At 74.1% G+C, this 56,165-nt stretch carries 49 protein-coding genes (2 of these 49 only partly in view); 15 read left to right on the forward strand and 34 right to left on the reverse strand.

What is annotated here, in order from left to right; translation table 11 throughout:
• Together fdh and GA0070609_RS12035 are read right to left on the reverse strand one after the other, a co-directional pair.
• Nucleotides 1–1,029, reverse strand: the start of a protein-coding gene (fdh, locus tag GA0070609_RS12025) for a formate dehydrogenase (protein ID WP_197700345.1). 2,280 nt of this gene lie to the left of the window's left edge; 1,029 of the gene's 3,309 nt are visible here — the first part of the coding sequence; its start codon is at nucleotides 1,027–1,029; the stop codon falls past the left edge of the window.
• A 960-nt stretch (nucleotides 1,030–1,989) separates the two neighbouring features.
• The gene (locus GA0070609_RS12035; RefSeq protein ID WP_088993890.1) at nucleotides 1,990–2,583 is read right to left on the reverse strand and encodes a hypothetical protein; all 594 of its coding nucleotides are present in this window, start codon (nucleotides 2,581–2,583) and stop codon (nucleotides 1,990–1,992) included.
• Between the two features lie 1,530 nt (nucleotides 2,584–4,113).
• Here GA0070609_RS12035 and GA0070609_RS12040 point away from each other — a divergent pair.
• From GA0070609_RS12040 to GA0070609_RS12055, 4 genes are all read left to right on the forward strand, one after another.
• On the forward strand, nucleotides 4,114–4,455 hold the full coding sequence (locus tag GA0070609_RS12040; RefSeq protein WP_088993891.1) for a YciI family protein: 342 nt from the start codon (nucleotides 4,114–4,116) through the stop codon (nucleotides 4,453–4,455).
• A 47-nt stretch (nucleotides 4,456–4,502) separates the two neighbouring features.
• Nucleotides 4,503–5,732: an RNA polymerase sigma factor gene (locus GA0070609_RS12045; RefSeq protein ID WP_088997681.1), complete on the forward strand. Its 1,230-nt coding sequence runs from the start codon at nucleotides 4,503–4,505 to the stop codon at nucleotides 5,730–5,732.
• Nucleotides 5,733–5,883: 151 nt separating this feature from the next.
• Nucleotides 5,884–6,225, forward strand: a complete 342-nt coding sequence (locus GA0070609_RS12050; protein WP_088993892.1) for a hypothetical protein — start codon at nucleotides 5,884–5,886, stop codon at nucleotides 6,223–6,225.
• Nucleotides 6,222–6,881: a nucleotidyl transferase AbiEii/AbiGii toxin family protein gene (locus GA0070609_RS12055; RefSeq protein WP_231928636.1), complete on the forward strand. Its 660-nt coding sequence runs from the start codon at nucleotides 6,222–6,224 to the stop codon at nucleotides 6,879–6,881. Before GA0070609_RS12050 ends, GA0070609_RS12055 begins: the two co-directional genes overlap by 4 nt.
• A 72-nt stretch (nucleotides 6,882–6,953) precedes the next feature.
• Here the strand turns inward: GA0070609_RS12055 and GA0070609_RS12060 are convergent, their stop codons facing one another.
• Complete coding sequence (locus GA0070609_RS12060; RefSeq protein WP_088997683.1) at nucleotides 6,954–7,850, reverse strand: SDR family oxidoreductase; 897 nt, start codon at nucleotides 7,848–7,850, stop codon at nucleotides 6,954–6,956.
• A gap of 188 nt (nucleotides 7,851–8,038) precedes the next feature.
• Here GA0070609_RS12060 and GA0070609_RS12065 point away from each other — a divergent pair, with 188 nt between their 5' ends.
• Nucleotides 8,039–9,829, forward strand: coding sequence for a bifunctional metallophosphatase/5'-nucleotidase (locus GA0070609_RS12065; RefSeq protein WP_088993893.1), 1,791 nt, complete (start codon nucleotides 8,039–8,041; stop codon nucleotides 9,827–9,829).
• A 54-nt stretch (nucleotides 9,830–9,883) separates the two neighbouring features.
• On the opposite strand, the gene GA0070609_RS12070 is transcribed toward GA0070609_RS12065, so the two are convergent.
• Both GA0070609_RS12070 and GA0070609_RS12075 read right to left on the reverse strand, forming a co-directional pair.
• Nucleotides 9,884–10,072 (reverse strand): hypothetical protein, encoded by a 189-nt coding sequence (locus GA0070609_RS12070; RefSeq protein ID WP_088993894.1) that lies wholly within the window; start codon nucleotides 10,070–10,072, stop codon nucleotides 9,884–9,886.
• Nucleotides 10,073–10,242: 170 nt separating this feature from the next.
• Nucleotides 10,243–11,397, reverse strand: coding sequence for a geranylgeranyl reductase family protein (locus tag GA0070609_RS12075; RefSeq protein WP_088993895.1), 1,155 nt, complete (start codon nucleotides 11,395–11,397; stop codon nucleotides 10,243–10,245).
• A 194-nt stretch (nucleotides 11,398–11,591) separates the two neighbouring features.
• Here GA0070609_RS12075 and GA0070609_RS12080 point away from each other — a divergent pair, with 194 nt between their 5' ends.
• Nucleotides 11,592–11,828: a hypothetical protein gene (locus tag GA0070609_RS12080; RefSeq protein ID WP_088993896.1), complete on the forward strand. Its 237-nt coding sequence runs from the start codon at nucleotides 11,592–11,594 to the stop codon at nucleotides 11,826–11,828.
• Nucleotides 11,804–13,243: an MFS transporter gene (locus tag GA0070609_RS12085; protein WP_408630663.1), complete on the forward strand. Its 1,440-nt coding sequence runs from the start codon at nucleotides 11,804–11,806 to the stop codon at nucleotides 13,241–13,243. The genes GA0070609_RS12080 and GA0070609_RS12085 overlap by 25 nt, the downstream gene beginning before the upstream one ends.
• A 370-nt stretch (nucleotides 13,244–13,613) precedes the next feature.
• Here the strand turns inward: GA0070609_RS12085 and GA0070609_RS12090 are convergent, their stop codons facing one another.
• The 3 genes from GA0070609_RS12090 to GA0070609_RS12100 form a co-directional block, all read right to left on the reverse strand.
• Nucleotides 13,614–14,249, reverse strand: coding sequence for a hypothetical protein (locus GA0070609_RS12090; RefSeq protein WP_088993897.1), 636 nt, complete (start codon nucleotides 14,247–14,249; stop codon nucleotides 13,614–13,616).
• A 12-nt stretch (nucleotides 14,250–14,261) separates the two neighbouring features.
• Nucleotides 14,262–16,046, reverse strand: coding sequence for a DUF4012 domain-containing protein (locus GA0070609_RS12095; RefSeq protein ID WP_231928638.1), 1,785 nt, complete (start codon nucleotides 16,044–16,046; stop codon nucleotides 14,262–14,264).
• Nucleotides 16,047–16,165: 119 nt separating this feature from the next.
• Nucleotides 16,166–17,389, reverse strand: coding sequence for a glycosyltransferase family 4 protein (locus GA0070609_RS12100; protein ID WP_088993899.1), 1,224 nt, complete (start codon nucleotides 17,387–17,389; stop codon nucleotides 16,166–16,168).
• Nucleotides 17,390–17,548: 159 nt separating this feature from the next.
• On the opposite strand from GA0070609_RS12100, the gene GA0070609_RS12105 reads away from it, so the two are divergent.
• The gene (locus tag GA0070609_RS12105; protein WP_088993900.1) at nucleotides 17,549–18,103 is read left to right on the forward strand and encodes an arsenate reductase/protein-tyrosine-phosphatase family protein; all 555 of its coding nucleotides are present in this window, start codon (nucleotides 17,549–17,551) and stop codon (nucleotides 18,101–18,103) included.
• Here the strand turns inward: GA0070609_RS12105 and GA0070609_RS12110 are convergent.
• From GA0070609_RS12110 to GA0070609_RS12150, 9 genes are all read right to left on the reverse strand, one after another.
• A complete protein-coding gene (locus GA0070609_RS12110; protein WP_088993901.1) occupies nucleotides 18,084–19,544 on the reverse strand; it encodes a polysaccharide biosynthesis tyrosine autokinase in 1,461 nt (486 codons plus the stop codon). The two genes, GA0070609_RS12105 and GA0070609_RS12110, sit on opposite strands and share 20 nt — an antisense overlap.
• Nucleotides 19,545–20,068: 524 nt before the next feature.
• Nucleotides 20,069–20,266, reverse strand: coding sequence for a hypothetical protein (locus GA0070609_RS12115; RefSeq protein WP_088993902.1), 198 nt, complete (start codon nucleotides 20,264–20,266; stop codon nucleotides 20,069–20,071).
• 112 nt (nucleotides 20,267–20,378) lie between these two features.
• Nucleotides 20,379–20,966 (reverse strand): TMEM165/GDT1 family protein, encoded by a 588-nt coding sequence (locus GA0070609_RS12120; protein WP_088993903.1) that lies wholly within the window; start codon nucleotides 20,964–20,966, stop codon nucleotides 20,379–20,381.
• A 223-nt stretch (nucleotides 20,967–21,189) separates the two neighbouring features.
• Nucleotides 21,190–22,155, reverse strand: coding sequence for an L-histidine N(alpha)-methyltransferase (gene egtD / locus GA0070609_RS12125; RefSeq protein WP_088993904.1), 966 nt, complete (start codon nucleotides 22,153–22,155; stop codon nucleotides 21,190–21,192).
• A gap of 51 nt (nucleotides 22,156–22,206) precedes the next feature.
• Nucleotides 22,207–22,953 (reverse strand): ergothioneine biosynthesis protein EgtC, encoded by a 747-nt coding sequence (gene egtC / locus GA0070609_RS12130; protein WP_088993905.1) that lies wholly within the window; start codon nucleotides 22,951–22,953, stop codon nucleotides 22,207–22,209.
• Nucleotides 22,954–23,023: 70 nt separating this feature from the next.
• Complete coding sequence (egtB, locus tag GA0070609_RS12135; RefSeq protein ID WP_088993906.1) at nucleotides 23,024–24,349, reverse strand: ergothioneine biosynthesis protein EgtB; 1,326 nt, start codon at nucleotides 24,347–24,349, stop codon at nucleotides 23,024–23,026.
• An 8-nt stretch (nucleotides 24,350–24,357) separates the two neighbouring features.
• Nucleotides 24,358–25,593, reverse strand: coding sequence for an ergothioneine biosynthesis glutamate--cysteine ligase EgtA (gene egtA, locus GA0070609_RS12140; RefSeq protein WP_088993907.1), 1,236 nt, complete (start codon nucleotides 25,591–25,593; stop codon nucleotides 24,358–24,360).
• A gap of 190 nt (nucleotides 25,594–25,783) precedes the next feature.
• On the reverse strand, nucleotides 25,784–26,650 hold the full coding sequence (locus tag GA0070609_RS12145; RefSeq protein ID WP_088993908.1) for a hypothetical protein: 867 nt from the start codon (nucleotides 26,648–26,650) through the stop codon (nucleotides 25,784–25,786).
• A gap of 16 nt (nucleotides 26,651–26,666) precedes the next feature.
• Nucleotides 26,667–27,296, reverse strand: coding sequence for an RNA polymerase sigma factor (locus GA0070609_RS12150; RefSeq protein ID WP_088993909.1), 630 nt, complete (start codon nucleotides 27,294–27,296; stop codon nucleotides 26,667–26,669).
• 549 nt (nucleotides 27,297–27,845) lie between these two features.
• Between GA0070609_RS12150 and GA0070609_RS12155 the strand changes: the two genes are divergently transcribed.
• Complete coding sequence (locus GA0070609_RS12155; protein WP_088993910.1) at nucleotides 27,846–29,198, forward strand: serine/threonine-protein kinase; 1,353 nt, start codon at nucleotides 27,846–27,848, stop codon at nucleotides 29,196–29,198.
• A 231-nt stretch (nucleotides 29,199–29,429) separates the two neighbouring features.
• Here the strand turns inward: GA0070609_RS12155 and GA0070609_RS12160 are convergent, their stop codons facing one another.
• The 5 genes from GA0070609_RS12160 to GA0070609_RS12180 form a co-directional block, all read right to left on the reverse strand.
• On the reverse strand, nucleotides 29,430–31,910 hold the full coding sequence (locus tag GA0070609_RS12160; RefSeq protein ID WP_088993911.1) for an ABC transporter permease: 2,481 nt from the start codon (nucleotides 31,908–31,910) through the stop codon (nucleotides 29,430–29,432).
• On the reverse strand, nucleotides 31,907–32,683 hold the full coding sequence (locus GA0070609_RS12165; RefSeq protein ID WP_088993912.1) for an ABC transporter ATP-binding protein: 777 nt from the start codon (nucleotides 32,681–32,683) through the stop codon (nucleotides 31,907–31,909). The genes GA0070609_RS12160 and GA0070609_RS12165 overlap by 4 nt, the downstream gene beginning before the upstream one ends.
• Nucleotides 32,684–32,830: 147 nt before the next feature.
• Nucleotides 32,831–33,496, reverse strand: a complete 666-nt coding sequence (locus tag GA0070609_RS12170; RefSeq protein WP_088993913.1) for a response regulator — start codon at nucleotides 33,494–33,496, stop codon at nucleotides 32,831–32,833.
• Nucleotides 33,493–34,746, reverse strand: a complete 1,254-nt coding sequence (locus tag GA0070609_RS12175; protein ID WP_088993914.1) for a sensor histidine kinase — start codon at nucleotides 34,744–34,746, stop codon at nucleotides 33,493–33,495. The genes GA0070609_RS12170 and GA0070609_RS12175 overlap by 4 nt, the downstream gene beginning before the upstream one ends.
• 64 nt (nucleotides 34,747–34,810) lie before the next feature.
• A complete protein-coding gene (locus GA0070609_RS12180) occupies nucleotides 34,811–35,491 on the reverse strand; it encodes a DUF305 domain-containing protein (protein WP_088993915.1) in 681 nt (226 codons plus the stop codon).
• A 138-nt stretch (nucleotides 35,492–35,629) separates the two neighbouring features.
• Here GA0070609_RS12180 and GA0070609_RS12185 point away from each other — a divergent pair, with 138 nt between their 5' ends.
• On the forward strand, nucleotides 35,630–37,084 hold the full coding sequence (locus GA0070609_RS12185; protein WP_088993916.1) for an LVIVD repeat-containing protein: 1,455 nt from the start codon (nucleotides 35,630–35,632) through the stop codon (nucleotides 37,082–37,084).
• A gap of 75 nt (nucleotides 37,085–37,159) precedes the next feature.
• Here GA0070609_RS12185 and GA0070609_RS12190 read toward each other — a convergent pair whose 3' ends face one another.
• Nucleotides 37,160–37,381 carry a DUF2188 domain-containing protein gene (locus GA0070609_RS12190; RefSeq protein WP_157748121.1) on the reverse strand — a complete coding sequence of 74 codons (222 nt, stop codon included), beginning with the start codon at nucleotides 37,379–37,381 and terminating at the stop codon, nucleotides 37,160–37,162.
• Nucleotides 37,382–37,483: 102 nt separating this feature from the next.
• On the opposite strand from GA0070609_RS12190, the gene GA0070609_RS12195 reads away from it, so the two are divergent.
• Complete coding sequence (locus GA0070609_RS12195; protein WP_088993918.1) at nucleotides 37,484–38,491, forward strand: linear amide C-N hydrolase; 1,008 nt, start codon at nucleotides 37,484–37,486, stop codon at nucleotides 38,489–38,491.
• A 136-nt stretch (nucleotides 38,492–38,627) separates the two neighbouring features.
• Here GA0070609_RS12195 and GA0070609_RS12200 read toward each other — a convergent pair whose 3' ends face one another.
• Complete coding sequence (locus GA0070609_RS12200) at nucleotides 38,628–39,560, reverse strand: PfkB family carbohydrate kinase (RefSeq protein WP_088993919.1); 933 nt, start codon at nucleotides 39,558–39,560, stop codon at nucleotides 38,628–38,630.
• A gap of 275 nt (nucleotides 39,561–39,835) precedes the next feature.
• On the opposite strand from GA0070609_RS12200, the gene GA0070609_RS12205 reads away from it, so the two are divergent.
• Both GA0070609_RS12205 and GA0070609_RS12210 read left to right on the forward strand, forming a co-directional pair.
• Complete coding sequence (locus GA0070609_RS12205; protein WP_088993920.1) at nucleotides 39,836–40,573, forward strand: hypothetical protein; 738 nt, start codon at nucleotides 39,836–39,838, stop codon at nucleotides 40,571–40,573.
• On the forward strand, nucleotides 40,570–40,914 hold the full coding sequence (locus tag GA0070609_RS12210) for a winged helix-turn-helix domain-containing protein (RefSeq protein WP_088993921.1): 345 nt from the start codon (nucleotides 40,570–40,572) through the stop codon (nucleotides 40,912–40,914). The genes GA0070609_RS12205 and GA0070609_RS12210 overlap by 4 nt, the downstream gene beginning before the upstream one ends.
• Nucleotides 40,915–40,967: 53 nt before the next feature.
• Here the strand turns inward: GA0070609_RS12210 and GA0070609_RS12215 are convergent, their stop codons facing one another.
• The 6 genes from GA0070609_RS12215 to GA0070609_RS12240 form a co-directional block, all read right to left on the reverse strand.
• Complete coding sequence (locus tag GA0070609_RS12215) at nucleotides 40,968–41,798, reverse strand: MerR family transcriptional regulator (RefSeq protein ID WP_088993922.1); 831 nt, start codon at nucleotides 41,796–41,798, stop codon at nucleotides 40,968–40,970.
• A 57-nt stretch (nucleotides 41,799–41,855) separates the two neighbouring features.
• Nucleotides 41,856–43,469, reverse strand: a complete 1,614-nt coding sequence (locus GA0070609_RS12220; protein ID WP_088993923.1) for an asparagine synthetase B family protein — start codon at nucleotides 43,467–43,469, stop codon at nucleotides 41,856–41,858.
• A 3-nt stretch (nucleotides 43,470–43,472) separates the two neighbouring features.
• Nucleotides 43,473–44,441: a DUF5715 family protein gene (locus GA0070609_RS12225; protein WP_088993924.1), complete on the reverse strand. Its 969-nt coding sequence runs from the start codon at nucleotides 44,439–44,441 to the stop codon at nucleotides 43,473–43,475.
• A gap of 157 nt (nucleotides 44,442–44,598) precedes the next feature.
• On the reverse strand, nucleotides 44,599–45,381 hold the full coding sequence (locus tag GA0070609_RS12230) for an isocitrate lyase/PEP mutase family protein (protein WP_088993925.1): 783 nt from the start codon (nucleotides 45,379–45,381) through the stop codon (nucleotides 44,599–44,601).
• On the reverse strand, nucleotides 45,378–46,391 hold the full coding sequence (locus GA0070609_RS12235; protein ID WP_231928639.1) for a cytochrome P450: 1,014 nt from the start codon (nucleotides 46,389–46,391) through the stop codon (nucleotides 45,378–45,380). The genes GA0070609_RS12230 and GA0070609_RS12235 overlap by 4 nt, the downstream gene beginning before the upstream one ends.
• 172 nt (nucleotides 46,392–46,563) lie before the next feature.
• On the reverse strand, nucleotides 46,564–47,304 hold the full coding sequence (locus GA0070609_RS12240; RefSeq protein ID WP_088993926.1) for an ArsR/SmtB family transcription factor: 741 nt from the start codon (nucleotides 47,302–47,304) through the stop codon (nucleotides 46,564–46,566).
• A gap of 130 nt (nucleotides 47,305–47,434) precedes the next feature.
• Here GA0070609_RS12240 and GA0070609_RS12245 point away from each other — a divergent pair, with 130 nt between their 5' ends.
• The gene (locus GA0070609_RS12245; protein ID WP_088993927.1) at nucleotides 47,435–49,651 is read left to right on the forward strand and encodes a family 43 glycosylhydrolase; all 2,217 of its coding nucleotides are present in this window, start codon (nucleotides 47,435–47,437) and stop codon (nucleotides 49,649–49,651) included.
• A gap of 46 nt (nucleotides 49,652–49,697) precedes the next feature.
• On the opposite strand, the gene GA0070609_RS12250 is transcribed toward GA0070609_RS12245, so the two are convergent.
• The gene (locus GA0070609_RS12250; protein WP_088993928.1) at nucleotides 49,698–50,996 is read right to left on the reverse strand and encodes an ABC transporter substrate-binding protein; all 1,299 of its coding nucleotides are present in this window, start codon (nucleotides 50,994–50,996) and stop codon (nucleotides 49,698–49,700) included.
• 16 nt (nucleotides 50,997–51,012) lie between these two features.
• Nucleotides 51,013–52,113 carry a branched-chain amino acid ABC transporter permease gene (locus GA0070609_RS12255; RefSeq protein WP_088993929.1) on the reverse strand — a complete coding sequence of 367 codons (1,101 nt, stop codon included), beginning with the start codon at nucleotides 52,111–52,113 and terminating at the stop codon, nucleotides 51,013–51,015.
• Between the two features lie 419 nt (nucleotides 52,114–52,532).
• Here GA0070609_RS12255 and GA0070609_RS12260 point away from each other — a divergent pair, with 419 nt between their 5' ends.
• Nucleotides 52,533–53,675 (forward strand): RNA-guided endonuclease InsQ/TnpB family protein, encoded by a 1,143-nt coding sequence (locus GA0070609_RS12260; protein ID WP_197700259.1) that lies wholly within the window; start codon nucleotides 52,533–52,535, stop codon nucleotides 53,673–53,675.
• 33 nt (nucleotides 53,676–53,708) lie between these two features.
• On the opposite strand, the gene GA0070609_RS12265 is transcribed toward GA0070609_RS12260, so the two are convergent.
• Nucleotides 53,709–54,593: a branched-chain amino acid ABC transporter permease gene (locus GA0070609_RS12265; RefSeq protein ID WP_088993931.1), complete on the reverse strand. Its 885-nt coding sequence runs from the start codon at nucleotides 54,591–54,593 to the stop codon at nucleotides 53,709–53,711.
• On the reverse strand, nucleotides 54,590–56,165 hold the 3' portion of the coding sequence (locus GA0070609_RS12270) for an AMP-dependent synthetase/ligase (protein WP_088993932.1). The gene runs 329 nt beyond the window's last position; the window shows 1,576 of its 1,905 coding nt (coding positions 330–1,905); its start codon lies beyond the right edge, outside the window — the gene reads right to left on this strand; its stop codon occupies nucleotides 54,590–54,592. Before GA0070609_RS12270 ends, GA0070609_RS12265 begins: the two co-directional genes overlap by 4 nt.

Here is a 56,165-nt window from a genome sequence, read left to right on the forward strand (position 1 = left end):
GGCCCGGGTCTCCTGGCCCGCGTACTGCCAGCTGGTCCGCTGGTACGTGCCGGTGTCCGGGTCGTAGCCGGAGAAGAACCCGTCCCCGTCCTCGGCGTCGACGAAGTCCTCGCTGACGATCGTCGCGGCGTTGGTGTACGCCAGTACGTACTCCCGGAAGTCCAGCTCGTTGCTCAGGATGTAGTTCACCACCCCGCCGAGCAGGGCGATGTCCGAGCCGGCCCGGATCGGCAGGTACGTGTCGGCGAGCGCGCTGGTCCGGGTGAACCGCGGATCGACGTGGAAGACCTTGGCGCCGCGCCGCTTGGCCTCCATCACCCACTGGAAGCCCACCGGGTGGGCCTCGGCCATGTTCGAGCCCTGGATGACGATGACGTCAGCGTTCGCCACGTCCTGCTGGAAGTCCGTCGCGCCGCCGCGACCGAAGCTGGTCCCCAGACCGGGGACGGTGGCGGAGTGTCAAATCCGGGCCTGGTTCTCGATCTGGAGCGCCCCCATCGCGGTGAACAGCTTCTTGATGAGGTAGTTCTCCTCGTTGTCCAGCGTCGCCCCGCCCAGGCTGGAGATGCCCAGGGTGCGGTTCAGCGGCCGGCCCTCGCTGTCCACGTCCTCCCAGGTCTGCTCACGCGCGGCGAGCACCCGGTCGGCGATCATGTCGAGCGCGACGTCGAGGTCCAGGTCCTCCCACTCCGTGGCGTACGGCCGGCGGTAGCGGACCTTCGTCTGCCGCAGCGGGCTGGTCACCAGGCTCTTGCTGGCCGCACCCTTCGGGCAGAGCCGGCCACGGGAGATGGGGCTGTCCGGGTCGCCCTCGATCTGGCTGACCCGGTTGTCCTTGACGTACACCCGCTGCCCGCAGCCCACCGCACAGTAGGGGCAGACCGAGCGGGCCACGCTGTCGGCGGTCTCGGTACGCGCGGTCAACTCCGCCGAACGCGTCGACTGCGCCGCGGCGCCCCGGCCCAGCGGGTCGGTGCCGGTGAGCTGCCGGTAGACCGGCCAACCCTGGATGAAGGTACGGATGCCCACCACGCCACCCCCCTTCGCCCCCGACGCCGACCCCTCGAACATAGGCCAGCCGACGCCCGTTCGCGACCGCTCTGACCGATCTTCACGTCCCGGAGACAGCGCCGCCCCCGCGGCCTTGTGGGCTGCGGGGGCGGCGCTGGGGTGTCGGTGTGCAGGTCGCCTCTCGGCGAGTGGCGCGACGCGGCTCCAGCCGGACGGTATTCCGCGAAGGCTATAGAGGTGAGGCCCGGGGACACTGAGTCACACCGACACTGGTCTCAACCGGGTAGTGGGTCGGGTTGTTCCCGCTTGCTGGACTGGTTTCGTGCCGGGTGGCGGTCGGCCGCCCGCGCCCCTTGGCTGCACGGCATCGTCCGTCGGCCGGGCCTTCGGGCGCCGATGTTGCGGTGGTCGGGGCTGTGGCCTGGTGCGTCGGGGGCGCGGTTGGGGGTGTGGCCTGGTGCGTTGGGGACAAGGTTGGGGGTGTGGCCCGCCGTGCCCGGCTCCGGGCGGTCAGGCTTGATCCCTGCGCCGGGCACAGCGGGCCACACCCCTGTCCCGGTCGAGCCTTGACCGCCGGTCACGGTCGTGGGTCGCGCCTCGAGCTGTCCGCGTGGGTGCGGGGCTGCTGGCAGAGATCTTGGGCAGTTCCGGTTCGCGGCTGACGGTAACTGTCCAAGATCTCTGCCAGGCCGCCGGTGTCAGCGCGCGCCGCTGCCGCCGCCGTTCCGGGGTCGGCGGGGATCGGTTCGGTTCCGCGGAGTGCCGGCACCCGGTGGCAGGTGCCGGTCGGCCTGCTGCGAAGACGCCGCTGGCCAGCGCCCGCGATCGGGGGCCGGCCCGAGTCCGGGTATGCCGCAGGGCCGGCACCCGTGGTGGGTGCTGGCCCTGCGGTCGGTGGATGTGCTGCTGGCCGACACCCAATGGGTGTCGGCCAGCAGTCCCCCTATGCGGAAAGTCAGTCCTGCGTGTGTTGGGTTGTCAGTTGTTCCAGTGCTCGGCGACGAGGTCGGCGGCCTGCTGCTCCCACTGGGCGTAGTGGAACGGGTAAGCCGACACCTGCACCGTCTGGGCGGCCTTGGTCAGCGGCATGTCCTGCCAACCGTCGACCTGCTTGAGGCCCTTCAGGAACGCCTTGGTCGAGTACTCGGGGTCGGTGATCTGCTCGACCGTGCCCCAACCGCTGGACGGGCGCTGCTGGAACAGGCCCTGCGAGTCATGGTCGTTGCGCTCACCCAGGTGACCCAGGTTCTCCAGCTTCGACTCCTGCAGCGCGGTCGCGATCGCCACCACCGCCGCGCGCTCGTCCATGTCGGACTTCTTCGTCGCCGCGATGATCGCCTTCACGTTCTCCACCTGCTCACCGTCGAGCTCGATGCGCGACTGCTCACCCTGCACACCATGCGGGATCAGCTTCGCCTTGTCGACACCCGGCTTGTCAGCCTGCACCACGGCAACCGGCTTCACGGCCTCGACCGACGCGGCCTCGGCGTTCGTGGCGGGGCCGGCGAAGATGCCACCGGCGAAAGCCAGACCAGCAATACCCAGAACGCTCTTACGCATGATCGTGTTCATCACAAAGCTCCTTCGGGGATGACGCCACCAGCCCAAGGGGGACGGGCACAGCAGCGCAAGCACCATCAGGCGCTCAAAAGACTCGGGGCACATTCACGGGGCGGGGGATGCCCTGGTGCCAGATGCCCGGCCGAACCTGCGGGGCGGGGGTGCCCTGCGCGGTGCCGGACTGTGTGTAACGACCGCCAGCCCACCATCATTCCGGGGACCCGGACCCACACTGGCTCGGCCGGTGGGGACCGGTACTGCGATCGCCGGGGGATGCAACGACCGCCAGCACCCCATCATTCCGGGGCCACGACCCTCATCCGGCGGATGCCGGCGGGACCGTTGCTGCGATCGCCGGGAGATGTAACGACCGGCCGCCCGCCACCATTCCGCCAGGCCCACGGGCCGGCCGGGCCGGCGGCGTGCCCTTGCTCGATCGTCCGCATGATGTAACGCCCCCGACCCGGCCCCGATTCCGCCACCCGGATGCCGCCGGTCACACCCACAAACCGACAAACACCCCACCCAACGGGTCGAACCACCAGCCCGGCCGACGGGCCGGACGGGGTGATCGACTCCGTGTCGCTGATATGGGGCCATCCCGGACGGGTCGATACCGCCACATCGGCGAAACGACGACAGGGCCCACACGCCCACGAAGCCTGACGCGCGGAATGTCCGGATCGTCCGCTGAAGTTCCATCCCAACCGGTCGGGATCCCATCGGGCGCCCTCGTGCCGGTGGGTTCACGGAGGAACGAGCGTGATACCTCAGCGGCATATTGATGACTCAGAGGTATCAACCTCTCGGACAACGTAGCCCCCGCCGACACGCCCGAACCGACCAGCCAGCCGCCGAACCACGCCGGACGGGACGAGCGAACCGGCCCCGGCACCGGCGGCACGAACGGACCCGGACCACGAAAGAGCGCACTGAGCGGACCTGCCCCCGACGAGGGTTCGCCCGCCGCGACCAGCCGGGCGGACTGAACCACGACAAGGCCCGCCGCGACCAGCCGAGCGGACCCGGACCACGACGACGATGGGCCGCCCACCGTGACCGCACGCGCGGAGCTGGACCACGACAACGTCGGCCCACCGGACCGCACCGCCGGCCCGGACGCGCATCCGGTCGCTGTCAGCGGCGGACGGAGCTGGACCACGGCGAGGGTGTGGCCCGCCGTGACCGGCGCAGGGATCAAGCCTGACCGCCCGGAGCCGGTCAGGGCGGGCCACACCCCAACCGCAACCACCCACCCACCAGCAACCGGCCGGACGAACCGCAACCCACCTACCACCGGGCCCACCACGCGCCGACAAACCACACGACGCAGCCACCTGAGGCGACCGGCCCAGGGAAACCGCCGGCATCGACCGCGACAGACGCCCCGCACCCCGGCAACGGCCGCGACCGGCCCAGCCGAACACCCCGCCCAGGAAGATCGGAGAAAAACTTGTCCGGACCCGGTCGATTTCCCGGGGACCCGATCGTCGTCATCCTGTACGGCACGGGGCCGCACGACGAGACACCGAGGAGTCGGACATGAAGTACATGCTGCTTATCCAGGCCGGAGCCACCGACGGCGCCGACCAGTGCACGTTCGAGGACTGGGTGATGTACGACAAGACGATCCAGGAGGCGGGCGTCGTCGTCTCCGGGCACTCGCTGAAGGACCTGACCACCGCCACCACCGTGCGGGTCGGCCCGAACGGCGAACGGACCGTCACCGACGGGCCGTACGCGGAGACCCGCGAGGTGCTCGGCGGCTACTACGTGATCGACGTGCCGAACCTCGACGTCGCCCTGGATTGGGCCGCACGCTGCCCCGGGGCGCGTGGCGGCGGGTCGGTCGTGGTGCGGCCGGTCGCCGAGTTCGACCTGTGACCGCGGCGGACGAGCGGAACGTCGGCGTCGGGGCGTCCGTCGAGTTGATGTTCCGCGAGGAACGCGGCCGCCTGCTCGCCTCCCTCGTCCGCCGGTTCGGCGACCTCGACCTGGCCGAGGAGGTCACCTCCGAGGCCATCGAGGCGGCTCTGGTGCACTGGCCGGTCGACGGCGTACCGGCCAGGCCCGGGGCCTGGTTGCTGACCACCGCCCGCCGCCGGGCGGTGGACCGGCTGCGCCGCGATCGGGCGTACGCGGCGCGGCTGGCGATCCTGCAGGTGGAGGCGGAACGGGCCGACCCGGCCCCGCCGGCGGACGCGGACGCGGACCTGCCCGACGAGCGGCTGCAACTCTTCTTCACCTGCGCCCACCCGGCGCTGCCCGCCGAGGACCGCACCGCGCTGACCCTGCGGTGCCTCGCCGGCCTGACCACGCCCGAGGTCGCGCGGGCCTTCCTGGTGCCGCCGGCGACGATGGCGCAGCGGATCGTCCGGGCGAAACGGAAGATCCGGGAGGCCCGGATCCCGTTCCGGGTGCCCGGCCCGGACGAGCTGCCCGACCGGTTGCCCGGCGTGCTCCAGGTGATCTACTCGATCTTCACCGAGGGCTACGCGGCCAGCTCGGGGACTCGGTTGCAGCGGCTCGACCTCGCCGAGGAGGCGATCCGGCTGGCCCGGATCCTGCGCCGGCTGCTGCCCGCCGAGCGGGAGGTGGCCGGGCTGCTCGCGTTGATGCTGCTCGTGCACGCCCGGCGCGACGCCCGCACCGGCCCGGACGGCGAGCTGGTCCTCCTCGCCGACCAGGACCGCGGCCGGTGGGACCAGGAGATGATCGACGAGGGGCAGGCCCTGGTGCCGGTGGCGCTGACCGGAGGCCCGCCCGGCCCGTACGGGGTGCAGGCCGCGATCGCCGCGCTGCACGACGAGGCCGCCGACGTGGCGAGCACCGACTGGCCGCAGATCGTGGCGCTCTACGACGTGCTGCTCGCCGTCGCGCCGTCCCCGGTCGTCGCGCTGAACCGGGCGGTGGCGGTGGCCATGCGGGACGGGCCGGCGACCGGCCTGGCGCTGCTCGACGGGCTGGCCGACGAGCCGCGGCTGCGCGGGTACCACCCCTACCCGGCCGCCCGCGGCGACCTGCTGCGCCAGCTCGGCCGGTACGCCGAGGCGGCGGCGGCCTACCGGGCGGCGCTCGACCTGGCCGGCACCGAGCCGGAGCGGGCGCACCTCCGGCGTAACCTGCGCGCGGCGGAGGGCCACGACCCGGACCGAGCATGACCGGCCCGCACGACCAGGCACGGTCCCGCCGATCGGGCAGGAGGGTCACCACCGGACCATCCGGACCAACGGTGAGGGCCTGCACGACGCGATTGCGCAGGGGGCGCACGCGTACGCGCGTCCCGGCGGCCGGGGGCGTTACCCTGACAGCATGCCGGCCACTGCCACCACCACCTCCCGCGCGGTCCACCTGGCCCGCCCGGGGCGTCCCGCGGTGGTGGCGCGCACCCTGGCCGAGCTCACCGGCCCCACCCGGGGCGTGGTGGAGCTGCCGGTGCGGCTGATGTGGTGCCCGGACCGGCGGTTCGACCTCGGCGACCCCGACCAGCTGCTCTGGATGTACGAGAACGTGCTGCGCGAGACCACCCGCACGGAGGATCTCCGCCGGCTGATCAACGGCCGGACGCTGCGCCGGGTGTGGCGGCTGCTCAACCTGCCGCGCGGCGTCCGCGCCGCCTGGGAGGACCGGCACCGGGGCCTGCGGGCGGCGTGAGCGGCGCCCACCCCCACGAGTTCTACCGCGAGGTGGCCCGGGTGGCCCTGTCGGCCGCCGGGCGGTACCGGTTCGTGCTCGGCGGCGGGGTGGCCTGGGCCGCGCACGGGCTGGTCACCCGCCCCACCGAGGACGTCGACCTCTTCGCCGACGTGGAGGGCGCGGCCGCGGCCGCCGCGGCCGCGGTGCGCGACGCGCTGCGCCAGGCCGGTTTCCAGGTCGACGACGCCGACCCGGACAGCGACCTGGCCGAGCTGTTCGACGGCTTCGACCGGGACCTGCGGGACTTCGTGGTGAGCCGGGGCGACCGGCAGCTCCGGCTCAGCCTGGCCCGGCTCGACCGGCACCGCAGCCCGGTGGTGATGGACCTGGGCCCGGTGATGGACCTGCGCGACCTGGTGGCCAGCAAGACCGCGGCCCTGGTCAACCGCCGGGAGGTACGCGACTACATCGACGTCGCCGCGGCCCGGGCGCACTACCCGGTGACCGAGCTGCTGGCCCTGGCCCACCAGTTCGACCCGGCGCTGGACCCAGAGGACGTCCGCGCGGCCGGCCGGTACCTCGACCGGCTGCCGGACCGCAGGTTCGCCCGCTACGGCCTCGACCCGGCCGAGGTGGCCCGGGTCCGTGACCGACTCGCCGACTGGCCGCGCTGACCGCCCGCCGCGGGACGCCCGCCGCGGGACGCCCGCCGCGGGACGCTTGCGCGCCGCACGGCGGGCGGCGCGTCACTTCGTCGGCCGGCCGCCGGTCACGCCGAGCACCTCGCCGGTGACGTAGCTGGATTCCTGGCTGGCGAAGAAGACGTACGCCGGCGCCAGCTCGGCCGGCTGACCCGGACGCCCCTCGGGGGTGTCCTGGCCGAACTGCTCGACCTTCTGCTCCGGCATGGTGGCCGGGATGAGCGGGGTCCAGATCGGACCGGGAGCCACCGCGTTGGCCCGGACCCCCCGCTCGGCCAACTCCTGGGCGAGCGCCTTGGTGAAGTTCACGATGCCGGCCTTGGTGGTGGCGTAGTCCAGCAGTTGCGGCGACGGGTCGAACGCCTGGATCGACGACGTGTTGATGATCGCCGACCCCTCGGAGAGGTGCGGCAGCGCCGCCTTGCAGAGCCAGAACATCGCGTACAGGTTGGTCTTGAGCACCCGGTCGAACTGCTCGCTGCTGATCCCGGCGATCCCCTTCTCCTGGGCCATCTGGTAGGCCGCGTTGTTCACCAGGATGTCCAGGCCACCCAGGTCGCGTACTGCCCGGTCGACGAGTTCCTGGCAGTGCCGCTCGTCAGTGATGTCGCCGCGCACCGCGACGCCCGTGCGGCCGGCCTCCTCCACCCACCGGATGGTCTCCCGGGCGTCGGCGTCCTCGGACAGGTAGGAGATGAGCACGTCGGCGCCCTCCCGGGCGAACGCGATCGCCACCGCCCGGCCGATCCCGGAGTCACCGCCGGTGATCAGTGCCCGCTTGCCGGCGAGCTTGCCGGTGCCCCGGTACGACTCCTCGCCGTGGTCCGGCTCCGGCGTCATCCGTGCCGTCGAGCCCGGTGGCGCCTGCTGCTGCCCCGGCTGGCCGGACTGCTGGCCGTACTGGGTGGTCGGGTCCTGCTGGGTGTACTGGTCCTCACTCACCGACGTCTCCTCGCGCACCTGTCGATCGGTCCCCGACAGCCCTACCCCGGCGCGGCGGGCGGAAACGGCGGCCGCGGCCGCGGTGGTGACGGTGGGGCGGCGCGGGGTGCTGTGGCAGGTGGGGCAGCCGGCCGTTATGGTGCGCTCGGCGCCCACGAGGCGACTCCATCCCCATGGAAGGGCATCGCATGACCTCTCCCTCCGGCCCGTCACGCCGCACGGTGCTCGCCGCCGCGGCCGCGGCGGCCTCCGCCCCGCTGATCGCCGCCGGCCCCGCCCAGGCGGCCGGAGCGGCCCGGCCGCGGAGCTGGGACCTCACCCTGCTCGGCACGTCGGACACCCACGGGAACGTCTACAACTGGGACTACTACTCCGACGCGGAGTACGACGACAGCCGGCACAACGACATCGGCGTCGCGAAGCTGGCGACCCTGATCAACCAGATCCGGGCCGAGCGGCGCGGCAAGGCCACGCTCGTGCTGGACGCCGGCGACACCATCCAGGGCACTCCCCTGGCCACCTTCTACGCCAAGCAGGAGCCGATCACCAGCACCGGTGAGAAGCACCCGATGGCGCGGGCGATGAACATCATCGACTACGACGCCGTCACGCTCGGCAACCACGAGTTCAACTACGGCCTGCCGCTGCTCGACCTGTGGATCCGCCAGCTCGGCTTCCCGGCGCTGGCCGCCAACGCCATCAACGTCGCCACCGGCAAGCCGGCCTTCCTGCCGTACGTCATCAAGAAGGTCTCCCTCGGCTTCGCCGCACCGACCCTGCGGGTCGGCATCCTCGGCCTGACCAACCCCGGCGTGGCCATCTGGGACAAGGGCAACGTCGAGGGGCGGCTGCGCTTCGACGACATGATCGCCACCGCCGCGAAGTGGGTGCCGGTCATGCGGGCCCACGGCGCCGACATCGTCCTGATCTCCGCGCACGGCGGCGACAGCGGCACCTCCAGCTACGGTCCGGAGCTGCCGATCGAGAACCCGACCGCGCTGATCGCCGAGCAGGTGCCCGGCATCGACGCGATCCTCTTCGGCCACGCCCACGCCGAGGTCGCCGAGCGGTTCGTGACCAACGCGCAGACCGGCGAGCAGGTGCTGCTCTCCGAGCCGTCGAAGTGGGGCCAGCGGCTCACCCGGATGGACTTCGAGCTGACCCGCGAGCGCGGCCGGTGGAAGATCACCAAGAAGGCCGCGGCGCTGCTCAACACCAACACCGTGGTCGAGGACCCGAAGGTCCTCGCCGCCGTGCGGGCCCAGCACCAGAAGACCGTGGCGTACGTCAACCAGGTGGTGGCCCGCTCCACCGTGGAGCTGTCGGCCGCGGAGTCCCGGTACAGGGACACCCCGATCCTGGACTTCATCAACCACACGCAGACCGAGGTGGTCACCGCGGCCCTGGCCGGCACCTCGTACGCGAGCCTGCCGGTGCTGTCGATCGCGGCGCCGTTCAGCCGCACCGCGGTCTTCCCGGCCGGGGACGTCAAGATCCGCGACGTCGCCGGGCTCTACGTCTACGACAACACCCTCGAGGCGGTGGTGCTCAGCGGCGCCGAGGTGCGGGCCTACCTGGAGTACTCGGCGAAGTACTTCCGCACGCTCGCCCCGGGTGCGCCGGTGGGCCCGGAGACGATCAGCGACCCGGCGGTGCCGGACTACAACTACGACGTCATCTCCGGCCTGGACTACGACATCGACATCCCCCGGCCGGTCGGTCAGCGGATCACCCGGCTGGTGCTGCCCGGCACCGACACGCCGGTGGCCGACAACGCGCAGTTCGTGGTGGCGGTGAACAACTACCGGCGCAGCGGTGGCGGCAACTTCCCCGGCATCGTCAAGACCCAGGTCTACAACGCGCAGCAGGAGATCCGCCAGCTGCTCATCGACTGGGCGCAGGCCCGGGGCACGATCGACCCGGCGGACTTCTTCCAGCCGAACTGGCGGCTGGTCCGCGAGGGCGTCCCGGTCTTCTGACCCGTACCACCCGACGGGCCGTGGGCGGCGACGCCCGCGGCCCGTCGGCGCGTCTCAGCCGTGCCGCAGGTCCCAGCGCTCCGGGTCGTCGTGCGGCTCCGGGCGGTCCCGGCGGGGCTCGGTCTCGGTCAGCTCGACCCGCTCCTCGGGGCGCGCCGCGCGGGGCAGCTCGCCGAACCGGACGTGCCGCAGGAACGCGTACTCCTCGTCGGTGAACGACGGATCGGTGCGGTCGTCGGTCATGCGCCCTCCCCCTTTTCGCCGCCATTCTCCGCCGGTGGCGTCTCCCCTGGCCAGCCTCCGGTGCTGCGGTCCGTCGTGCCGGTCACGTCCCGTAAGGCATCCTAGGATCCTGGGTGGACGAAACGGGGCGGCGGGCGGCGGCCACCCCTGGTCTCGCTCGTCGCCGCTGACTATCCGGGCAGCTCGGCCGCCGCTCGCCGGGGCGCGGGCAGCCGGTCCAGCAACGCCAGGGCCGCCCGGACCGGTGGCCGGGACAGCGTCTCGTCGAAGCTCGCCCGCCCCTGGCAGAACCGCACGAACATCCGCCAGCCCGGCGGGGTGGCCAGCAGCGCGTGGAAGACGTCCGGCCGGCGGGAGAAGACGTCCAGCAGCCGGTGCCCCGCCCGCATCGACGGCACCAGCCGCGCGGCGACCGCGCGCTCGTAGCCGGCCGGGTCGCCGGCCGCGACCGCCGCGCCGGCCATCTCGCCGGAGCGCAGCGCGTAGCTGATCCCCTCCCGGCTCCACGGCTCCAGCAGCCCGGCGGCGTCGCCGACGACCAGCACCCGGCCCCGCCGCAACGGCGAGTTCTCGGTCCGGCAGCGGGTCAGGTGCCCGGAGTCGTGCTCCGGCGGCACGTCCGTCAACCCCAACCGGCCCACGAACCGGCGCAGGTACTCCCGGGTCCGCTCCCCCTCGCCGCGCCCGGCGATCACCCCGACGGTGAGCCGGTCGCCCTTCGGGAACACCCAGGCGTACGACCCGGCGAGCGGACCCCAGTCCAGCAGCACCCGGCCCCGCCAGCGGGCCTGCTCCTCCGGCGGCACCGGCAGCTCCACCTCCAGCCCCAGGTCGACCTGCCGGTAGTCGACCCCGACGTGCCGGGCCGTCACCCCGGACGAGCCGTCGGCGCCGATCACCGTACGGGCGTGCACGGTGTCGCCGTCGGCCAGCCGCAGGCGTACGCCGTCGGGGTCCTGCTCCACGGCGCGGACCGCGACCCGCTGGCGGATCTCGGCGCCGGCGTCGACCGCGGCGGCGCGCAACCGGTCGTCGAACTCCTCCCGGCGGACCATGGTCACCAAGGGCCCGCCGTGGCGTCGGGTGAACCCGCGCCGCCCGTCCCGGGTGAAGGTGACCCGGTCGACCCGGTCGTGGGCGGGCACCTCGATCCGGCCCGTCACGGCCGCGAGTGAGGTGCCGATCAGCCCGCCCCCGCAGGTCTTGTACCGCGGGTGCACGGCCCGTTCCACGACGACGGTGCGGACGCCGGCACGGGCGGCGACGTACGCGGCGGAGAGCCCGGCCGGCCCACCGCCCACCACAGCCAGATCCCAGACGATCACGGGTGCAGCCTAGGGCACCCGGTCACCGGTCACGCTGGCGACGCGACCCGGCCCGCCCCGCCTTCGCGCCCGCGGCGGGCACCCCGACGGAGGCACCGGCACCGCCCGATCGGGTGGGCATCTTCGGTCAGGCAGGGGGTAACCGCGCAGCGCAGACCGTCCGCGCGGAGGGCGGGAGAACCGAAGGAGGAGCCATGCGGCAGGTACAACTGTCGGAGGTCGAGGAACGGGTGTACGAGGCGGTGACCGCGCTCGAGGCGCGCGGGCAGGTGCCCTACCCGGACATGATCGCCGAGGAGTGCGGCCTGACCGAGGAGCAGTTGCACGCCCCCCTGCACATGCTCACCGAGAAGAACCTGCTGCACCGGGAGGATTCACCGATGGCCGGCCTGGACTTCGGGCCCCGATTCTGCGCCCGCCAGATGGCGTGACGCGACGGCGGCCGGCGCCGGACGACCGGCGGCGCTGGCAGGCCCTCGGGGTCGGGCTGGTCGCCGCCTTCATGACGCTGCTCGACGTGAGCATCGTCAACGTCGCCGTGCCGTCGATGGACCGCGCGCTGCGGGCCTCCCCCAGCGACCTGCAGTGGGTTCTCTCCGGCTACGCGCTGACCTTCGGGCTGGCCCTGGTGCCCGCCGGGCGGTTCGGCGACGCCCGCGGCCGGCGCAACGCCTTCGTCGCCGGCATCACCCTGTTCACGCTGACCAGCGCGCTGGCCGGGCTGGCCGCCTCCCCGGGCTGGCTGGTCGCCGCGCGACTGCTCCAGGGAGCCGCCGCCGGAGTGGTCAACCCCCAGGTCACCGGCCTGATCCAGGAACTCTTCCAGGGCCCGGAACGGGCCCGCCCGTTCGGGCTGCTCGGCGCCACCATCGGCATCTCCACCGCGATCGGCCCGCTGCTCGGCGGCCTGCTGATCGCCCTCGGCGGCGAGGAACACGGCTGGCGGTGGGTCTTCTTCGTCAACGTGCCGGTCGGGATCGTCGCGGTGGTCCTCGGCTGGCGGCTGCTGCCCAGCCGCCCCCAGGGCCCGGTCGACAACCGACGCCTCGACCCGGTCGGCGTCCTGCTGCTCGGGCTCGGCGTGGTCCTGCTGCTGCTGCCGCTGGTGCAGCAACAGCAGTGGCGCGGAGCTGAGAAGTGGCTGCTCGTCCCCGCCGGGCTGGTCGCGCTGGTCGCCTTCGGACTCTGGGAGCGCCGGTACGCGCGCCAGCGGCAACCGCTGTTCGACCTACGGCTGTTCGCCGTCCGGTCGTACACCCTGGGTTCGCTGATCGCGTTGGTCTACTTCGGCGGGTTCACCGCGATCTTCTTCATCTTCACCCTCTACCTGCAGAACGGGCTCGGCTACAGCGCCCTCGTCGCCGGCCTGGCCATCACCCCGTTCGCGCTGGGCTCGGCCGCCGCGTCCGCGCTCGGCGGTCGGATCGTCAACCGGTACGGGCGCCCGCTGGTCGCCACCGGCCTGGTCACCGTGGTCGTCGGCCTGGTCGGCGTGGTCGCGATCCTCGATCTGGATCCCGGGCACACCGCCGTACCATGGCTGACCGCCGGACCGCTGCTGGTCGCCGGCCTCGGCAGCGGGCTGGTGATCGCGCCCAACCAGACCCTGACCCTCTCCGAGGTGCCGGTACCGCAGGCGGGCAGCGGTGCGGGCATGCTGCAGACCGGCCAGCGCATCGGGACGGCCGCCGGCATCGCCGCCGTCGGCTCGGTCTTCTTCGCGTCGCTGACGGCGAGCGACGGAGACTGGTCGGTGGCCTTCCGGCACTCGCTGCTGCTGGCCACCGGGATCATCGCGCTGGCCCTGGTCGCCGCCGTCACCGACATCAGTCGCAGCCGACGCTGACCGCGGATGATCGACACCGGGTCGCCGATATGGGGCTGTCCCGGCCGGGTCGATACCGCCATTCCAACGAAACGGCGCGGGCCCCCTACGGCGTAAGCGGGTGGCGGGGTCGCCCAGGAACGAGTCCGTCGTCACGAGCGGACCTGGACCACGGCGAGGGTGTGGCCCGCCGTGACCGGCGCAGGGATCGAGCCTGACCGTCCGGAGCCGGTCACGGCGGGCCACACCCCACCGCAACCACCCACCCACCGCGAGCGGACGGCCCACCCCAACCGCTCAGACCGGACGCACAACAGGGCTGGCGCCCGTCGGAGAGTTCCGACGGACGCCAGCCCGAGGTGCCTCCGGGCCCTGCCCGGCGCCGAACCAATCAGCTCGCACCCGTGCCGAGGCGGTGGCGGCGACGCCAGGCCAGGGTCATGAGCAGCAGCACCGCGCCGGCGCCCACCAGGCCGCCGCCGAGCTTCATCGGCGTGCCCAGGCTGTCACCGGTGACCGGCAGCGGCTGCTGGTCACCCCGCCGGGGCAGCACCCGGACCTCGGTGGAGGCCGAGCGGCCGGACTCGTCGCCGGTCGCCGTGAAGGTCAACAGACCCGTGATCGACGGCTTGTACGGCTCGGTGAACCGACCCCGCGAGTTGGTGTTCGCGTAGAAGGTCAGCGGGGCGGCGGCCTGGAAGGCCACCGGGGCCATCGCGACCGTGCTGCCGTCGCTGCGCCGAGCCTGGCCGGGGGCCGGGGCGGCGAGCGGGGCGACGCTGACCACGATGGTCACCCGCTCGTTGGGGCCGAAGTTCCGGCCGGTGAGGACGACGGTCTCACCGAGGGTGATGGTGGTGCGGTTGACGGTGAGTGTCGCCGCGCCCTGGCCCGGTGGGTAGGGCGGTGGTTGGGGCGTCTCCGTCAGCGTGGGCGCCGGCTGCGGCTGCGCCGCCCCCGCTGCGGTCGGCACGGCCACCACGGCCAGACCGACCGTGAGCGCCATGATGATGCGGGAAAGCCGCATGATGGTTCCCTCCTACTGGTCACAGCTTGGTGCGGTAATAATTTGGGTGGTCCAGGGGGTGGCGGTGGGCGTGAGCCACAGCTCGGCCGTTCCTGCGCCGGTCTTCGCCGTCAGCACGGAGACCTCCAAGGTGCGGGAGGCTCCCGGTCCGACGTCCACGTTGGCCGTCGCCACCTGCCGTCGCCGTTCGGTACCGGAGCCGAGCGCCACCTCGGCTCCGTCGAGACGGGCGTCCAGCACCGACCCGCCGGCCGGGCTGTACACCGAGACGAAGGTCCGGACGGTGTACGGGTCGCCCGCCAGGCCGAGGCCGAGGACCGACTTGGCGAGGCCGGTCTTCGGCGCCGTCGAGCGCAGGGTGACGCGCAGCCGGAGTTGGCGGCGGCCGTCGGGCCGGCATTCGCCGACCGTCAGGTCCGCCGACGGGCGCAGGTAGTAGCCGAGCTTCGCGCCGCTGCCGTCGTTGAGGAACACGCCGACGGTCGGCACGGTGTCCTGCTCGGGAAGCGTCCCGGCCATCCGGCTGTCGCCGAACGTCCGCTGCTCCTCCGGGCGGGCACTCCAGAACAATATCCGGCGTTCTCGGACAGCACGGTCGAATACGGACAATAACACCTTTGGGTTGACATTCTTCTTAAGGAAGGTGTCGAAGACCGCGGCGGCCGCCGCGGTGAAGTACTCGTCCTGCTGTCGGGTGTCGAGACGCTGGTAACTGTCGCTGAGCAGGGTCCGCACCACGGTCTCGCTGTCCAGCGGGGCATGCCCGGGCACCAGCACCGGCCCGGTCGCATTCAGCAGGTACGACAGCATCACCGGGTCGACCGCCAGCACGCCGTCGACCGTGATGCCGGTCTGCCGGCGGACCATCTGCCGGTAGAGGTTGGCGGCGGTCGGGAAGTGCGGGGTCAGGTTGACGTCGGCCGGGTAGATGCCGGGCAGGTCGCCCCAGAGGCGGCGTACCTCGGCGGGGGTCTTGAGCGGCGGGGTGAAACGACCCAACGCGGCGCTGGTTCCCTGCCGCCCCATCCGCACCCGACCGTCGTCGGCGTGCAGCACGGCGTACGCGCCGAACATCCCGCCGGTGGCCCGCAGCTCCGCGTTGTTCTGCGAGACCAGCAGGTAGCGGCGCGGCCCGTCGACACCGAGCAGCGGCGGCAGCAGCCGGGCGGCCTGGTCCGCCGCGGCGGTCAGGTCGGCCAGCCGGTCGATCTCGCCGCGCAACGCGGTGAGCGCCTGGCGGATCTGGCTGACCAGGTCGTCAACGGGCACCCTGGCGAGGCTGGTCCGGGTGTCGCCGACCGTCCGGTGCACCGCGGCGAGTTCGGTGGAGAGGGTGCGCAACCGGGCCACGTCCAACCGGCCCTCGCTGGGCACGAGCCCGGCGAGGTCGGTGCGGAGCAGGCTCGGGAACGCCTGTCGGGCCAGGTCGTCGATCGCGATCGAGATCTGGCGTACGGCGGCCAGGTCGTCGCCCGCGAACGGCGCGCGCCGGCCGACCCACCAGCCGGGGTCGGCGGTCGCCGCCCGCGCGGCCCCGGACTGTTCCTGCAGTGCGGCGAGGGTGCGCTGGGCCCGGGCGGTGTCCCCACCGACGACCTGGGCGCTGAGCTCCCGGGCCAGCCCGGCGGCGTTGACCAGGTGGGCGCGGGCCTGCCAGCCCCGGAATCCCACCCAGCCGGCGGAGACCAGCAGCAGCGAGCCGACCACCAGCGCACTGAGCAGGGCGCGACGCAGCCGGGCCCGCCGGCGCCGCCGGGACCGACTGCGCCGGCGGCGCGGCCTTTCGCTCTCCGTCACACCACTCTCCATTTCCGAAACCGGACAGAAGGGCACGTTTTCTCTGACGTTCTTAGCACGTAACGAGCCTTCTGGGTCGGAAATGACGGTCTGACCGGTATGCGAATATCGCTCGTCGGTCAGCGAGCGCCGGAGCGGGCCGCCACGACCTCGTGGAGCAGCCCCTCGATCCGGTCCACCCCGGCGGTCAGCGACATCTCCCGCAGGTACGCCTCGCGGCCCCGCCGGCCCATGTCGACCCGGGCGGGCGGCGGGATGGTGGCGGCCAGCCAGAACCGGTCCGCCAGCGCGGCCCAGTCCTCGGGCGGGCAGGAGAGGCCGGCCCGGGCCCGCTCGACCAGCTCGGCGGTGTCGCCGCCGGCGGACGCGACGACGGGCGCCGCGCAGGAGAAGGCGGCCTGGAGCTTGCCCGGCACGGTGCCGCGCAACTCGGGCAGGTCACGGAGCATGACCAGCTGGTAGTCGGCGGCCGCGTACAGGTCCGGCATGTCCAACGGGGACCGGCGTTCGACGAAGCGCACGTTGTCGGCCCGCAGCTCGGCGGCGAGCCCCCGCACCCGCCGCTCCTGTGCGCCCGACCCCACCAGGATCAGGTCCATCGTGCCGTCCAGCGCGGCCGCCGCCCGGACCGCTGTCTCCAGGCCCTGCCGGTTTCCGATGGTCCCGGCGTGCATCACCACGCAGCGGCCGTCCCGGCGGACCAGCCGCTGGGCGGCGGGGCTCGGCCGGGCGGGATGGAAGATCCGTTCGTCGGTCCAGTTGAGCACCACCCGGACCCGGGCCGGGTCCGCGCCGGCGGCCACCACCGGGGCACGCAGCGACGGCGCGGCCACCGCGATCGCGTCGGCGGCCCGGTACGTCCGGGCCATCGCCGCACTGATCCGCGCCGTCCAGCCGCCGGCGTCGGCCCCGCCGGGTTCGTCCCGGGCGCAGACGTCCGGCACGTGCAGGACGGTCGGCACCCGGCCGAGCAGCCGCAGCAGCCCGGCCGCGGCGAACGCGGTGGCCGGCGGCTGGTGGACGTAGAGCGCGTCCACGTCGGCGAGGAACCGGCGGCCGGCCAGCACCGCGCTGCCGGCGAAGGAGAGGTAGCTGGCCATCCGCGCGCGCACCGAGGCGTCCCCACCCGCGTACCGGGGCACCCGGCGGACGGTGAGCCGCTCGCTGCGCGTCTCGTGCTGCCAGCGCTGGCGCCACCCCGGATAGACGTGCCCGCCCGGATAGTCCGGGAAGCCGGTGAGCACCCGCACCTCGTGCCCCCGGGCGGCGAGTTCCTCGGCGAGGCTGCCCGGGATGAACGCCGGCTCCGGCGGGAAGTGGTACGACAGCACGCCGATCCTCACCGGGTCACCTCCGTCCGGGGCAGCCGGTTCGGCGCGGCAGCACCGGTCACGGGGGTCGAGTCCACGTACGATGCCGACAACCCCTCCGCGGTCGGCCGTCGCAGGCCGGCCGCCGTCGCGGCGGCCCGCGCCGCGACTCCGCCGACGAGAGGGGTCCAGATGACCGACCGGGTGCTGTTCGTCTGCCACGCCAACCTGTGCCGGTCGCCGATGGCCGAGTACCTCGCCCGGCGGCTGCTGGGCGACCGGCCGGTCACCGTCTCCAGCGCCGGCACCGACGCCGTCGAGGGCCTGGCCATGCACCCGTACGCGGCCGAGGTGGCGGCGGAGACCGGTGCGGACCCGGCGGAGTTCCGCAGCCGGCTGCTGCGCCCGGAGTACCTCGAGGGCGCCACGCTGGTGCTCACCTCGACCCGGCGGCAGCGGTCGGTGTGCACCGCGATGGTGCCGGCGGTGCTGCACCGGACCTTCACCCTGCGCCAGTTCGGCCGGCTGGCCGCGGCGGCCGAGCCGCCGGAGGACCTGGCCGACGACTCGGTACGGGCCGCCGTCGTGGCGGCCGCCCGGGCCCGGGGGCGGCTGCAACCCGCCGCCCCCGGTACGGACGACCTGCTGGACCCGATCGGCGGCACCGCCACCGACTTCCGAAGCTGCGCGGAGGAGATCGAACGGTCGCTACGACCCCTCGCCGCGCTCATCGGGGCAGCCGGGTGAGTTCCTGCGTACGGTCCGGGACACCGGCGCCGGCGCGCTCGGCGTGCCGGCCGCTGGTGGCCCGGTCCGCCGGCACCGACGTGGTGGCGGTCGAGGCGACCACCCGGTAGGCCTCGTACTGGTACGCCTCGGTCTTCGGGACCCTGGCCATGTTCAGCACGCAGCCGAGCAGGCGCACCGAGACCGAGTGCAGCGCGCGGGAGGCCGCGGCCACCTGGGTGCGCGAGGTCCGGCCCTGTTGGGAGACGAGCAGCGCGCCGTCGGCCTGCACGGCCACCACGACGCCGTCGGTGACGGCCAGCAGCGGCGCGGTGTCGATGATGACGATGTCCGCCGACTCCCGCAGGGCCAGCAGCAGGTCCGCCATCGCCTTGGAGCCGAGCAGCTCGCTCGGGTTCGGCGGCGCCGAGCCGCTGGGCAGCACCAGCAGGGACTTGTCGCCCCAGCGCTGCACCACGTCGCCGACCTGCACGTCGCCGACCAGCACGTCGGTGAGGCCGACGCCGGCGTCCAGGCCCAGGTAGTCGTCGACCTTGGGCCGGCGCAGGTCGGCGTCGACCAGCAGCACCCGCCACCCGGCCTCGGCCAGCGCGATGGCCAGGTTGCAGGAGAGCGTGGTCTTGCCCTCGCCCTGCAGCGCGCTGGTCACCGCGATCACCCGGGCGGGCTCGTGCACGTCGACGAAGCGCAGGTTGGTCCGGAGCTTGCGGACCGCCTCGGCCCGCGCCGAGTTCACCGCCTCGCCGACGATCAGCGGCTCCGACTTGGCGCTGCCCTCGAACGGGATCTCGCCGAGCAGCGGGCTGCCGGTGGTCCGCTGCAGGGTCGCCGCGTCGCGCAGCCGGACGTCGGCCAGCCCGCGCAGGATCGCCAGGCCCATCCCGCAGAGCAGGCCGAGCAGGCCGCCGATGGCGAAGTTACGCACCGGCTGGGGCGAGACCGGGCTGGAGCTGACCCGCGGGCCGCTGACCACCTCGATCTTGATGGGGCCGGTCTGGCCGTTCGCCGGTGTCTCGACCTTCTGCACGAGCTCGACGAACTTCGCCGACAGCGTCTCGGTCACCCGCAGCGCGCGGGTCTGGTCGGTGTCGGTCACCGACGCCCGCAGCAGGACCGTGCCGGTCTCGGTGGAGGTGCTGACCCGGCGCTGGATCTCCTCGGCGGTCAGCCCCACCGAGTTCTCGGCCACCACGGCCTGCGCGAGCCGGTCGCTGGTCAGCAGCTCGGCGTACGACTTCACGCGCTGCTGCATGAGCAGGCCGCCCTGGTAGGCGTCCGTGACGCCCTGGCTCGGCGTGGTGACGAAGAAGGTCACCGAGGCGACGTACCGGGGCTCGGCCCGGACGGTGACGAACGCGGTCACCCCGAGCGCCACCATGATCGTGAGCAGGACGATCCACCAGTGCTGGCGCACCAGGCGAAGCTGGCGGTACAGGTCCATCAGGCGCGCCTCCGTACCAGGCCGGTAACGCCAAAGAACTTCACGAAAACCCCCAAGGTCGACTTAATCTCGTGAACCATTAAAGCGGCTGATGCGCCTTTATGTCCGGAGTTATCTGTTTTCGCCTAGGCGAGAACACGCGCCCGGAATTACCAACCCGAGAAGTGGTCGTTCGGCATCGCCCCGGAAGCAGAAAAGCCGTCCCGGACACGGGAAAGGACCGACCGGCGGGTGGCGTGGCACCGGTCGCCGGGAGTGGCCAGGCTTCGTCGCCCGGGCCGGGACGCGGGCGTGGTCGCCCGGTCGGGGGTCGGGCATGGGCGCCCGGTGGGGGGTCGGGCGGACGGGGTCGGGGCGGCGGGTCGCTCCCCGCCGTGCTCGGCAACGCGGTCGGCTTCCCAGGGGCTAGGAGGTCCGGAGTTCCGCTCGGCCTACCGGCTGGCCCCGGCTCAGCCGCGCCGGCTCGACGCCGGAGAGGAAACGGGGGGCGCCGGCCACGCCGGCGCCCCCCGTTCGCGTACGCCTCAGCGGCGCCGGTCGGCCGGCGCCCGCTCCTCGGCCTCGTCGGCGAGGGCGTCGGTCACCGGTTCGGTGAAGTCGTCCGCCGGCACCGCCACCTCCTCGGCCAGGTCCTGCTCGTCGGGCCGGCCGCCCGGCGGCGGCTCGGGAGCGGTGGCGCCACCGGCGAACCCGTACTCGTTCGGCTCGTCGTGCTTGCTCATGTGGTTATCCTCCCGGTTTCCCCGCTTTCGCCTCCTACCGCTCACGGTAGGTGGTGATCCCTGTGCCCGCAGGGCGCCGGGGATAGTCACCGTGGCGACGGGTGGTCGACGCTCAGCGCAGCTGCTCCACCGCCTCCAGGATCAGCCAGAGCCCGCAGATGGCGAAGAGCACAGCGGCGCCGTAACGGATGGTCCGCTCCGGCAGCTTCCGGCCGAGCAGCCGGCCGACCAGGATGGCCAGCGCGTCCGCCGCCACCATGCCCACGGTGGAGCCGAGCCAGGTGCCGAACCAGCCGTACTTGGTGGCCAGCGTGATCGTCGCCAGCATTGTCTTGTCGCCCAGCTCGGCCAGGAAGAACGCGACCGACACCGCGACGATGGCGGACTTGCTGGTCTTCTCCGCCTTGCGCCGCTCCTCCTCGGTGAGTTTGTCCCCGCGCAGGGTCCACGCCCCGAAGCCGAGGAACGCCAGACCGGCGATCAGCGAGATCCAGCCGGTCGGCAGGGCGGCGCCGAGGCCGTAGCCGATCGCCACCGAGGCCAGGTGCACCACGGCGGTGGCCACGGTGATCCCGATCAGCACCGGCAGCGGCTTGAAGCGGGTGGCGAAGGTCAGCGCCATCAACTGGGACTTGTCGCCCAGTTCGGCGACGAAGATGACGCCGAAGCTGACCACCAGCGCGACGAGGAAACCCTCCATGACATCCTTCCGGTCCATGCCGGGAGGAGGTACGGGGCGACCTCGACCCGGCTGTACAGCCTGGGTCGAAGGTCTCGCCCGCCCCGCCGCTGGCGGGGCCGCGTGGCCGGATGCGGAACGCACCAGTGTGTCGACCACGACATTGGGGGCTACTCCCCTTCGCGCCGTCAGCCTAGCCGATCACCTCCGCCGGTCGCCGTCCGGGTGAACGGGCTCACCCGGCTCAGTCGGCCCGGGCCAGGGTAACGCCGAACAGGCCGTCCGGATCGGTCCAGAACTCCGCGGCGGCGAACCCGGCCGCGGCCAGCTCCCCGGCGACGCCCGCCGGACGGAACTTCGCGGAGACCTCGGTGCGCAACTCCTCGCCCTCGGCGAACCGGACGTCCAGGTCGAGCACCCGCACCCGCATCGGCCGCCGGGCCCGCAGCCGCATCTCGATCCACTCCCGGTCCGGATCCCAGCGGGCCACGTGGTCGAACGCCGCCGGGTCGAAGTCCGCGCCCAACTCGCGGTTGATCACCCGCAGCACGTTGCGGTTGAACTCGGCGGTCACCCCGGCCGCGTCGTCGTACGCCGGCACCACCACCGACGGGTCCTTGACCAGGTCGGTGCCGAGCAGCAGCCAGTCACCCACCTCCAGCGCGGCCCGCATGTCGGCCAGGAACCGGGCCCGCTCGGCCGGCAGCAGGTTGCCGATGGTGCCGCCGAGGAACACCACCAGCCGGCGCCCACCGGTGGGCAGCCGGTCGAGGTGCCGGGTGAAGTCACCGACGATGCCGCGTACCCGCAGGCCCGGGTAGTCGGCGGCGATCTCGGCGGTGGACCGGCGCAGCGCGCTGACCGAGACGTCCAGCGGTACGAAGGTGCCCAGCCCGCCGTGCCGGGTGAAGGCATCCAGCAGCAGCCGGGTCTTCTCCGACGAGCCGGAACCGAGCTCGATCATCGTCTTCGCGCCGGTCAGCTCCGCGACCCGGTCGGCCCGGCCGGCCAGCACGGCCCGTTCGGCGCGGGTCGGGTAGTACTCCGGCAGCCGGGTGATCTCCTCGAACAGCTCGCTGCCCCGGGCGTCGTAGAACCACTTGGGCGGCAGCCACTTCGGATCGGCGCTCAGGCCGGCGCGTACGTCGTCGCGCAGGCCACGGTCGAGGTCCCCGGGTTCGAGGTGGATCTCCAACGGCTCGGTGCTCATCTGGGCTCCCTTCGTACGGGCGACAGGTCCCTCTCCCCGGCCGGACGGCGGTCACACCTCACCGATGGCACGCACCCGCACCTCGGTCGCGGTGCCGGTCACCAGGTGCCCGTCGGGCACCTCCCGCCAGCCGGGTTCGTCGTCGTGCGGTTCGGACGCCAGCAGCACCGACCGCGGTGTGGTGCGGATGGACAGCGCGTGCCCGGCCACGCTGGCGGCCACCGTCCGCCCGTCGGTGAGCAGCAGGTTCAGCCGGGAACCGGGGGCGGCCGCGGCGACCGCGGCGACCGTCTCGGCGACCGCCCGGGCCGGATCCACCCCGGCGCGCAGCCGGTGCCGCACCAGCGCCCAGAGCAGCGCCGAGTCGGTGGCCGCGTCCAGAGTGAGCAGGTCACGCACCGGCAGCCCGCTGGCCAGCGGCACCATCGAGTCGGGCCAGCCGCGTACCACCCCGTTGTGGCTGAACAGCCAGCGCCCCTCGGCGAACGGCGCGGCGGCGTTGTCCAGCACCGCCATGCCGACGGTGGCCGAGCGCACCGCCGCCAGCACCGCGCCCGCCGAGGTGACGGCGGCGAGCTGGGCGATCGTCGGGTCGCTCCAGATCGGCTGCGCCCGCCGGTACCGCACCGGGTCGCCGTCGCCGGGATACCAGCCAATGCCGAAGCCGTCGGCGTTGATCGTCCCGCCGCCGCGCATGTCGCGCGGCGACCAGGACTGCCGCAGCAGCGAGTACGGCGGGTCGAACAGCAGTTCCCGCAGGTTGACCGGCGGCCCCAGGTAGGCCAGGTGGCGACACATCAGCGGGCACCGCCGCCGGCCCGCCGGGCGGCTCGCGCCCCTTCGGTGGTACGCGTCGCGGGTGCCGCCGTCACCCGTGCGCCTCCTCGGCGGTGGCGTCGCGGGCGCAGCGGAAGCCGCTGAAGATCTGCCGGCGGATCGGGTAGTCCCAGTTGCGGAAGGTGCCCCGGCAGGCGGCCCGGTCGGTGCCGAACGACCCGCCGCGCAGCACCCGGTAGTCGTCGCCGAAGAAGACCTCGGAGTACTCCCGGTAGGGGAAGGCGGTGAAGCCCGGGTGGCCGCGGAAGGTGGTCGAGGTCCACTCCCACACGTCGCCGATCAGCTGGTGCACGCCCAGCGGTGAGGCGCCCTCCGGGTAGGCCCCGACCGGGGCGGGCCAGAGGTGCCGCTGGCCCAGGTTCGCGTGCGCGGCGGTGGGATCGTCGTCGCCCCACGGGTAGCGCCGGGAGCGGCCGGTGGCCGGGTCCCAGCGGGCCGCCTTCTCCCACTCCGCCTCGGTGGGCAGCCGCCTTCCCGCCCAGTTCGCGTACGCCTGCGCCTCGTGGAAGCAGACGTGCACCACCGGCTCGTCGTCGCGGACCGGCGTCCACCGGCCGAAGCGGCGGCAGGCCCAGCCGTCGCCGTCGCGCTGCCAGTGCATCGGCGCGGTCAACCCGGCCTCGGTGCGGTGCCGCCAGCCCTCCGGTGTCCACCAGCGCGGGTCGTCGTAGCCGCCGTCGGCGATGAACGCGCGATAGGCCCCGTTGGTGACCGGCGCGGCGTCGATGACGTACGCGGGCAGCTCGACCCGGTGGGCCGGGCGCTCGTTGTCCAGCGCCCAGGGGTCGGTGTCGGTGCCCATGGTGAACGGCCCGGCCGGCACCAGCACCTCGTCGCCCACCCGCACCCGCGGCTCGGGCGGCGGGGGCGCGTGCAGCACCGCCGGGCCGGCGCGCAGCTGGTGGGTGGCGAGCATCGTCTCGTCGTGCTGCTGCTCGTGCTGGACGATCATCCCGAAGGCGAACCCGTCGGCGACCAGCGGCCGGTCGGTGAACCGGACCCCGTCCAGCAGGTCGAAGACCTTGTCACGGACGGTGCTGACGTAGGCGCGGGCCTCGGCCGGGGGCAGCAGCGGCAGGGCCGGCCGGTCCCTGCGGGGCTGCTTGAACGCGTCGTAGAGGTCGTCGATGTCGCGCCGGACCGGCTCCCGCCCGCCCACGTCGCGGACCAGCCAGAGTTCCTCCTGGTTGCCGACGTGGGCCAGGTCCCAGACCAGCGGGGACATCAGCGGCGAGTGCTGTCGCATCAGGTCGGCGTCGTCGACCGCCTCGGTCAGCAGGGCGGTGCGGGCGCGGGTGCGCTCCAACTCGTCGGCGATCCGGCCGCGCAGCCGCTCCGCGCCGTCCCGCCCGGTCACTTCTCCGGTCACCGTTGTCCCCTCTCCGCGACGGCGCGCCGCCGCCGTACGCCTCGGTGGATCTCGTCGTGCAGCGGCGCCGGCAGGTCGAGCCGGGGCAGCGCCGCCAGAGCCAGGTCGAACAGGGCCGCCGCCGTGGCGGCCAGTGCCGGATCGCGCAGGCCGTGCCGGGCGGCGGCGTGCCAGCGGTGCGCCACCGGCGCGGCGACCGCCCGGGCCGCGTCCACGGTGTCGGGGCCGGTGAGCAGGGCGGCGAGCACCGCCAGCGGCAGCGTCCAGCCCCGGCCGGGCTGCGCGTCCAGGTAACGCAGTTCCAGGTAGCCGCGCGGGCGCACCGGTGGGAACAGCGTGCTGACGTGGTATTCCAGGTCGTCCGTGGTGGGCGGCCGGGGCAGCGCCCCGTCGATCCAGTCGGCGAAGGTGACCCCGGGCGGCGGCGTCCAGTCGGCGCCGTCACCGCGCAGGCAGAGCAGCGGCGCCGCCAGCACGTACGCCGTCCAGGCCGGCACCGGGTCCTGGTCGGCCTGCTGCGGCGTCCAGACCGGTCGGGTGCGGGCCGGGTCGATGGCCAGCCAGGCCGCCATCCGAGCCGACGCCCAGCCGGTGCGCTGGCCGGCGTGCCGGTCGGCGGTGGCGAACGCGGCCACCAGCGGCGGGCCGACCGCGTGCACCAGCGCCCAGCGGGCGGCGAACCGCTCCGGCTCGCCCGCGTCGAGGCAGAGCTGCAGACCGGCGGTGCTGTACATCATCGTCCGGCCGGCCGGCCCGCGCCGGTCGAAGACCTGCCGCATCGCCCGGTAGCGGGGCGTCTCGACCACCGGACGCGGGGGCCGGTGGGGATCGATGCCGGTCTGCCCGAGGGTCAGCCCGGCACCGGCCAGCAGGTTGGTGAGCTGGGCGATGTCGGCCTCGGTGGCCTGGATCAACGCGGCGATCGAGGGTCGCGGCGCGGTGGAGACCTCCAGTTGCCCGCCCGGCTCCACGGTCACGGTGCTGCCGTGCCGGAGCCGCTCGGCGGGACTGGCGGGATCGAGGGTGACGGGGCTGTGCCGCCCCAGTGCCGCCCGGAGCCGCTCGCCGTTGACCGGGCGGGCGGGATCGGCGGCGTCATGCACGGTCCATTCCAGTTCGACGCCGGTGCGGGTCGGTGGACCGGTCTTGAAGCAGATCCGGGCGAGGTGCCGGGCGGCCGCGCCGGACTCGCGCAGCACGGTGGACTGGTCCAGCTCCGGTGACGTCACCACGGGATGCCCCCTCTCCATGCCCGATCACCCGACCTTGGGCCACCGTAACCCGGCCCACCGACAACGATCCGGCCGTCCGCGGCGATCCCTCGGGTGTCGGGGGCGGGGGGCAGACCCGCCGGGCGTGCGACTCGGACCTACGGCAGCGGCAGGACCAGCGACGATGTCCCCCGGGCCGGCGAGCGGCGGTTCAGTTGGCGGGGCGGGCAGCGGGCCGGGCGTTCCGGCCGGCGGCCGGCGGGACGGCCGGGTCCGCCGACGGAACGTCCCCACCGGCGGCGGGGGCCGCGCCCCGAGCCCCCGGATCGGCGGCGGGCGGGTCCGCCGGCTTGCCCTTCGGAGACTTGGCCGGCTTGGCGTTCTCGGACTTCGCGGGCCTGGCGTTCTCGGACTTCGCCGGGCTGGCCGCCGGGGATCCTTCCGGCCCGGCGTCGGGCACCAGGGCGTGGCAGTGGTCCTCGACCCGGTCCCGACCACCGGCGGCGGTCACCAGCCTGCCGAACGCCGGCGTGTCCAGCGCCTTCGCCCGCTGCGCCGGCGACTTCGCCAGGTATGCCCGGCACAACCCGGCGAGCTGCTGCTCCCCGGCCGGCGGCCGGTCCCCGCCGGCCGGCCCGCCGGTGGGCGTCGCCGGGCCGGGCCGTTCGGTGCCACCGGCCGTGGCCGGTCCGCCCGCCCCGTCGGTGGTCGGGGCCGGTGCGGCGGTGGTCGGCGGGGGTGCCGGATCGTCCGGGCGGTCGAGCGTGGCCGCGGCGAACGCGGCGCCGGCGGTCGCGGTGGCCGCGACGCCGGCGATCCAGGCCACGGCGCCGGCGGTGAACCCGGGACGGCGTGGGGCGCAGGCTGGCGCGGCGGCCGGCCCGGCGGCGCGGGCCGCGCGGAAGGCGGCCAGCGCCGCTTCCTCACCGGCCAGCTCGCCGGGACGGGCCGGGGCCGCCGCCGCCGACAGCAGCCGGGCGAGCGGGTCCGTGCCGGCGGGAGCGCCGGGGCCGGCGGCGTCGAGCAGCCGATCGGACTCGGTGCGGTCGGCGGGCCGACCGGACCGGCGCAGACTCATCCTGAATCCCCTCACGTCAACCGTCCGCCGGCTCGGCGTGCGGCGCCTGCCGGCGCCCGGTACGCGGACGGGGGGCGGCGGGGCTCTCCGACTCGGCCGGCCGGTCGGCCGGGTCGTGGCGTTCCATCAGCGCGGCCAGCCGCCGCAGCCCGCGGTGCGCGGCGGTGCGCACCGCGCCGGGCCGCCGCCCGAGCACCCGCCCGGCGGTCTCCGCGTCCAGCCCGATGACCGCGCGCAGCAACACGGCCTCGGCCTCCCGGGGCGGCAGGGTCGAGATCAGCGCCAACGCCGCCTCGGTGCCGATCGTCTCGCCGGCCCGCTCGGCGGTGTCGGCGTCACCGGCCAGTTCGCTGAGCGCCTGCACGGGCACCGGCAGGGACGGGCGGCGGCGCTGCCGGCGCAGGTGGTCCATGGCCCGGTTGCGGGCGATGGTCACGGTCCAGGCGCGGAACTCGCCGCCGGTGAAGCTGGGCAGGTCGCGGGAGATCTGCAGCCAGGTCTCCGAGGCCACGTCCTCGGCGTCCGCGCCGACCAGCGCGGTGAGATAGCGCAGCAGGCCCGGCTGGAGGCTGCGGTAGAGGAAGCGGAAGGCGTCCTCGTCGCCGGCCTGGGCGGCGACGACGGCCTCCGTCAACTCACTGGACATGGGTCCGCCGGCTCCGGGGCCCGGGCATGCCCCAGCGGCGCACGCCGGACCTGGCGTGCGCGACGCCAGCCCGGTCCGGCAGCCGGACCTGATCCCGCACCCTCAGCCCCCCGCTGACCTGTTCGCACCCCCGACCGCAGTGGCCCGGGCGGTATGTCTGGACACTCGCCACGGCGCGGCCGGCGGCGGGGCCGCGGCGGGGCCGTGGGGCGGGCCCGAGTTCGGCTAACGCTAGGAGCCGGGCGCCGATCCGACAAGCCGGTGACCGTGGGGAAAAGAGTGAGATTTGTCTGGCCGAACGGCCCGCGAGTCGCTGTAACACAATCGCCGGCCGGGACGCTGCGGCACCACGTACGACCTGGCCGGCGCGGCCGGGCCGGCCGTTCGCCCAGTCCAGCACGGACGCGGACGGACCTGATCACGGATCGTTCCGATCCGGTCACAGGATATCGGAGGAGATCGAGATCTCGCCGCCCCGACCGCCAGCCGGTCCCGGCGGTCGGGGCACGCTGGTCGCGACGCGTGCTTTCCGGCAGTGCTGGGTACGGTATGGCTGTGCTGTCATCGGAGGTCGTGCTCAGCGGCCGCTACCGCTTGGACGAACGTGTCGCCACCGGCGGCATGGGCGACGTCTGGCGTGCCTCGGACCTGGTCCTCGGTCGTTCGGTAGCGGTGAAGGTGCTGCTCCCGGCGCTGGTTTCCGACCCCGATTTCATCGCCCGGTTCCGCGCCGAGGCACGGATCATGGCCGCGGTGCGGCACAAGGGCATCGTGCAGGTCTTCGACTGCGGCGAGGACGCGCTGCCCGACGGCTCCCGGGCCGACTACCTGGTCATGGAGTTCGTCACCGGCGAGCCGCTGTCGAAGCGGATCGAGGCGCTCGGCCGGCTGGGCGTGGCCGAGACGATGTCGATCGTGGCCCAGGTCGCCCAGGCGCTGCACGCCGCGCACTCCGGCGGCATCGTGCACCGGGACGTGAAGCCGAGCAACCTGCTGGTGCAGGAGGACGGCTCGGTCGTGCTGGTCGACTTCGGCGTCGCCCGGTCGACCAACGTCACCAGCATCACCAGCACCAACGCGGTGCCCGGCACCGCGCTCTACATGGCTCCCGAGCAGGCCGCCGGCCGCCCGGTTTCCGGCGCCACCGACATCTACGCCCTGGGCGCGGTGGCGTACTGCTGCCTGACCGGCAGCCCGCCGTTCACCGGCGACAATCCGCTCCAGGTGGCCGTCCGGCACCTCGACGACGAGCCGCCGGAGCTGCCGCACGACATCCCGGAGGCGGTCCGCGCCCTGGTCGGGCGCGCCCTGGCCAAGGACCCGGCCGACCGGTTCAGCAGCGGCGCGGCGATGGCCGCGGCGGCCCGGGCCGCGGTTTCCGACCCGTCCGCGCCCACCGCGATGGTGCCGGCTGCGGGCGGGCTGCGCAGCGCCGGCCCGGACACCCGCACCGACGTGCCGGCCACGGTCGGCACGCAGGGCGGGCGCCGGCGGCGCGGCACCCTGGTCGGGGCCGGCGCGGCGGTGCTGGTCGCGCTCGCCGCGCTCGGCGCGGCGCTGGGCGCGGCCCGGGAGGCCAACGCGCCGGCCGTGGAGATGCCGACCACCGTGCCGGCGACCGCGCCGAGCCAGGCCGAGCTGCCGGTCCAGGACGACGCGAGTTCGGTCGCACCGGGGAACCGGCCGTTCCGCCCGGCCGGGTCGACCGGCAGCCCGTCGGCCTCGGTCAGCCCGACCCCCAGCGCGCAGCCCAGCGAGACCACCAGCCCGGAGCCCGGGCCCAGCGAGACCAGCCCGTCGCCGGACGACCCGCCGCCGTCGACGCCGGCCAGTCCGCCCGCGTCGGAACCGCCCGCCACCCCGCCGACGAACGAGCCGGGTGGCGGCGGGTCGGCGCAGTGACCACGAAGGACCACGGCCGCCCCACTGGCACCGTTGTTTCCAAAACGGACTCATGATGGCAAAGTCGGCGCTAGGGTCGAGGGCAGGTAGGGCTTCGGCGCGTACCGGCGGGCGGCAGGCCGCAGCCCACGCCCGCGCTCGGCGCCGCGGCTCCGGTTGACCCGGCACCGCTGGCCGGTCCCGCCGCCCTGAGGGCGGGCGGGACCGGCCGGCGGATGTCACCCCGAGGGGTCACTGGTCGCCGAGGGCCTCCACGACCGGCCGGGACAGCGCCCGGCGGGCCGGCAGCACCGAGGCGCCCAGCGCCGCCAGCACCGCGGCGCCGAGGATGAGCCCGAGCTGGCCCAGCGGCAGCACCACGTGGAAGTCACCGCCGATCCGGCCGAGCAGGGCCATCGCGGCGGCGCTGACGCCGGTGCCGAGACCCACGCCGAGCACCGCGCCGACCAGCGCCATCAGCACCGCCTCGACGGCCAGCATGGCGCGCATCCGGCCCCGGGTCAGCCCGACCGCGCGCAGCACGGCGTTCTCCCGGGTGCGCTCCACCACCGACAGGCTCAGCGTGTTGGCCACCCCGACCAGCGCGATCACCACGGCCAGCCCGAGCAGCGCGGTGACGAACGCCAGCAGCATGTCCACCGTGCTGGTCAGCATCTCCTTGTACGCGCTCTGGTCCATCAGGTTGACCGTCGGGTAGCGGCCAAGGACCGTCTCCACGGCGGCGCGGGCCGAGCCGGCGGAGACCCCGTCGGCCGGGTCGATCTCGGCCAGGAAGCCCCGCCGGTCCGGGAAGAGTGCGGTGAAATCGTCGTCGGCCACCTCGATCACGTGACCGGCCGGCATCGAGCTGCCGGCCGGTCCCGGCCCGTCATCGGTGACCACAGCAGCGACCCGCAGCGCCCGGCCCCGCACGGTGACCGTCGAGCCGGCGGTCCAGCCGTGCGCCTGCGCCAGTTCCCGGTGCACCAGCGCCGTGCCGGGGCCGAACCCGTCGAGGTCGCCGGCGACCACCCCGGTCAACGTCCGGGCGACCAGGGCCGGGTGGGCGGCCCGGATCTCCATCCCGGCGGAGACCGCGCTGCGCTGCTCGTGCACCACCCCGAGTTCGGGGCGGGCGCGCAGCTCGCCGGCGAGGGTCGCCGGCAGGTCGCCGCCGATCCCGGTGACCACGAGGTCCACCCCGATCTCGGCGTCCACGCTGCGCTCGATGCCGTCCTTGGTGCTGCGCGCGCCGACCACGAAGGCGGAGACCAGCCCGATCCCGATCACCAGCGCGGTGGCGGTGGCGGCGATCCGCCGTGGGTTGCGGACGGCGTTCGCCACGGCCAGGCCGGCGGTCGCCCCGAACACCCGGCGGGCCGGCCAGCCGAACACCCGCACCAGCGCCGGGACCAGCACCGGCCCGAACAGCACGATGCCGAAGAAGGTCAGCACCCCGCCGGCCGCGACCAGCAGCACCTGCACGGCGAACGCGGCACCGACCAGCGCGGCGATCCCGGTCGCGAAGACCACCGCGCCGGCGGCCAGCCGGAACCGGCCGGCGCCCCGGCTGGGCTGCACCGCCGCGTCGGTGAGTGCGGCGACCGGGGCGATCCGGGTGCCCCGCCAGGCCGGCAGCAGCGCCGCACCGACCGTGATCGCGGTGCCCAGCACCAGGCTGAGCAGCACCGTCGACGCGGTGACGGTGAGCCCGCCGGAGGCCGGCGCGTCCAGCCGGGACATCAGCTCGCCCAGGCCGGCGGCCAGGCCGACGCCGAGCAGCACGCCGGCCGCGGAGGCGGCCAGGCCGACCGCCGCCGCCTCCAGCAGGGCGGCGCGAAACAGCTGTCCGCGGGTCGCCCCGACCAGCCGCAGCAGCGCGGTCCGCCGGGTCCGCTGGGCCAGCACGATGGCGAACGTGTTGGCGATGACGAAGCCGGCCACCACCACCGCGACCCCGGCGAAGGTGAGCAGCACCATGTTGAACTGCTCCAGGCTGCGGACCGCCTCGTCGACGGCGTCGTCGAGGATCTGCTGGCGGGTCTTCACGCTCGGCCCGGCGCCGGCCGCCGCGGCGACCCGGTCGACCAGCTCCGCCTCGGCCACGCCCGGCTGGGCGGCCACCATGATCCGGCCGTACCCGCGCTCCCCGGTGACCGCGAGGGCGTCGGAGCCGACCAGGCCGATGAACGGGCCGCCGACGTCGCGCGCGGTGTCGGCCACGTCGACCGTGCCGACCAGGGTGTACGGCCGGGCCGCTCCCCCGGCCCCGCCGACCCGGACCGGGGCGCCGAGGGTGAAGCCCTCGGCGGCGACCGTCGGCGCGTCCAGCACCACCTCGCCGGGGCGGTCCGGCAGCCGGCCGGCGACCACGTCGTACGAGCGCAGGGCCGGCTCGACCGGGATGGCGGCGAGCACGGCGTAGCCGAGCACCGGCCGGCCGTCGGCGCCGAGCACCCCGCCGGAGCCGGTCAGCTCGCCGGCCGCGGCGGCCACCCCGTCGACCGCGCGCACCCGGTCGACCAGGGCCGGCGGCAGCGCCTCGGACTCGGCGTAGACGCCGAGGTCGGTGTGCCGGTCGAAGGTGCCGGCCCGCTCGTACGCCCCGGCCCGCATGCCGTCGACGAAGATCAGCGTGCCGGCGACGAACGCCACGCCGAGCACGATGGCCAGCGCGGAGAGCAGCAGGCGCAGCGCCTCGGCGCGCAGCGAGCGCAGGGTCAGCCGGATCACCGGGCCACCGCCTCGCGGGCCGGGTCGAGCCCGGCGAGCGCGTCCAGGACCCGCTCGGCGGTGGGCGCGGTGAGGTCGCGCACCAGCCGGCCGTCGGCGAGGAAGACCACCCGGTCGGCGTACCCGGCGGCCCCCGGGTCGTGGGTCACCATGACGACTGTCTGCCCGAGGGTGTCGACCGCCTCGCGGAGCAGCCGCAGCACCTCGGCGCCGGACCGGGAGTCCAGGTTGCCGGTGGGCTCGTCGGCGAAGATCACCCAGGGCTTGGTGATCAGGGCGCGGGCCACCGCCACCCGCTGCTGCTGGCCGCCGGAGAGCTCCGCGGGCCGGTGCCGCAGCCGGTCGGTCAGCCCCACCGCGGCCACCACTTGGCGCAGCCAGCCGGGGTCGGGGCGGCGGCCGGCGATGGCCAGCGGCAGCACGATGTTCTCCTCGGCGCTCAGCGCCGGCAGCAGGTTGAACTTCTGGAACACGAAGCCGACCCGGTCGCGGCGCAGCAGGGTGAGCCGGCGGTCGTCGAGCCGGCTGAGATCGGCCTCGCCGATGCGCACCGCGCCGGCGGTGGGCCGGTCCAGGCCGGCCAGGCAGTGCATCAGGGTGGACTTGCCGGAGCCGGACGGGCCCATGATGGCGGTGAACCGGCCGGCGGCGAAGTCGACGTCGACGCCGTCCAGGGCGACGACGGCGGCCTGGCCGCTGCCGTACCGCTTGGACAGGCCGCGGGCGGTGACCGCGACGCCGGCGGCGGCGTGCGCGGGAGGTGCGACGGACACGTGGCGCTCCCCGTGGAGATCGTTGGTGGGACGTCTCCGACGCTATGGGCGGGCCGGCGGGGCGGCGTCCACCCGCGCGCTCGACCGTGCTGCGACCACGGGTGCCCCTGACCGGGCGGACCCGTACGACCTGGGTCGTACGGCGGCTCAGCCGCCGGGGGTGACCAGTCCGCTCTCGTACGCCAGCACCACGGCCTGCACCCGGTCGCGGAGCTGGAGCTTGGCCAGGATCCGCCCGACGTGGGTCTTCACGGTGGCCTCGGCGACGTGCACCCGGGCGGCGATCTCGGCGTTGGACAGCCCCTGCGCCACCAGCAGCAGGATCTCCCGTTCCCGCTCGGTGAGCTGGGCCAGCCGGGGGTCCTCGGTCGGGCCGGGGCCGAGCCGGCCGGCGAACCGGTCGAGCAGCCGCCGGGTGATCGACGGGGCGACCACCGAGTCCCCCTGGGCGACCACCCGGATCGCGGCCAGCAGCTCCTCCGGCGGGACGTTCTTGAGCAGGAACCCGCTGGCCCCGGCCTGGAGAGCGGCGAACGCGTCGGCCTCGGTGTCGAAGGTGGTGAGGACCAGCACCCGGGGCGGGCCGGTGGGCCGCCCGGCGCAGAGCCGGCGGGTCGCCTCCACCCCGTCCATGGTCGGCATCCGGATGTCCATCACCACCACGTCGGCGGCGACCCGGTCGAGCACCCGCAGCGCGTCGGCGCCGTCGATCGCCTCGCCGACCACCTCGAGGTCGGGCTGGGAGTCCAGCACCATCCGGAACCCGGCGCGCACCAGCGCCTGGTCGTCCACGATCACCACGCGGACCGTCATGCCGCCACCACCTCCGTTCCGGCGCTCGACGGTAGCGGCAGCCGCGCCCGCACCTGCCAGCCCCCGGCCAGCCGGGGCCCGGCGGTCAGGCTGCCGTCGTACACCGCCACCCGCTCGCGCATGCCGACCAGGCCGTGGCCGCCGGACGGCGCGGGGCCGACCACGGTCCGGCCGCGCCCGTCGTCGACCACCGCGACCAGCACCGCGCCGGGTTCGTGGGCGAGGGTGACCTCGACGCCCGCGCCGACCCCGGCGTGCTTGAGCGCGTTGGTCAGCCCCTCCTGCACCACCCGGTAGACGGTCAGCTCCAGCCCGGGCGGCAGCGGCGCCGGCTCGCCGGTCACCGCGTACCGCACCCGCAGGCCGGCGGCCCGGAACCGGTCCAGCAGCGCCGGCAGTTCGGTCAGCGCCAGCCGGCGGTGCTCCGGGTCGGCGGCCACCCCGGCGCCCTCGGGTTCGGCCGCCGCGCCGGCTTCGGCCGCCGCCTCCGGCCGGCCCTCCTCCCGCAGTACGCCGACCAGCCGGCGCATCTCCTCCAGCGCCTGCCGGCCGGTGTCGGCGACCACCTTGACCGCGGCGCGGGCGGTCTCCGGGTCGCGGTCGAGCATGTACCGCGCCCCGTCGGCCTGCACGATCATGACGGCCATGCTGTGCGCCACCACGTCGTGCAGTTCGCGGGCGATCCGGGCGCGCTCCCCGGCGACCGCGGCGCGGGCCTCGGCCTCGCGTTCCCGCTCCAGGGTGGCGGCCCGCTCCTCCAGGCTGAGCACGTAGAGCCGGCGGGTCCGCACGTTGAGCCCGACCAGCCAGACCGCCCCGGTGACCAGCCCGAAGTAGATCGCGGTGGCCCACCAGGCGACGCCACCGTCGGTCTGCTGATCGTTCTGCAGAGCGGCCAGCAGCACCCCCACGACGGCGACGATCCCGGCGAGGATGCCGTCGCGGAGCCGGTCGGCGTACTTCACGACGCTGTAGAGGGCGATCAGCACCGCGATGTCGTAGGGCAGCGGACCCCAGCCGGCGACCACCTGGAGCAGCGCGAGCACCGCCACCACGGCGGTGACCGCCGAAGGGTGGCTTCGCCGGAACAGCAGCGCCACCGCCATCGCGGCCCCGGTCAGGGTGGCCTGCCAGCCGCCGGGCTGGGCCACCACGCCGGCGACGGCGAGGAGCGCCACCACCGCGGAGACGAAGACGTCGAAGGCGACGCTGCGCAGCGGGCGGCCGAAGACGGTGCGGTTCACGGTCACCCAGCGTACGTGCCCGATCGGCGCGGCGGCCGGTCCGCCATGATCATCCGGGGGCGGCGCCGGGTCAGGAGTCCAGGAGTTCGCGCAGCCGGTCGATCTCGACGGACTGCTCGGTGGCGACCGAGTTGGCGAACTCGGACAGGGTCAGCTCGGAACCGACCTTGAGCAACTCGGTGGCCATCTCGACGGCGCCCCGGTGGTGCTCGGTCATCATCCGCACGAAGAGCCGGTCGAACTCGGCGCCCCGGGCGTCGGCGAGCCGGCGCATCGCCTCGGCCGACTGCATGCCGCGCATGGTGCCGTGGTCGTGCCCCTCGACCCGCTCGGCGAGACCCCGGACCTGCAGCCAGCCGCGCAGCATGCCGATCTCCGGGCCCTGGCTGGCCCGGATCCGGTCGGCGATGGCCCGCACGTCGGGGTCGGCGGCCCGGTCCGGGGCGAGTTCGGCCATCGCCAGGGCCTGCCCGTGGTGCGGGATCATCATCCGGACGAACTCGACGTCCATCGCGTTGTGCGGGCGCTCGGGGGCGCGGACCTGCTCGGCGGGCCGGACGGCCGCCGACTCGCCGGGCCGGCCCGGCACGATCACCGGCGGACCGGTGGGGGTGGGCGTGGCGGTCGCGGCGGCCGGCCGGGCCTCGCCGGGCGCCGGGTCGGCGCCGGCGCGGACCACGACCAGGACCACCAGCGGCAGCGCGAGGGCCAGTGTGACGATCGCCAGGGTCCGCGCGCGCCGGTTGGTCATGGGCCACTCCCTGAGGTCGAGGTCACCGCGATGGTATCCATCGACGGACCGGACGGCATGTGACGCAGGTCACATCGACGTCTGTCGTCGGACGGTAAGGTGTGGACAATCGTCACCCCCCTTGCGAAGGGCTCGCCGATGATCAGATTCCCCTCGCCGCGGACCCGGCGGTTCAGGGTCGTCAGCCTGGCCGCGGCCGGGTTGCTCCTGGCCAGCGTCGTGACCGCACCACCGAGCAGCGCCAGTGTGGCGCCGCAGCCGGCATCGGCCGGCACAGTGGACACCACCAACACCATCCCCGGCGTCGACGAGATCGTCAGCAGTCCCAACCTGCGACTGATCACCAACCTGCCCAAGCAGGCCCCGCTGGACGCCACCAACAGCGACCTGGCGTTCCAGGGCAGGTACGCGTTCGCCGGCAACTACAACGGCTTCGTCGTCTGGGACATCTCCCGGCCCAGCGCGCCGACGGTCGTGGCGTCGGTGTTCTGCCCCGGTTCGCAGAACGACATCTCCGTCCACGACGACCTGCTCTTCCTCTCCACCGACTCGCCCCGCAGCGACGACTCGTGCAACAGCACCGGCCTGCCGGCGACGGAGAAGGAGTCGTGGGAGGGCATCAAGATCTTCGACATCCGGGACAAGGCCAACCCGCGCTACATCAAGTCGGTGGAGACGGCCTGCGGCTCGCACACCCACACGCTGGTGCCGGCCAAGGACAACCGCTCCGTCTACCTGTACGTCTCCTCGTACAGCCCGCGGGCGGAGTTCCCGGACTGCCAGCCGCCGCACGACTCCATCTCCATCGTCAAGGTGCCGCTGAAGAAGCCCACCGAGGCGGCGGTGGTGGCCACGCCGAACCTCTTCCCGGACGGCGGCTACGAGGGCGTGCCGGGCGAGAAGTCGGCGACCAGCGGCTGCCACGACATCACGGCGTACCCGCAGAAGGACCTGGCCGCGGGCGCGTGCATGGGCGACGGCATCCTGATGGACATCCGCGACCGCGAGGCGCCCCGGGTGATCAACCGGGTGCGGGACACGACCAACTTCGCGTTCTGGCACTCGGCCACCTTCAACAACGCCGGCACCAAGGTGGTCTTCACCGACGAGCTGGGCGGCGGCGGCGCCGCCACCTGCAACGAGACGGTCGGGCCGAACCGGGGCGCGGACGCCATCTACGACATCACCGGCCGCGGCGACAACCGGACGATGGTCTTCCGCAGCTACTTCAAGATCCCCCGCACCAACGCCGACACCGAGAACTGCGTGGCGCACAACGGATCGCTGATCCCGGTGCTCGGGCGGGACATCATGGTCCAGGCGTGGTACCAGGGCGGCGTGTCGGTGTGGGACTTCACCGACTCGGCCAACCCGAAGGAGATCGCCTTCTGGGAGCGCGGTCCGATCTCGACGGAGGCGCCGGTAGGCGGCGGTTCGTGGTCCGCGTACTACTACAACGGCTACATCTACTCCAACGACATCGCCAAGGGCTTCGACGTGCTGAAGCTGACCGACTGGCGGACCTGGACGGCGGAACTGGTCCGGTACCGGGAGCTGAACGTGCAGACCCAGCCGCGCTACCTGGGCTGGTAACCCACGCGACAGACCGGGCCCGGTCCCCGCTCGGGGGGGGCCGGGCCCGGTCACGTACGCGGGGCGGCGGTCGCCTCAGCCCGCCGGCGGGTACGGGTCGCCCTGGTAGGTGTACTCCGTCTCGATCTTCCCGTCGGCGGTGTGCACGACGAGCTGGCTCGGCTCGTTGCCGTGCGCCGCCTCGCGGCCCGCCTCGACGGCGCGCTGCTTGGTGTCGAAGGTGCCGACCACCTGGTTGCCCCGCTCGACCTTCCAGCCGCCACCGTTCGGTACGACGTGGTATTCGTTGCGCTTCATGCCACCTGCCTCTCGTTCGTGGCGGTTCAGGTACCCGGCCGCCGCGGGCCGAAAACCGGGCCGGTGGACAACCATCTATCGCTGCCCTAGCGTTCAACAGATATGCGGAGGACTCTGTGGGGCGCCGGCGTCGCCCTGATGCTGGCCATGACCGCCTGTTCCACACCCGACCCGGCCGGCCGCGCACCGGCCGCGCCGGCCGTGACCGGGACGCCCGTCGCCTCCCGGCAGGATCCGGGCCAGGTCGAGCAGACCCTGACCAGCCTGCGCAAGGTCGACGACCTGCCGCTGTACGAGATGACCTACGTCGGGGCGTACGACCCGACGGTGGGTACGGACGCCAGCCCGACCACGAAGCCGTTCGGCTGCTCGCTCTTCGTCGCCGCGGGCAACCCGGGCCGGCCGCTGTTCGCTCGCAACTTCGACTGGGACGCCAACCCGGCGATGGTGCTGCGCACCGACCCGCCGGACGGCTACGCGAGCATCTCCGTGGTGGACATGTCCTACCTCGGCGTCGCGGCCGACCCGAGCGGCGACCGGCGGCTGCTCAACGCCCCGCTGCTGCCCTTCGACGGCATGAACGAACGCGGCCTGGCGGTGGGGCTGGCCGCCGACGACGGCGCCCGGGCCGACCGGGACCCGGCCAAGCCGACCGTCGGGTCGGTGCGCATCCTGCGGCTGGTGCTCGACCAGGCGGCCACGGTGGACGAGGCGGTCGCCGTGTTCCACCGCTACAACGTGGACTTCGACGGCGGGCCGCCGCTGCACTACCTCATCGCCGACGCCACCGGCGCCTCCGTGGTGGTCGAGTTCACCGACGGCCGGCTGCGGGTGGAGCGGGGATCGGGCGGCTGGCAGGCGCTGACCAACGTGCCGGTCGCCGGGGTGCCGGAGCAGCGCCGCCGGGAGGACCACCGGTACCGGGTGATCGCCGAGGCGCTCAGCCGCACCGGCGGGGTGGCCGACGCGTCCGCCGCCCACGGGATCCTCACCGACGTCCGCCAGGGGCACACCCGCTGGTCGGTGACGTACGGCCTGCGCAGCGGCGAGGTCCGGTTGACCACCGCCAGCGGCGGCGCCGAGCGGCGCTACCAGCTGCCGGTGAGCTGACCCCCGTTCCCGGCGGCCGCCCGCCACGGCGAGCTGTTCGGGGCGGCCGGGGCGCGGGATCGGCACGGCGGTCGACCGCGCCGCTCGACTGCGGTGCTCGGCCGCGGCGGCGTGGCGTCGCGCTCTCGCCGCCGGATCAGCGGTCGGGGATCCGGTCGAGCTGCTCCTGGATCGCCTCGGGGGTCAGCGCCGGACGGCCGCCCGGGTGGCCGACGGTGGCGCCGGCGGCCGCGACGGCGTACCGGGCCACCCGGTCGCGGGGCTCGTCGCGGAGCAGCCCGAGGGTGAGCGCGGCGACGAACGCGTCCCCGGCACCGGTGTCGTCCACCGTGGGCGTCTCGCTCAGCGGCACGAACACCTCCCCGTCCGGCCAGACGAACGCGTTGCCGGCCCCGGCCACCTCGACGGCCAGCAGCGACGGGCCGCGCCGCAGCAGCTTCCGCCCGGCCGCGAGGCCGCCGTCGGCGTCCGTCGGCTCGTCGCCGGTGAGCAGCCCGACCTCGCGGGCGTCCGCGCGCAGCACGTCGGCGAGCGCCAGCAGCTCGTCGGCGGCGGCCCGATCCTCGGGCGCCCCGTCGAGCACCACCAGCCGCCCGGCCGACCGGGCGGTCCGGGCGGCGGCGAGCGCCGCCGCCGGTGGCTGCTGCAACTGCACCAGCACGGCCCGGGCGCCGCGCAGCGCGTCGGCGGCTCCGGCGACGTCCTCGGGGGCGAGCAGGGTCGGCTCGGGCAGGTCCTCCAGGTAGCGCCAACGGGCCGCCCGGTCGACCAGGTCGACGATCAGCCCGGTGGGAGTGCCGGACCGGCGTACCACCGGACCGACGTCCACGCCGTCGGCGCGGGCCCGGGCGAGCAGCCGCTCCCCCACCTCGTCGTCGCCGACCACCCCGAGCAGCCCGACCCGGGCGCCGAGCTGGGCCAGCGCGACAGCCTGGTTGGCGCCCTTGCCGCCGAGCAGTTCCCGACGCCGGCGCACCGGCGCGGTGCTGCCGGCCGGCGGCACCTCGTCCACCAGCAGCACGAGATCCCGGGCCACCTGCCCGACCACCAGCACGTCCAGTCCCGCCATGTCCGGCTACTACCCCGGCCGGCGCCGGCCACGCCCCACCGGCTGGCGAGCCGGCCGGCGCACGCCGCGCCCGTTGGCGAGCGAGCCGGCGCACGCTGGTGCCGCTTCGCTGCCGTGCCGGCGGCCGCCCGACCCGCCCGTCCGAGGTCCCGGCAGCGCGGCCGGTCCCGAGTGGGCGGTGTTGCCAGCGCGGTGCGCCGGCCATAGACTTTGCTTTGCAGAGTTATCGCTGTCGCAAAGGTTATCGCTGTCGCAAAGCCAGACAGGAGTACGCCATGGAGCCCGGCACCGATCAGGCCGAAGACACCCTCGCCGCCCTGGAGCGGCTGCGCCGACGCACCCACCGGCGCGTCCACGGCGGCGCCTGGCTGCCCGCCCTCGGCATCGCCGCGCTGCTGCTGGCCAGCGTGGCGCTCTACCGGCACCCGCTGGCCGCCCCCACCGCCATCGTGGCCGAGCATCCCTGGTGGGCGGGGCTGCCCGACGAGCAGCGCAGCCCGGTGGCCTCCTACACGTTCTGGTTCGTCGGCACGCCGCTGCTGTTCGCCGGCATCGGCCTGTGGTACCGCTGGCGCGCCCGTCGGCTCGGCGTACGGGTCGCGTGGCCGCTCGTCGCCGGCACCGGGCTCGGGGTGCTGGCCCTGCTGGCCGTGCTCGCCGCGGTGCCGACCGGGCCGGTGCCGGACGGGCTCACCGTTGCCGACGGGCCGTACTGGTCCGGGCTGCTCACCCCGCTGCTGCCGCTCGCGGCCGCGGTCGTGGTGCTCGGCCGGGCCGAGCGCAGCGCCGGCCTCACCGCGGCGGGCGTGTGGATGGCCCTGCTCACGGCCTGGCTGTGCACCTCGTTCCCGCTGGGCACGCTGCCCGGCTGGGCGGGCCGACTGGTCGGCGGCGACGGCCTCGGCGGCCAGCTCGGGCTGCGGCCCGGCCACTATCTTGTCCTGATGGCACTCCCCCTGCTCGCGGTCGCCGCCGTCCGGCTGATGTCCGGCCGCCGCCCGGGCCGCGCGTGACGCGGCAGCAGCCACCGCACCCCGCCACGGCCCTGGACGACGTCGTCCACCAGCGGGTACGGCTGGGCATCCTCACCGTGCTGAGCGAGGCGCACGAGTGCCGGTTCGCGGTCCTGCGCGACGAGCTCGGGCTGACCGACGGCAACCTCAACCGGCACCTGCGCATCCTGGAGGAGGCCGGGCTGCTCCAGGTGACCAAGGGCTACGAGGGCCGCCGGCCGTGCACCTGGGTGCGGTTGACCCGGCAGGGCCGGGCCGCGCTGCGCGCGGAGGTCGCCGTGCTGGAGCAGCTGGTGGCCCGGATCCGCGGCGCGACCAGCCGACCGGCCGCCGACGGCTGAGCGCCGGGCGGCGGCCGCCCACCGTCACGGCGGGCGGCCGGCGGTGGGGTCGGTCAGCCGTGCCGGACGGGGAGCTGGAGCTCCGTGACGCCCTTCTCCGGCGCGTCCGGGCAGTAGTCCAGGTAGACCTCCCGGGCGAACCCGTCGGCCCGGTAGCCGTTCTCCTCGATCCAGCGGGCGAGCACCTGCATGCTCTGCTCCGCCTCGTCCATCGGGCCGTGGTGGATGACGGTCGCCGCGGCGGGCACCGCGGGCAGGTCGACCACCGCGACACCGGCCGCCGGATCGGGGTCGACGTCGACGGTCACCCCGGCGTGCACCACGACGGCCTCGCCGCCGGGCTCGCCGGCCGGGGCGTACCAGGCGATGCCCGGTCCGCTCGGCCGGATGCCGGCGGCTTCCAGCCGGCGGAACAGCTCCGGGTAGAGCGGCTGGATCACCGGGCCGATGTCCTCGGTCTGGTAGCTGGGCGCGGTGGCGCTCAGCTCCGCGAGGCGCACCGGCGCGATCGGCTTGAGTACGACGTCCTGGGTGGTCATCCGACCCTCCGTCTCGATCATCCGGAGTCTCGCCTCGATCCCGGCCAGCCGGGCGGTGTCCGCGGCCAGCTGCGCCTCCAGTTGCGAGCGGCGCAGCCGCAGCATGCCGCGCAGCTCGGCGACGTCCACGGCGTCGTCGAGGATCGCCTGCACCTGGGCCAGGGTGAGACCCAGCTCCTTCAGGGCGATCACCCGGTTGAGCCGGCGCAGCTGCTCGGCGGTGTAGTAGCGGTATCCGCTGTGCGGGTCGACGGCGGCCGGGCGGAGCAGGCCGATGCTGTCGTAGTGGCGCAGCATCCGCACCGACACCCGGCCCAACCTGGCGAAGTCTCCGATGCTGAACATGGCGCTCCCTACGGTCGGCGCTGACACCGTGTCAGAGTCAACCCCGGACGCGTCAGCTCAGCCCGGCAGCGGCGCCTCCTCGTCGCCACGGGTGCGGCGCGGGCCGACCAGCCGACGCACCATCGGGGCGGCGTTCCACCTCGCCGCGCCGACCAGGTCGCGGGCGTGCTCCAGCACTGTGTAGTCCGGTCGCGCCCGGCCCGCCGCGATGGCCCGGTCCAGGTCGTTGCCGCAGCGGGTGAGCACGGTGTCGAAGTCCCGGCGGACCGGCTCCAGCAGGTGGTAGCCGTACTGGCGGTGCAGCCGGGCGAAGAGCGGCTTGTAGAGCCGGGCCCGCTCGTGCAGCCCCGACGAGTACGACATCGGGTTCTTCGGCCGCCGCCGCACGTAGTCGGGCAGCAGGTCGGCGAAGGCCCGCCGGACGATCCACTTCTCCTGGCCCTCGCGCAGCTTCAGCGCGACCGGCAGCCGCATCGCCAGCTCCACCAGGTTCAGGTCGAGGAACGGCACCCGGGCCTCCACCCCGTGTCCCATGCTGGCCCGGTCGACCCGCTGCAACTCGGTCCGGCACAGGTTGCGGATCTTGTGCAGGAAGAGCCGGCGGGACGCCTCCGGGCCCACCTCGTGGTACATCGGGTAGCCGCCGAACAGTTCGTCCGACCCGTCGCCGGTGAGCACCACCTTGACGCCCAGCTCCCGCAGCCGGCGGAAGATCGGCACCGAGACGACCGCGTTGATGATGTCGCCGTACTCGGTCAGCTCGGAGATCCGGATCGCCTCCCGGATGTCGGCCAGCCGGATGTCGCGCGGGCGCAGCTCGACCACCTCGTGCGGCACGCCCAGGTCGACCGCGAGCCGCCGGGCGTACGCCACGTCGGGGCTCTCCGGCACGCCCACGGTGACCGCGACGCAGTCCGGGTGCAGCTCGCGGACGTGCAGCAGGGCCAGCGAGCTGTCCAACCCGCCGGAGAGCACCACCCCCACGGTGAGGTCGGTGTCCACCCGGACCCGGATGCTGTCGGTGAGGGCGGCACGGACGAGCAGGGCGGCCTCATCCGGGTCGTCCACCACCGGCAGCCCCTCACCCAGCCGGAGCAGGTCGAGGTACGGGCGCAGCCGCAGCTGCCCGTCGGCGTCGACCCAGCCGTGGTGCCCGGGCGGCACCTCGGCGATCTGGGTGCCGTGCCCGACCAGCGCCTTGACCTCGCTCGCCAGGTGCAGGCAGCCGGGGGTGCGGGTCCAGTAGAGCGGCTTCACGCCGAGCGGGTCGCGGACCAGGTACGCGCGGCCGGTGGCCCGCTCGACCACCGCGAAGGCGTACTCCCCACGCAGCCGGGTCACCATCCGCTCGCCCCAGTGCAGGAACGCGGCCAGCACCACCTCGGTGTCGCTGAGGCTGCGGAACCGGTACCCGAGCCGCGTCAGCTCCCCGCGCAGCTCGTGGTGGTTGAAGACCTCGCCGTTGTAGCAGAGCACCCACCGCTCGTCGGCCGAGGTCCACGGCTGCACCGCCCGCTCCCGGTCCACCACCCGCAGCCGCCGGACGCCGGCGAGCAGGCCGTTCTCGTACCGGGTCTCGGTGACCTCGCCGCGCGGGGCGAGGACCGTCAGCATCCGCCGGAAGATCGCCGGGTCGGCCTCCGGGCCGAGGCTCAGCACGATGGCGCACATCGGTCAGATCCCCATCTCGGCCTCGTACGCCCGGCGCAGCCGCCGACGGGCGCCGGGAGCGAGGCAGAGGTGCCACGCCTGGCCCTCGTCGACCACGTTGACCTCGCCGGCCTGTTGCCGGGCCAGCAGCAGCCCACCGAGGGTCTCCCGGACGCCGAACCGCTCGTACCAGGCCAGTTCCACGTCGACCGCCCAGCCGAGACAGTGCCCGCTGGGCACCATGGCGGCGTAGCCGAGGCGGCGCAGCCGGTACTGGTGCTCGGCGCTGCGGACCAGGCTGGTCACCCAGAGCGGCGGAGTGCCCGCCGGGGTGCTGGCGGCGAACTCGCGGGCGACGTCGTTGAGGAAGGCGACCATCTCCCGCCGGGCCCGCCGGAACAGCAGCCCAGCGGTACGCGGGGTGGCGTCCGGCCGCAGTCTGCGGCGCAGCGCCCGCACCCCCCGCCCGAGGAGGGTGGCCGGCTGCTCCTGGTAGCGGAAGCGGAGCAGGTCCCGCCGGCGCAGCCACTCCAGGTCCACCAGTTCCGGGCTGGCGTTGACCTGCGCGTCGGTGAGGTAGGTGGGCGCGTCCCGCCACCACATCACGTCGATGCGGGAGAGCAGGTAGATCCGGACCAGGGCGGTCAGGTCGGCGGCGGAGCTGCGCTCGTTCGGCTGGTAGCGGGCCATCTCCAGCAGCAGCGTCTCGCGGGCGCCGACGAAGCCCTGCGGGGTGGCGTCGAGCACCGCCGCGATCGCCGGTTCGCGCAGCCGGGCGTCGATCAGCACCTGCCGGGCCGCGGTGGAGGGCGCCGTGGCCAGCGCGCCGACCTCGACCAGCAGCTCGGCCACGGCGGCGCGGTAGGCGGTCAGGTCGGGGCCGGGCGACGGGCTCCGCCGTGACGGGCCGGCCGGTGGCCGGCGGCGGGCCGGTGCGGTCGACGCGGCGGGCGGACCGGGCTGGTGTCCCGGGCTTCGGCTCGGCACTCGCATGGGTCGGTCCTCTCTCCCGTCACGACAACGGTCGGCAACCTCTGCGGCACACCGTAATCGGCCGGACCAGGTCAAGCCTGAACAATCCTCCTATCTTCCTCCGAAGGGATACGAGCCGGTCAGGACGGCTGCCAGGCGACCGCCGGGGGACGAACCGCTACCCGGTGGACGGCGCGACCAGCCGCTGCGTCTCGGCGTACGAGGGCAGCCCCGGCGGGACGCCCGCGCCGTCGAGCACGGCGAGGGCGCCGGCCAGCGCGGCCCGGAACAGCAGGGAGCCGGTGCTCACCCGGGCCACCCCGAGCGCGCCCAGCTCCGCCGGAGCCGGGCCGCCGGGTGACAGCAGCACGTTGAGCGGGGCGTCGATCGCGGCGGCCAGCCGGGCGATCAGGCCGGGGTCGGCGACGCCCGGCACGAAGACGCCGTCAGCGCCGGCGTCCTGGTAGGCACGGGCCCGGCGCAGCGTCTCCGGCAGCGGGTCGGGCGTGCCCAGCCACCAGGTGTCGGTGCGGGCGTTGACGAACAGGCCCGGCACGGCCGCCTTGACCGCGGCCACCTTGGCGGCGGTCAGCTCGGGTGGGGCGAGGCCGCCGTCGGCCCGGGCGTCCTCGACGTTGATCCCGACCACCCCGAGCCCGGCCAGCTCGGCGGCCAGCTCGGCGACCTCGGCCGGGTCGTCGCTGAACCCGGCCTCCACGTCGACGGTGAGCAGCACCGGGAGCCGGCCCAGCAGCCGGGCCAGCCGCAGCGTCTCCGCCCGGGTGGCGGCCGCGCCGTCGGGCAGGCCGGCGGCCGCGGCGACGCCGAGGCTGGTGGTCCCGATCGCCCGGTGCCCGCGGGCGGCGAGCGCGGCGGCGCTGGCGTGGTCCCAGGCGTTGGGCAGCAGCAGCGGCCGGTCCGCGTGGTGCAGGGCGTGGAAGGCGGCGAAGCGGTCGGTCATCGGGGGTGTACCTCCAGTCGGATCGGCACGCGCAGCAGCACGTGCGGTTCGTGGGGAACCGGCGCGGGCACCGGCCGGCAGCGGCGGCGCAGCACGTCCACCACGCCGGTGGCCAGCGCCAGCGCGTGCCGCTCCCCCGGGCAGCCGCGCGGCCCGGCGCCGAAGGTCAGCGCCGCGTGCGGGCGGCCGGGCAGCAGGTGGTCCGGGTCGGCGAAGACCGCCGGGTCCCGGTTGGCGGCGTCGAAACGCAGCAGCACCGGGCTGCCCGATGCCAGCTTCCGCCCGCCGAGCCGGACCGGGGCGATGGTGACCCGGCGGGTGCCGCGTACCGGCGGGTCGAGCCGGAGCACCTCGGCGAGGTCGCCGGTGGGCACGTCGGCCGGCCGGGCCAGCACGTGCCGGGTGGCGGCGCCGATCAGGCCGGCGGTGGCGTCGGCGGCCTGGACCAGCAGGCCGATCCGGTTCGCCCGGACCTCCGGCGCGTCGGCTGGGGTCAGCGCCAGCAGCGCGGCCACCGCCCGGTCCGCGCGCCGCACCGTGGCCGGGTCGGCGCCGGGGTGGTAGGCGGCCGCGACCGCGGTCACCGCCGGCACGGCGGCGTCCGGGTCGGCCAGGCCGAGCCGCTCGGCCAGCACCCGCAGCGGTACGCGGCGGGCGAGCGCGGCCATCACGTCCAGCCGGTCGGCGGCCCGGTCGAGCGTTTCCCCGGTGCGCCGGGCGGCCACCTCGCGCAGCTCGTCGGGGTCGAGTCCGGCCAGCATGGCCGTGCCGGCCGCCCGGCGGCCCGGGTGGGTCTCGGGCGCGCTGAACCGGCTCACCGTGCCGCGTAGCCAGGCGAGGGTCCCGGGCGGGCCGGGTGGGGCGACCGGCACCTGGCAGGCCGGATCGAGCAGCGCGGCGCGGACGTCGGCGTGCCGGGTCACCGTCCAGCCGGTGGCCGGGTCGAGGACGGGCGGGCCGCACGGCGGCGTGCCGGCGGCGGGGGCGAGGAGATTCGTCACGACGGTCACCCGGCCGACGGTAGGGCCGGATCGGTTCGGCCCCCGCCGAAGTACGCGCGACCCAGCGGGCTGATCCACCCGACTTCCGCGATGTCGCGGTATCGACGACGTCCGGAGGACTCGATGTTCCGCAACCGGAGTGGATCACGCGGCGGCCGATCCGTGCCCGACCGGTGCCGGGTCAGGCGCGGCCGCCGCCGGTGTCCGGGGCGGCGACCGGGGCGAGGTCGGCGACGGTCAGGCCGAGCGCGCCGGCCAGGGCGGGCCCGCCGGCCGGGGTCAGCCGGACGGCGCGGCCGGTGCCCCGGGTGAGCCAACCGAGGTCGAACAGCCGGCCGCAGAGCGCCGCGCCGAGCGTGCCGGCCAGGTGCGGGCGTCGCTCGGTCCAGTCCAGGCAGTCCCGCAACAGCGGACGCCGGCCGGGGGCGGCCACCGGCACGTCGAGCCCACCGAGCCAGTCCCGCCCGGCCGGGGTCAGGGTGAGCCCGGCCCGCTCGTCGAGCAGCCCCCGGGCCAGCATGGTGTCGCGCAGCAGCACGCCGAGCCGGCCGGCCAGGTGGTCGTAACAGGTGCGGGCGTACGCCAGGGCCGCGTCGGCGCGCACGGCGCGCAGCGAGCGGGCCGGCCGCGCGGCGGCGGGGGTGTGGCCGGCCAGGTCCTCGACCAGCTGGGCCACCGACGGCCCGGCCAGCCGCAGGTAGCGGTGCCGCCCCTGGCGCTCCTCGACCAGCAGCCCGCCGGCGACCAGCCGGTCCAGGTGCTCGCTCGCGGTCGACGGGGCGACTGCGGCGGCGCGGGCCAGCTCGCCCGCCGTCCAGGCCCGGCCGTCGAGCAGGGCGAGGCAGAAGCTGGCCCGGGTCCGGTCGGCGAGCAGGCCGGCGAGGCGAGCCAGCGCCGTGCCGTCGGTGCTGGTGGCGCTCATCGGCCCATGCTGACACGGGCACGGTTCGGCGGCCACCGACCGGTCACCGACTCTTTACAACGTTGTATCCATCGTTGTAGAAACGGACGGAGCGACCCTCGTCGACATTCCCCCACCCGAGGCAGGTCTGATGGGACAACTCCGTCGTGGCGGCGCGCTCGCCGCCGTGCTCGGTCTGCTGCTGGCGGCGACGGCGTCCGCGCCGGCCGTCGCCGGAACCGACGCCGACTACCGCAACCCGGTCTCGGCCGGGTTCGCCGACACCTTCGCCGACCCGGTCGTCCTGCGCGGTGACGACGGCTACTGGTACGCCTACGGCACCACCGACCCGCTGCGCGAGGGCGAGCGCCAGTTCCACCGGGTGCCCACCGCCCGCTCCGCCGACCTGGTCGACTGGCAGTACGTCGGGGACGCCTTCGGCGCCGACCAGCGGCCCCCGTACGCGGCGCCCGGTGCCGGCTTCTGGGCCCCCGACGTGCGCCGGATCGGCGACCGCTACGTCATGTACGTGACGGTCACCGACACCACCGTCTCCCCGGAGGGCAGCGACTTCGCGATCGGCGCGGCGACCGCGCCCACCCCGACCGGCCCGTGGACCTTCGTCGACGAGCCGGTGGTGGCGCCTCGCCCGGGCGGCGGCGGAGGCTGGTTGTGGACCATCGACCCGTCCCAGTTCACCGACGTCGACGGGACCAGCTACCTCTACTACGGCAGCTACTACGGGGGCATCTCGGTCACCGAGCTCTCCCCCGACGGGCTGCGCGCGGTCGGCCAGCCGACCCTGGTGGCGATCGACAACAAGTTCGAGGGCGGCTACGTGCTGCGCCACGACGGCTGGTACTACCTGTTCGCCTCGACGGCGAACTGCTGCGCAGGCCCGGCCACCGGCTACTCCGTCCACGTCGGCCGGTCGCGGAGCCCGCGCGGCCCGTTCGTGGACCGCGACGGCATCCCGCTGACCGCGTCCCGGGCCGGCGGCACGCCGGTGCTCACCCAGAACGGCAACCGGTGGATCGGCACCGGCCACAACGGCTTCCTCACCGACCTGTCCGGCCAGGACTGGATCGTCTACCACGCGCTCGACCGGGCCGACCCGTACCTGGACGAGCCGTTCGGCATCAACGAGCGGCCGATGCTGCTGGACCGCCTCGACTGGATCGGCGGCTGGCCGACGGTCAACGCCGGCGCCGGCCCGTCCGACGGCGAGCGGCCCGCGCCGGTGACCACCGGCCGGGTGGACGAGCGGTTCGACGCCGGGCTGGCCGGCTGGCGGGGCACCGGCGACTGGCGGGTCGCCGACGGCCGGCTCACCGGCAGCGGCGCGCTGACCAGCCGTACCACCGTCGGCGGCGACGTGCGGGCGGAGACCGACCTGCGGCTGACCGGCGCCGAGGCGGCCGGGCTGACCCTGGGCGGCCGGGTCGAGGTGCGCGTCGACGCGGCGGCCGGCCGGCTGGTGGCCCGCGACGGCGGCCGCACCGCCAGCGCGGCGCTGCCGCCCGGCCATCGCCTGACCGACCGGCACAACCTGGCGGTGGAGGTACGCGGCCGGCAGCTGGTGGCCGAGCTGAGCCCGGCCCGGCTCGGCGACCAGCTGGCCACGGTCGCGCTGCGGCTGGACCGCCCGGTGCCCGGGCGGCTCGGGCTGACCGCGACCGGCGGCGCCGCCGAGTTCGACAACGTCAGCCTGGCCCGGCTGCACCGACCGGCCCGCCACGCCGTACCGGAGCCGCGGGCCGGCGCCCTGCTGACCGGGTGGTCCGACGAGTTCACCGACGGCCTCGACCCGGCCTGGAGCTGGGTGCGGCCGGACCCGTCGGCCACCGTGTCCGGCGGGGCGCTGCGCTGGCCGACGCAGGCCGCCGACCTGGTCGGCACCGGCAACACCGCGAGCGTGCTGCTGCGCGACGCGCCGGCCGGCGACTACCTGGTGGAGACGAAGGTGACCCTCGACCTGGGCGAGGAGACCGTGCGCAACTACCAGCAGGCCGGCCTGGTCGCCTACGTCGACGACGACCGGTTCGCCCGGCTGGCTCAGGTGGCGATCTGGAACACCCGGCAGGTGGAGTACGGCTACGAACTGCCCTTCGCCGGCCAGCCGGTGTACGGCGGCAACATCGTCGGCACCCCGGCCACCACCACCTGGCTGCGGCTGGCACACCGGGTCGACCCGGTCACCGGCGAGCACGAGTTCCGGGCCGGCTCCAGCCGGGACGGCGAGCACTGGACGTGGGGCGGGGTGTGGACCTTCCCCGCCGACACCACGCCCCGGATCGGCCTGGTCGCCCACGGCGGCGCGCAGCCGCCGGTCACCGCCGCCTTCGACTACCTGCGCTTCCACCGCTGACCCGACGGTCGGGCCCCCGCCGGCGCGGGGGCCCGACCCGGTCGGCTCAGAGCTTCTCGTAGCAGGGCCGGTCCAGGTTGTACCCCCCGGCGGTCGGCCCGGTGAACAGCTCGCGGACCTGGCTCACCCCGGTCGGGCTGGCCTTGTCCGGCTTGTAGACAGCGGTGACCCGGACCGCTCCCTCGTTCGCCCCGGCGGCGTAGTTGCCGGCGGTCGCCGGCAGCATCCCCTCGTAGTCCACCGAGGTCAGCGACTTGACCGCCTTGAGCAGGCCGGCCCGGGTCAGGTCGCCGTCGGCCACCGCCTTGGCCAGCGCCGCCTTCATCGGGTACGACCACACCCAGCCGGAGGTGTAGCCGTCGTTCGGGGTGACCCCGGGCAACGCCTCGCGCAGCGCCCGGTGCCCGGGGGTGTCGGTGCTCCAGGTGTTCCACGGAGCGGTCTGCTCGTAGCGGGCCAGCAGCGCGGGTGCGGCCGGGCTCTGCAGCAGCGCCGGGTTCCAGGTCGGGCTGGTGCCGATGAACCGGCCGGCGAAGCCGCGGGCCACCGCCTGCCCGACGATGGTCGCCGCGTCCGCCGGGCCCATGGTGAGCACCACCAGGTCCGGCTTGCCGGCGAGGATGGCCTGGATGGCGCCGGCCTGCTTGTCGGCGCCGGAGTCGGTCTTGACGTCAGTGAAGGTCATCCCGAGCGTCTGCGCGGCCAGCTTCACCCCGGCCGCGGCGTCGTCGCCGTAGTCGCCGGCCAGGTGCACCGCCATCACCGACTTCGGCGCGTACGCCTCACGGGCGTAGTCCAGCGCGTTCATCGACTCGACGCAGTAGTTCGCGCCGGACTCGATGATGACGTCCTCGAAGGCGTAGCCGGAGGTCCAGGCGGCCGGGGCGGCGATCACGCTGCTCGCCTTCATGTCGCCCAGGATGGCGCCGGTGGTGGGCGAGCCGAGGCTCTGCGCCAGCGCCAGCACGTTCGGCTTGATCTGCTGGTAGACCTGGTTGTGGGTCTGCGGGTTGTACTTGTTGTCCCGCACGTACCGGGTCACGTCCACCTCGTAGTCGCCGATCCCGCCGGCGGTGTTGACCCGCTTCCAGAACGCCTTCTGCGCGTCGGTGATCGGCACCGCGAGGGCCCGGAACGGGCCCTCGGTGAGGTCGGAGATGATGCCGAGGTAGATGCAGCCCTTGTTGCGGTCGACCGCGTCCGGGCACGGCTCGGCGGTGACGCCGACGTCGGTGCGCAACCCGGATTCGTCCGTTGTGCTGTCCCCGCCACGGCACGCGGTGAGCGTGCCGGCCAGCAGGATCAGGGCCACCCCGAGGGCGGTCCGCGACGTCCGTAGTGCCATGGCTTCCTCGCTCGGGTCAGTAGGAGAACGGCCACGCCTTCCAGTAGGCGCGGGCCCGGACCCAGAGCCCGAACAGCCCGCGCGGTTCGAAGATCAGGAAGACGATGATGAGTACGCCGTAGAGGATCGTCTCCACCTGGAAGACGTTCGGCACCTCGTTCGGCTGGGTGCTGATGAACGGCACCCACGCCTGCAGCTCCCGGGTGAGCCGGGGCAGCAGGGTGATGAAGAACGCCCCGGCGATCGCGCCGGAGATGGTGCCCGCGCCGCCGATCAGCACCATGGCGATGTACTGCACGGACAGCAGCAGGCTGAACGAACTCGGGTCGAAGAAGCCGGTGATGGTGTAGAGCAGCGCCCCGGCGCAGCCGGCGTACGCCGACGACACGGCGAACGCCAGGGTCTTGTACCGGGGCAGGTTCACCCCGATCACCCCGGCGGCGATGTCCCGGTCACGGATGGCGGTGAACGCCCGCCCGATCCGCGAGCGGGCCAGGTTCCGGGCGGCCACCCCGAAGACCACGAGCAGGCCGAGCATCAGCCAGTACAGCTTCTGGTCGCGGGTGGCGGCGGCGTCGGTCACCGCGAGCGGGTGGCCGAGGAACTCCAGGGTGGCGGCCGGCCGGCCGACCCCGGCGCCGCCGGTCAGCGCCGACCACTCGTTGAACACGTGCTGGCCGATGAAGACCAGGCCGAGGGTGACGATGGCGAGGTAGAGCCCGCGCAGCCGGGTGGCCAGCGGGGCGACCAGCACCCCGGCCAGCGCGGCCACCAGGCCGGCGGCGGGCAGCCAGACCGCGATGTCGGTGACCCCGAGACCGATCACCCGGCCGTCCGGGTCGCCGCTGATCGCCGCCGCGGTGTACGCGCCGATGCCGAGGAAGAACGCGTGGCCGAGGGAGACCTGGCCGGCGTACCCGGTGACCAGGCCGAGTCCGATCGCGCCGATCGCGGCCACGCAGCAGACCGCGAGCAGTTGCAGCAGGTCGTCGGTGAGCAGGAAGGGCAGCGCGACCGCGAGCAGCAGCAGTGCGCCGGTCCACCACCGCTTGGCCGGGGTGTCCAGCAGCGCCAGATCCTGGGCGTACGACGTGCGCAGCAGCGGCCGACCCCGCATCGGTTGGCGTCTGGGGATCCATCGGCTTCGGCCGCTGCCCGGGCGGTCAGACGTCGGGATGGTGGTCGGCATAGCGTTAGCGCCTCCAACCTGGCACGGCCGAGAGTGCGGTGAAGTAGCAGTCGGTCCACAGGATCGCTAAACGGCCTTGAGCTAAGGGATCTCCCCGTCGTAGCTGCCGCGGTAATCCCTCGTGATCTGCTTGGCGCGTCTGGTCTTAGGAGGGACATGCTGCGAGGTATGGTTGGGCCTCGTATGGAGGGCCCCGGCAGGACTGTACTCCCAGTACACTTCTCGAGCCATCTCCTCGGGCTCGTCGTTAAACGCTCCGGTGAGCAGACCTGGGCGTTCGCCCGGACACCAGGCCAGGCAGAGCCCATGGATACTCGCCTTCTAGGAAGCACCTCGTGCAAGAAATAGTGCGGTACACGTACCGGTTGCGCCCTGGAGCAACAGCGGTCGCCGCATTGCACGCCGAGTGGGGTCGCTGCCGGTTCCTGTGGAACGAAGCCGTCCACCAGCAGAAGATCGGTAACAAGCCGACCCTGTGCAGACTCTCCAAAATGCTTACCGCAGCCCGCTCCCGATGCGGATGGCTGCGTGAAGGTTCGCAGGTAGCCCAGCAGCAGACCCTGCGAAACTATGCTCTCGCGCTTGCCCATTCCTCTTTGATCAAGGGTCGCCGCCCGCCAAAGGTGAAGCAGCGCAAACGAAGTCTTCCGAGCCTTGAGTACACGGTCCGGGGCTTCAGCATCCGGGACGGACGCTTGCGTCTTGCGTGCGGTCTCCGCATCCCCGTGGTCTGGTCGCGGGACCTCCCTTCCGAGCCGACCAGCGTTCGCGTCTATCAGGACACCCTTGGACACTGGTACGCGTCCTTCGTGGTGCGCCGGGAAGCACAAGTGGTGCCAACTGCTACCGCATCCATCGGCGTTGATTGGGGAGTCAGCGTCACCGCCACAACCACCAACCCCGCCTTTGACCTGCCGTATCTCGGCCACCGGAAGAGGTGCGCCGCAGAATTGGCCAGGATGCAGCGAAGGATGAGCCGGCGTCGCAGGCCTAAGGGCCAACCCGTATCCAGCGGTTACCTGGACGCCAAGCGACGCGCTGCCAGACTGCACAAGAAGGCTGCGCGGCAAAGCACACACGACGCGCGCCAATGGGCGAGGAGAGTAATCGACAGCCATCAGCTGATTGCTGTGGAGGACTTCAAGCCGAATTTGCTTTTCAAATCCACAATGGCCCGCAAGGCCGCCGATGCCGCGATCGGCGCAGCGAAACGAGAATTGATCGAACGTGGCATGCGGGCGGGCCGGAAGGTGGTGTTGGTGCCGCCCGCCTACACCACAATGACCTGCGCCGAATGCGGCTCGAGAGCCAAGAGCCGCCTCGGTTTGGGTATGAGGACTTTCAGGTGCAACGACTGTGGCTACACCGCGGGACGCGACCTGAACGCCGCGAGGGTGATCCTCGCCACGGTAGAACGCGACCGTGTTGGTGCTGACGATGTGAGACATACGATCAACTCCCTACGGGGCGGCCGGTCGGGTGCAGTCTGAGCCAAGAATCTCCCAATACATTCGGAGAAGTCGTTAAACCCGCTCCACCTCCCGGGTGCCGAACAGCCCGTACGGGCGGACCAGCAGCACGACCAGCATCAGCACGTACGGGGTGATCACCGAGACGTTGCCGCCGAGCCAGGCGAGGTCGTTGGCGTAGGTGGCGGTGAGTTCCTGGAGCACGCCGACGGCGAGCCCGCCGACCACCGCCCCGGGCAGCGAGTCGAGTCCACCCAGGATGATCACCGGGAGCGCGGTCAGCGCGATCAGCCAGAGCGCGGCGTCCACGCTGGCACCGGCGGCGGCGAAGGTGCCGGCCACCGCGGCCAGCCCGCCGGCCAGCGCCCAGCTGACCGCGAAGACCGCCCCGACCGACACGCCGTGCGCCAGCGCCGCCTCCTGGTCGAGCGCGGCGGCCCGCATCGCCAGCCCGGTGCGGGTGAACCGGAAGAACGCGAACAGGCCGGCGACGAGCAGCCCGGTGGCCGTCACCGCGGCCAGGTGCCGCTGTTGCAGCTCGACCGGGCCCAGTGACAGGGTGCGCAGTCCCCACGGGTCGCCGACGTGCCGCACGTCCAGGCCGATGAAGGCGTTGACCACCACCCGGACGGCGACGTCCACGCCGAGGGTGATGATGGCGACCACGAACGCGGGCCGGCCCACCATCGGCCGGACGGCGGCGCGCTCGACGCCGAGCGCGAGCAGGCCGGTGCCGACCGCCGCGAGCGGCACCGCCGCCCAGAAGCCGACGGCCGGGGCGAGGTAGGTGACCGCGACGACGCCGGCCAGCATGAACGCGGGCTGGGCGAAGCTGATCACGCGGGTGGCCTTGTAGATGATCACGAAGCCGAGCGCGAGCAGGGCGTAGATGCTGCCGGTGCCCAGCCCGCGCAGCACGCTCTCGGTCAGCTCGGTCACCGGTCACCGCCCGGCGCGTACAGCTCGTCGACCAGGGCGGCGAAGGCCCGGGTGACCGCCTCCCGGCGGACCTTCTGGGTCGCGGTCAGCTCGCCGTCGTCCTGGTCGAGTTCCTTGGGCAGCAGCCGGAACCGCTTGATCTGCTCGATCCGCGGGTGCCGGGCGTTGACCTCGTCCACCACGGTGCGGATCAGGTCGACCACCTCCGGCTTGGCGCTCAGGTCGCGGTAGGTGGTGTACGCCAGCCGGCGCCGCTGCGCCCACTGTCCGACCGTGTCGGCCTCGATGCCGATCAGCGCGACCAGGTAGGGCCGGCGGTCGCCGATCAGCACGGCCTCCTTGACGTACGGCGACGTCTTCAGCTCGTTCTCGATGCCGGCCGGGCCGATGTTCTTCCCACCCGCGGTGATCATGATGTCCTTGGCCCGGCCGGTGATCCGCACGTGCGTGCCGTCCACCCACTCGCCGATGTCGCCGGTGTGCAGCCAGCCGTCCGGCTCCAGCACCGCCGCGGTGGCGGCCGGGTCGTCCAGGTAGCCGGCGAAGACCCCGGGGTGCCGGGTGAGGATCTCCCCGGTGGTCTCGTCGATGCGCAGCTCGACGCCGTGCTGCGGCTCGCCGACCGTGCCGAGCTTCACCCGGCCGGGCCGGTTGCCGGTGGCGATGGCGGAGTTCTCCGTCATCCCGTACACCTCGTGCATCGGCACCCCGACGCCCATGAAGAAGCGCAGCACCTCGGGGGCGATCGGGGCGGCGCCGGAGGCGGCGTAGCGCACCCGGCGTACCCCGATCCGCTCGCGCAGCGCCCGGTAGCAGAACAGCCAGCCCACCGCGTACGCCAGCCGGCTGGCCGGGGTGTGCCGGCCGCCGGTGGCCACCAGGGTGGCGCCGATCCGGTCGGCGACCCGCAGCCAGAACCGGGCCACCGCCCGCTTGAGCGGGGACGCCGACGCCACCCGGATGGTGACCGTGGCGAGGATCTTCTCCCAGATCCGGGGCACCCCGAACAGGATGGTCGGCTGAACCTCGCGCAGGTTGGCCGGCACGGTGGCGACCGACTCGGCGAAGTTCACCTGCACCCCGGCGCCGGCGCTGCTCCAGGTGGTGAAGACCCGCTCGGCGACGTGGCAGAGCGGCAGGTAGGACAGGAGCAGGTCGTCCGGGCCGGGCGGGGGGTCGGCCAGGCCGCCGCCCTCGGTGACCGTCCGCACCGCGAAGTCGACGTTGGCGACGGTGAGCATCGCGCCCTTCGGCCGGCCGGTGGTGCCCGAGGTGTAGATCAGGGTGGCCAGGTCGGCGTCGGTGGCGGCGGCCATCAGCTCGGCCACCGCGCCGGGGTGGGCGACCCGGTGGGCGGCGCCGAGGGCCAGGAAGTCGTCCCAGTACAGCAGCGCCGGATGCCGGTAGCGGCCCCGGACGCCGCGCGGTTCGAGATAGACCACGCGGTCCAGGTCGGGGCAGTCGTCGAGCACCGCGAGGGCCTTGTCGACCTGTTCCTGGTCCTCGGCGACGAGCACCCGGGCGCCCGAGTGGGCCAGCAGGTAGCCGATCTCGGCGGCCGGGTTGGTCGGG

Source organism: Micromonospora echinaurantiaca, assembly GCF_900090235.1.
In the GTDB taxonomy this organism is placed as follows: Bacteria; Actinomycetota; Actinomycetes; order Mycobacteriales; family Micromonosporaceae; genus Micromonospora; species Micromonospora echinaurantiaca.

Excerpts from the sequence above, each read along its gene's own strand:
- GA0070609_RS12185 (WP_088993916.1), top strand. The coding sequence starts at position 35,630 with ATGATCAGATTCCCCTCGCCGCGGACCCGGCGGTTCAGGGTCGTCAGC.
- GA0070609_RS12200 (WP_088993919.1), bottom strand. The coding sequence starts at position 39,560 with ATGGCGGGACTGGACGTGCTGGTGGTCGGGCAGGTGGCCCGGGATCTC.
- GA0070609_RS12225 (WP_088993924.1), bottom strand. The coding sequence starts at position 44,441 with ATGCGAGTGCCGAGCCGAAGCCCGGGACACCAGCCCGGTCCGCCCGCC.
- GA0070609_RS12150 (WP_088993909.1), bottom strand. The coding sequence starts at position 27,296 with ATGTCCAGTGAGTTGACGGAGGCCGTCGTCGCCGCCCAGGCCGGCGAC.
- GA0070609_RS12120 (WP_088993903.1), bottom strand. The coding sequence starts at position 20,966 with ATGGAGGGTTTCCTCGTCGCGCTGGTGGTCAGCTTCGGCGTCATCTTC.
- egtC (WP_088993905.1), bottom strand. The coding sequence starts at position 22,953 with ATGTGTCGCCACCTGGCCTACCTGGGGCCGCCGGTCAACCTGCGGGAA.
- GA0070609_RS12145 (WP_088993908.1), bottom strand. The coding sequence starts at position 26,650 with ATGAGTCTGCGCCGGTCCGGTCGGCCCGCCGACCGCACCGAGTCCGAT.
- GA0070609_RS12105 (WP_088993900.1), top strand. The coding sequence starts at position 17,549 with ATGACCGACCGGGTGCTGTTCGTCTGCCACGCCAACCTGTGCCGGTCG.
- GA0070609_RS12040 (WP_088993891.1), top strand. The coding sequence starts at position 4,114 with ATGAAGTACATGCTGCTTATCCAGGCCGGAGCCACCGACGGCGCCGAC.
- GA0070609_RS12240 (WP_088993926.1), bottom strand. The coding sequence starts at position 47,304 with ATGAGCGCCACCAGCACCGACGGCACGGCGCTGGCTCGCCTCGCCGGC.
- GA0070609_RS12115 (WP_088993902.1), bottom strand. The coding sequence starts at position 20,266 with ATGAGCAAGCACGACGAGCCGAACGAGTACGGGTTCGCCGGTGGCGCC.
- GA0070609_RS12090 (WP_088993897.1), bottom strand. The coding sequence starts at position 14,249 with ATGCGGCTTTCCCGCATCATCATGGCGCTCACGGTCGGTCTGGCCGTG.
- GA0070609_RS12070 (WP_088993894.1), bottom strand. The coding sequence starts at position 10,072 with ATGACCGACGACCGCACCGATCCGTCGTTCACCGACGAGGAGTACGCG.
- GA0070609_RS12255 (WP_088993929.1), bottom strand. The coding sequence starts at position 52,113 with ATGCGGGGTCGGCCGCTGCTGCGCACGTCGTACGCCCAGGATCTGGCG.
- GA0070609_RS12250 (WP_088993928.1), bottom strand. The coding sequence starts at position 50,996 with ATGGCACTACGGACGTCGCGGACCGCCCTCGGGGTGGCCCTGATCCTG.
- GA0070609_RS12220 (WP_088993923.1), bottom strand. The coding sequence starts at position 43,469 with ATGTGCGCCATCGTGCTGAGCCTCGGCCCGGAGGCCGACCCGGCGATC.
- GA0070609_RS12230 (WP_088993925.1), bottom strand. The coding sequence starts at position 45,381 with ATGACCGACCGCTTCGCCGCCTTCCACGCCCTGCACCACGCGGACCGG.
- egtD (WP_088993904.1), bottom strand. The coding sequence starts at position 22,155 with ATGAGCACCGAGCCGTTGGAGATCCACCTCGAACCCGGGGACCTCGAC.
- GA0070609_RS12190 (WP_157748121.1), bottom strand. The coding sequence starts at position 37,381 with ATGAAGCGCAACGAATACCACGTCGTACCGAACGGTGGCGGCTGGAAG.
- GA0070609_RS12110 (WP_088993901.1), bottom strand. The coding sequence starts at position 19,544 with ATGGACCTGTACCGCCAGCTTCGCCTGGTGCGCCAGCACTGGTGGATC.
- GA0070609_RS12215 (WP_088993922.1), bottom strand. The coding sequence starts at position 41,798 with ATGTTCAGCATCGGAGACTTCGCCAGGTTGGGCCGGGTGTCGGTGCGG.
- GA0070609_RS12080 (WP_088993896.1), top strand. The coding sequence starts at position 11,592 with ATGCGGCAGGTACAACTGTCGGAGGTCGAGGAACGGGTGTACGAGGCG.
- GA0070609_RS12180 (WP_088993915.1), bottom strand. The coding sequence starts at position 35,491 with ATGACCAACCGGCGCGCGCGGACCCTGGCGATCGTCACACTGGCCCTC.
- GA0070609_RS12170 (WP_088993913.1), bottom strand. The coding sequence starts at position 33,496 with ATGACGGTCCGCGTGGTGATCGTGGACGACCAGGCGCTGGTGCGCGCC.
- GA0070609_RS12205 (WP_088993920.1), top strand. The coding sequence starts at position 39,836 with ATGGAGCCCGGCACCGATCAGGCCGAAGACACCCTCGCCGCCCTGGAG.
- GA0070609_RS12245 (WP_088993927.1), top strand. The coding sequence starts at position 47,435 with ATGGGACAACTCCGTCGTGGCGGCGCGCTCGCCGCCGTGCTCGGTCTG.
- GA0070609_RS12195 (WP_088993918.1), top strand. The coding sequence starts at position 37,484 with ATGCGGAGGACTCTGTGGGGCGCCGGCGTCGCCCTGATGCTGGCCATG.
- GA0070609_RS12050 (WP_088993892.1), top strand. The coding sequence starts at position 5,884 with ATGCCGGCCACTGCCACCACCACCTCCCGCGCGGTCCACCTGGCCCGC.
- GA0070609_RS12155 (WP_088993910.1), top strand. The coding sequence starts at position 27,846 with ATGGCTGTGCTGTCATCGGAGGTCGTGCTCAGCGGCCGCTACCGCTTG.
- GA0070609_RS12035 (WP_088993890.1), bottom strand. The coding sequence starts at position 2,583 with ATGAACACGATCATGCGTAAGAGCGTTCTGGGTATTGCTGGTCTGGCT.
- GA0070609_RS12065 (WP_088993893.1), top strand. The coding sequence starts at position 8,039 with ATGACCTCTCCCTCCGGCCCGTCACGCCGCACGGTGCTCGCCGCCGCG.
- GA0070609_RS12045 (WP_088997681.1), top strand. The coding sequence starts at position 4,503 with ATGTTCCGCGAGGAACGCGGCCGCCTGCTCGCCTCCCTCGTCCGCCGG.